We start from the raw sequence: 57,671 nt of genomic DNA, 5'->3' as shown, positions 1-57,671 counted from the left end.
AGTTACTGCCTGAAAAGCTACGCGGTAAACACGTGAACGTGCTCCGTAATAACCTTTAGCTTGTTTTAATACTTTTTTGTGACGTTGACGTGCGATTACACCGCGTTTAACTCTTGCCATGATTAAAAACCTCTATTAAGCGAATGGTAACATACGTGAAACAAGACCGTGGTCATTTTTATGAACCATTGTCTTAGGACGTAAGTGAGCCTTACGCTTAGAAGATTTCTTAGTCAAAATATGACGAAGATGCGATTGTTTACGTTTAAAACCGCCTGAAGCAGTCTTTTTAAAACGCTTAGCAGCGCCACTGTGGCTTTTAAGCTTATAGCCCATTGCAATAACTCCAAATGTATTGCGTGATATAAAGTAAGCAGGCGGGTAATGCAAAGATCACCACTTGTATGGCCAAACTTACTACGAATTCCGGCGAATATTTATCTAGTAAACTAAATACAATATTACTTTTATTTGCCGGTTAAACTAGGTGAAGCCTTATAAAAATAAGGCTTAACTTGTAGACCTAGTTTAAATTTTTATTTAAATGCAAAAGCACTTAAATTTATTTTTTAGCTACTGGAGACATCATCATTACCATTTGACGGCCTTCGGCACGTCTTGGAAATGATTCTACTAAAGCTATCTCTTGTAAATCGTCTTTTATACGATTTAATAAAGTGATACCGATATCTTGATGCGCCATTTCACGACCGCGGAAACGAATTGTGATTTTAGCCTTATCGCCACCTTCAAGAAACTTAGTTAAGTTACGAAGCTTGATTTGGTAATCACCTTCGTCTGTTCCTGGGCGGAATTTGATTTCTTTAATCTGAACTTGCTTTTGCTTCTTCTTTTGTTCTTTTTGAGCTTTACTCTCTTCGAACAAGAATTTGCCGTAATCCATCACCCTACATACTGGTGGTTCGGCATTAGGGCTAATTTCAACTAAATCAACGCCGGCTTCATCTGCATTTTCAAATGCTTCTGCAAGTGTTACGACGCCAATCTTTTCATTGTCCAAACCAATTAATCTGACTTCTTTCGCAGTAATATCTTCGTTGATTTTATGCTTTTGAGTTGCTTGTTGATTTTTTTTGCCGCCTCTAATGGGACCGTCCTCCAAATAATATATAAATTAATGCGGTATATTCTGTTTTTTGATACCGCATCACTTTTTAACTGCTTAAGCTCTGTTTTTAACTTCTTCGCTTAATTTACTAATAAAATCGTCTACTTTAAACTTGCCTAAATCTTCACCTGAGCGTGTTCTAACCGCAACTTCATTTTCTTCTACTTCTTTGTTGCCAACAACAAGCAGATAAGGAATGCGTTTTAAAGTATGCTCGCGGATTTTAAAGCCTATCTTCTCATTTCTCAAGTCCGATTTGGCTCTAAATCCATTTTTATTCAATTTTTTTACTATTTGGTCAACAAAATCACTCTGTTTATCGGTAATATTCATTACCACAACTTGTTTTGGTGCTAACCATGTTGGAAACTTCCCAGCATATTCTTCAGTTAAAATACCGATAAAACGCTCTAATGAACCTAAAATTGCTCTGTGGATCATTACCGGAGTACGGCGTTCGTTATTTTCAGCAACATAAGTTGCCCCTAAACGACCTGGTAATGCAAAATCTAGCTGCACTGTACCACATTGCCAAGCACGACCTAAACAGTCATATAATGTGAATTCAATTTTAGGACCATAAAAAGCACCTTCACCTGGTAAATATTCAAATTCAATATCATTTGCTTTTAATGCTTCAGCCAAAGCTTGTTCTGATTTATCCCATGTTTCATCATCACCAATGCGCTGTTCTGGACGAGTTGATAATTTAACAACAATATTATCAAAACCAAAAGTTTCATATGTATCATAGACCATTTTGATACATGCAGACACTTCGTCCATTACTTGCTCTTCTGTACAGAAGATATGTGCGTCATCTTGTGTAAAACCACGAACTCGCATTAAACCATGTAATGCACCTGATGGCTCATTACGATGACAACAACCAAACTCCGCCATGCGTAGTGGTAAATCACGGTAAGATTTCAAACCCTGATTAAATATTTGCACATGACCTGGGCAATTCATAGGTTTAATCGCGTATTCACGCTTTTCTGATGTTGTTGTAAACATTGCATCAGAATATTTATCCCAGTGACCAGATTTTTCCCAAAGAGAACGATCCATCATTAATGGACCTTTCACTTCTTCGTAGTCGTAATGGCGTAATTTTTCGCGCACAAAGTTTTCAAGCTCTAGGTAAAGATTCCAACCATCGTTATGCCAAAATACCATACCTGGCGCTTCTTCTTGCCAGTGCCATAAATCAAGTGCTTTACCAATTTTACGGTGATCACGCTTTTCAGCTTCTTCTAAACGTTGAATGTACGCTTTTAATTGTTTTTTATCAGCCCATGCTGTGCCGTAAACACGTTGTAGCATTTTATTGTCTGAATCACCGCGCCAATATGCACCCGCGACTTTCATAATTTTAAAGTGCTGACAGAATTTCATATTCGGTACGTGAGGACCACGACACATATCAATATATTCTTCATGATGATAAAGTGCTGGCGTATCATCTTTAGAGATATTCTCATCTAAGATTTCAAGTTTATAACTTTCGCCACGCTCTGAAAATGCATCATACGCATCTTGCCAAGTACCTACTTTTTTAACTACTTGGTAGCCAGTTTTAGCAAGCTTAGTCATGCGCTTTTGTAATTCATCTAAATCGTCTTGTGTAATTGAATGCTCAAGATCGATATCATAGTAAAAACCATTATCAATAGTTGGACCAATCGCCATTTTTACGTCTGGGAACATTTGCTTAATCGCATGTCCAAGTAAATGTGCACACGAGTGACGAATAATTTCTAAGCCATCGTCATCTTTTGCGGTGATAATTTCCAAACGGCTGTCTTGGGTCATAACTTCACAAGCGTCAACACGCTCGCCATCAATACGACCTGCGATTGTTGCTTTAGCTAGGCCTGGACCTATATCATTTGCAACATCTAAAACTGAGACTGGGTTTTCAAAAACTCTTTGACTACCATCTGGAAGTGTAATTACTGGCATTTTTTATCCTTTACTACAGTGGTGACGCCCACAATGCATCACATGTAAATTTTACTTATAATTTTATATTCAAATAATGATGTTTTCTTACGAGTGAAAATCAATATTTAAATAATGATATCTTGTTATTTATTGGGCTGTGAAAACACAGGGGCCGTATTGTCTTAAACCTTGACTCAAAATACAACTGTTTATAACTTGTTATATGCGTTATTTTAAAAGCTCATGATCTTTAGGTAACTGTTTTGAGATCCAAATTGCTAATTTATGTTTCATATTTAATTGATTTTCATCTTCTTCTTTTAAAGGTTGAATCAATTTATCATTAACTAATAAACGGTATAAACTCTCAATTTTTTGTTTAGCTGAATCTGTGCCTGAAAATTTTTTATAGCCCCTGTTATTTGCATATGATTCACCTACAAGAATTGCCTTTTTTAACAGCGCTGTTTCATTTTTAATCTTTTTCATTATCTATTCCCTATATAAATTAAACTGAGCATATTCAATGTTTTTATCGATGTAAACAACTATACCTAAACAAGTTTAAAATACAGGATTTTATAAATATATTATTGGTAATATGTGAATTACTATAACTTAATCCAACTTTGCTTTATTCTTATCATGTTTTAATTTTTAACTGGAAATAATAATGAGTACGCCTTTAGACCCTCAATTGTTCACAACTATTAGTCAATACGATATTGATAAACGTTATAAGTACTTAATTAAAGAAGTAGTAAAAACACAATTAATTTGGATTTTAACCGATGAACATGGCTGTGTGATGTTAAATACAGACGATGAAGATTGTGTACCCGTATGGCCTAACAAGGAATTTGCACAAGCTTGGGCTACAGGCGACTGGGAGTCGTGTAAAGCAAAAGAAATAGATCTAAAAAAATGGCATAGCCACTGGACTCATGGTCTTGAAGATGACGAACTTGCCATAGTGGTATTTCCTAATTTAGAAGAAGATGGCTTAGTGGTGTACCCTGATGAATTAGATTACGAACTCAAAGTACAAGCAAAAAAAGCAAGAAACCACCAAAAGAGATAATGTCTTTTCACCCCATTCAACTTGAGCAATAACAAAAAATGGTGTTATTGCTCTTAATATCTAAGCACCCCAACGCTTAAAGATTGATTTAAAAATCTTTTATGTCATGTTATTGATTATGATAAGGGGATAATCATTTACTTCAATCTGTGCCTAAATCACTATTAATTCCAACTGAGACTCACACCTTGAAGTCAATTGTGTATATGTATATAAATTTAATGCTTTTTTGACAATAAGCTATTTGATCCCATACTTGTATAAAGTCAAATTTGAACATAATCAAATGGCAAATTCGGGTTCAACCAACAAGCATTTCAAAATAGCGACGCTTAATCTGCTCAATTACGCCTCCCCACCTTTTAGCTATTACCAATTAGATGAAAACTATAGTGCGATTCAATGGCAAAATAAAAATATTTGGCTAACACGATTAATAGCCAACATTTCTCCCGATATTATTGCCTTTCAGGAAGTGTTTAGTATCGATGCATTAGCAAAACACATTAAGCCTCTGGGTTATGATTACTTAACAACAGTAGATATGCCTTGCATCGCCAAACAGTCAGAGTTTATATTGATGACTCCAGTAGTTGCATTAGCATCTAAATATCCAATCATTCAGGCCGATGCCTTAAAACCCGATAAAAAGTTATTAAAACATTTAAACCTACCTGAAAACTTTACCTTTAGCAGGCGGCCCATAAAAGCAGAGATTCAATTACCTCAGCTAGGTATTGTTCGCATATATGTATTGCATTTAAAATCTAAAAGAGCGACAAAACTAAATGATTTTGCAAATAATACAGTACCAAAAAATGCAGCATATAATGAAAAATTAACACAAACAGTCGGTAGTTTTTATTCTCAAGAACTAAGGTGCTTAGAAGGCATGTTAATTTATCATGATGCCTTATTTGAGCAAGCCACAAACCCTCAACCAAGCATTATTTTAGGCGACTTTAATGATGATATACATGCAAGTGCGTTATCTTTAATATTTGAAAATACGTTAGATAGCAATGAAGTCAATCATTTAGACTTTTTTGATGCATTCGATATTTCAAACAATAATACAAATACAAAACCCCCTACACTTTATTATGAAGGCAAAGGCAAAGTACTTGACTATATTTTGTTATCAAACGAATTTAATCAGAACAGGGAAAACACTAAACTCACTCATCTAACATATCATACGATTGATAAACACATCCTAACTCAACCTGACGATAAACATAAAACCAATAGTGATCATGCTTGTATCTATATTCAATTTGAGGTTAAAGCAGGTTCCTAGGTTCATATATGATTAAATTTAATAAATTTTAGCTAAAACTGTGCGCACACTTCATTTTAGATTATAATATTGCCCGAATTTATTAATTAGGTACGACAATGAGAACATGCGGTGTTGAGATAAAAGGCAGTGAAGTCCTTTTATGTTTATTAAGTAAAGATAATGATGTTTTTGATATCAGAGATGTACGCCAAACACGCTTTGTATTAAGTAATGCCAATGATACAGAAGAAGTACGTAAATTTCAGTTTGATTTCGCAAAACTTATGCATGATTATCAAGTTGATACCGTAGCAATTAAACAAAGACCACATAAAGGTAAATTTGCAGGTGGTGCAGTAGGTTTTAAACTGGAAACCGCAATTCAGTTAATTACAGATTTAGAAGTTAATTTGTTAAACTCAACTGAAATCAAAGAACAACTTAAGCGTAACCCTATGCCCATCGATTTTGAAGAAACAGGTTTAAAGAAGTTTCAAGAGCCTGCATTCATAAGTGCTTATATAGACCTAACAATTAAAACATACCACAAAGACGAAGAGTAATTACTTTTTTGGTCTTAATTTAAGGTCCTAATCTCAACTAATTGGACCTTAAAGCTATAATAAAACTTTATTTTGTAATAGCTCCTCATCAATTTCAACACCCGAGAATTGGGCTTATGTATTTAGCATAAACGTGCAGTTTATTACAGCTAATAATTCTGGTACTTATCCATTAGAATTGAATGCTTTACAATATTGTACAACATCTAATGACTTATCAAATGCCATTCTTACGGCCAATTCTATTACTGACTCTTGATTTTCAGATAGTTTTTAATTTACTTCAAGCCCTTGTAAATTTTGGATTTTATCACGTAAACTTTCAATTACTTTAGTATGAATATAACGACAATATTGACAATTTTGTTGTTTAGATATGCGATAGATAATTTCTTCTTTGATAAGGCATGGCACTGTCCCCTGAAAAATGATACTTTTAATTTTTTCCCAGTTTCCCTTAAGCAGAGCAATATTACTTCCTTGCGTTTTAAAATAATTTAGTACAAAGTCCAGCTCAAAATGAGTCTTAATATCATCGTATACAGCTTTTACTTGTGGTTCTGCTTCTGAATATAATAGAGTTATTAAATCGCTTACACATAAATATTTGTGCTTTAAAGAGAAAAGATCATTAAAGCTCAATATACAGGATAAATATCGCTCCAGAATATTGAGCTTATTAGAGTCAGCTATTCATCATTGAATAAAAAATTTTTAAGACTCGGCACCAATGTTTGCATTACTTTGAGTACGCTTTTGGTAAATGAGATTGTTTCATATAACGCTCTCGTAATTTATCTTGGCGTGATTCTGTTGAATATTGTTCACCTCCAATCCACAGTGTTTGAACTTTAGAACTCAATTCAAAAGGGTCTGCGCTCCAAAGTGATAAATCCGCTGCTTTACCTACCGCAATTTTACCGGCATTAATACCAAACATATCTGCAATATTTGCAGAAACCGCCTTTAATGCGCCAAATTGACTCATGCCATGAGATATTGCGTTACCTGCATCAAAACGCAGCTGATATAGATTATGAGTACCATCTCCAAAAATAGATAAACCAACTTTTACACCTGCTTTTTCTAAAATACCTGCATTTTGAAGTGAAGCATTTAAAGAATCAAAACTGCTAGGTAAGTTATCCATTGCACTAATGATCACAGGAACATTCGCTTGAGCTAACTGCTCTTTTACTGCAATAGCATCACCAGCATCAGCAATGATCAAATTTAAAGAAAATTGTTCTTTAAGCTTAATTAATTGTAATAACTCTTGTGCACGAGATGCACGAATGATCAAAGGTTTTTCACCTGTTAATAATGCAGTTAATATTAACGCTTCTTTGGTGGGATCTTTTTTATCTTTTTTGCTCTTTTTTTCTGAGTTGGCTTTTTTAGCTTTCGCTAATTTCTTTTGTTGTTTTTCCAATTTATCAATCAATTGTGACAGTGTGTGAGCACGTGAACCTTTACTTTCAGACCCTAGGTTTACTAAAACAGCCATTTTGCTTGTTTGTACACTGTCAAACTCACCACTTAAATCAACAACTGATGCAAGGCCGGCAAAAATACTATCACCACCACTTGGCACGATTACATCACGGGTTATACCACCTTTTCTGGCGTATGAAACCAAAGATGATTTAGGGTTGAATGCCAGACTAGGATCAAAAGTAATATTAGCCTTTTTAAAACCAGCATCTCGAGAACGCGCTACTGCGCCCACCTCAACTAAACCAAGTTGGTTCATAGAACCAATAAAGCCGGGTGTCAAAATCTGACCTTTTGCATCAATTGTCGTATCAACATTCATTGAAGTAGGGTTAATTGCTGTAATTTTTCCATTTTCAAAAACAACAGTCGCATTTTTTAAAATACCCTGCTCAGTTGCAGTATATACAGTCGCGTTGGTGATCGCAGTAGATGTCGCCCATACAGAAGAACATGCCGTTAGTGCAAACGCTAAAAGTGACTTTTTAAACACTGAGTGATTTAATTTTTTCATAACTTTCTCCCTTTATAGTGCTTTATTAGCTGTTGCTTGACCTAACATGAAATCACTTTTAGCTTGATACTTATCATCAAAGCGATCATATACTTTTGCACCATCAATAAATACTTGCTCAGCTTTGGCATATACACTAAATGGACTTTGATTCCAAATTACAATATCAGCTTGTTTACCGGTCACTAAAGAACCCGTTGTATCATCAATGCCTAAAGATTTTGCTGCATTGTGGGTGATCCAAACAATCGCATCTTCTTCTTTAAGATCAAAACCATTTTCATTAGCACGATACATCACCTTACCTGCTTCTTGGTTAAGTCTTTGTATTGTTGTTTCTGAGTCCGAATGCACAATAGCACAAGAGTTTTTAACGGCATTAACCACAGCAACATTTTCATGGATCATGTCATATGCTTCCATTTTAAAACCCCACCAATCAGGCCACATAGCAGCACAATTACCATTTTGGGCTAATAAATCTGAAATTTTATATGCTTCAATTGCATGATGAAAAGTACCAGAGTCATATTTAAACTCTTTACCTAAATCTATCATCATGGCCATTTCTTCGGCTTTATAACAATGATTATGAATTTTTATATCACCGTCTAAAACCCCTTTTAATGTATCTAATGTTAAATCACGTTCTGGTGCCTTTGGGTTTTTCCCCTGAGCATATTGTGTATCATATTTTTCCCAGGCACGTTTATATTCTGTCGCTTCAATCCAGGCATTACGATAGCCAGCCATATTACCCATTCTTGTTGAAGGTGTTTCTTTACGGCTTCCATAAACACGTTTTGGATTTTCACCACACGCCATTTTTAAACCATAAGGTGCATCTGGATATTTCATACCTTGCATTGTAACTGAGGGTACATTTTTAAGCGTTACACTGCGGCCACCAATCAAATTAGCCGAACCAGGTAAAATTTGTAATGAAGTAATACCACCTGCACGCGCTGCATTAAAACCAGGATCTTGTGGCCAAACAGAATGTTCAACCCACACCTCAGCAGTGACTGGAGACGTCATTTCATTTCCATCTTGATGAGACTCTACCGATGGATTTGGGTATGCACCTAAGTGTGAATGCACATCTATAATACCTGGGGTAACCCATTTACCTTTAGCATCAATACTCGTTGCACCAGATGCAGAAAGGCCTTTACCTACAGCCTGAATTTTTCCATCAACTAATAAAACATCCGCGCCGTCTAAACGATCGCCCGTTCCAGTCAAAACTGTGGCATTTTTTATCAAGGTTTTTTGTGCTGGCATTGCTTGATAGGTACTTGGATAAGGGTTTTTATTTATTGCTACTTTTGTATCTTGGGGACCTGAGTCTTGGCAACCAACTAATGAAGCTGCAATCGCTAACATTAAGGTTGAAGGAGCAAATCTGTGCATTGTTGTTATTCTCCGATTGATTTTATACTACTTTAACTAAATGAATTATGTAATGTAATAGTAAAGCGCTCATTCAACAGGAAAAAACGATAACTACCAATAAATCAAAAAATAGTCTGAAAGTTAATAATGCATGTTTAGTTTTATCTTACAAATAAGTAGAATTATGAATAAGAAGGTATTCCAGTTAAGTTATTAATTTTATTGATAGGTATTTAATCATGACACAAAGAAATAATCGTCACAGTGACCGACAACAAAAATTAAAAGAAACCGTAGATAATAAAATAGCCCAAGCACAGACTGTTAAAGGTTTATTATTAGTGATTACAGGTAATGGAAAAGGAAAATCAACCTCTGGATTTGGTACCGTCGCGCGTGCTGTTGGTCATGGATTAAAATGCGCTGTTGCCCAATTTATTAAGGGTAACTGGGATTGTGGCGAACGTAACTTATTAGAGCAGCACAATGTAGAGTTTCAAATAATGAATACCGGTTTTACCTGGGAAACTCAAAATAAAGAAACTGATACAGCTGCTGCATTGCGCATTTGGCAAGAATGCAGACGCATGTTGCAAGACCCTACTATAGATTTAGTATTATTAGATGAAATTACTTATATGGTTTCTTACAACTATATTCCTTTAGAAGAAGTCATCACAGCTTTAGAAAATAGACCTAAAATGCAAAGTGTTGTGATCACTGGGCGTGCTGCACACCGCGCTTTAATAGAATTAGCGGATACAGTTTCTGAAGTGAAAAATGTAAAACATGCTTTTGACTCTGGTGTGAAGGTATTAAAAGGCATTGACTGGTAATACATTCGGGTTACTCATAAAAGATACAAAAAATTAGCTGTTTTTCATTCACGGCTTTAATTTGATCATGAATAATACCACAAAATGTTTCGATAAAGTGTAATGTAAATAATTGATTTAAGATATCTATCAATAAAAATTGTCTTTACTTTATAGATAGCTGATTAACTAATATTTTGAAGTGAAATAGTATAAAAGTGTATTTTGAGCCTTATCATTATTTACTGATTTAGTTTGGTCTAAAAAATCTAAAGTTAAACGCCATTGCATAATTGGTTCAGCACAAGCCCCTACCATAGTCGTTGCACGCCAGGCGCCTTCTTTATATTCGAAAAATAAAGGAATACTTCCCATATACATGTTAATCCCTTCTAACTTAGCTTGCTGAATCTTTATATTCTTGGGCGCAGAAAATACAATGTGAAATTGGGTTTCAGGGGTAATATTTTCGTTTTCTAGCGCTATGCTATATCCACCGCTATAGTTACAGTGCTTATTTTTTGCACACTCGGTATTTTTACTTTCTTTTATCGATTCAGAATTACATGCTAAAAGCAAGCCCAATACCAATAAAGTCGTACTATATTTTAACATTTATTTACTGACCGGCGATTTTTTAATCTAGTGATTATAATGATATAGCTAAATATACAACAAAATTAAAAATAAAATTACTAGATAATACCCATAGTTTGATTAAGGTCATTATTTTGCACAATTGAGGTATCTTTTTAACGTTAAAATATTTATCATTCACCCGCAAAATAAGGGTTTCTCGAGTTTGTTTTTAGAATATCTTTTAATATTTTAAAAATATACTTGCTGAAAATAAGTAGGGCCTATTCTTTATTGAATAGGAATTTGATTTCTTAGTGCAATTTATTGCATCGGAAGCCGGAAAATGAGCCAAGTAGCATCACAAACAGAATACAACTATAAAGTTGTACGCCAATTCACAATTATGACTGTGATTTGGGGCCTTATAGGTATGAGTGTTGGTGTTCTTATAGCAGCCCAATTAGTTTGGCCTGCATTGAACTTCGACACACCATGGTTAACATACTCCCGACTGCGTCCGTTACATACGAACGCTGTTATATTCGCATTTGGTACTAGTGCATTATTTGCTACCGCATATTATGTGGTACAACGTACTTGTCAAACGCGTCTTTTCTCTGACAAATTAGCTGCATTTACCTTTTGGGGTTGGCAACTTGTAATTGTACTCGCTGTTATAACATTACCTTTAGGTATTACTCAAGGTAAAGAATATGCAGAACTTGAATGGCCAATTGATTTATTGATCACGATAGTTTGGGTCTCTTTTGCAGTTGTTTTTTTTGGTACTTTAATAAAACGTAAAGTATCACACATTTATGTTGCAAACTGGTTTTATGGTGGTTTCATCTTAACTGTTGCTGTATTACATATTGTAAACAGCATGGCTATCCCTGTATCACTGACTAAATCTTACTCGATTTATGCTGGTGCCGTAGATGCTATGGTACAGTGGTGGTACGGTCATAATGCAGTTGGTTTCTTATTAACAGCTGGTTTTTTAGGTATGATGTATTATTTTGTACCAAAACAAGCTGGTCGTCCTGTATATTCTTATCGTCTATCAGTGGTTCACTTCTGGGCATTAGTATCTTTATACATTTGGGCTGGTCCTCACCATTTACATTACACAGCTTTACCTGATTGGACGCAATCTTTAGGTATGGTTATGTCTATTATCTTATTTGTACCATCTTGGGGCGGTATGATTAATGGTATTATGACGTTATCTGGTGCTTGGCATAAACTGCGCCATGATCCTATTTTACGTTTCTTAGTTGTATCTCTTTCATTCTATGGTATGTCTACATTTGAAGGTCCGATGATGGCAATCAAATCAGTAAATGCCCTTTCGCATTACACTGACTGGACTGTTGGTCACGTACATTCAGGTGCTTTAGGTTGGGTAGCTATGGTATCTATTGGTGCTGTTTATCATTTAGTACCAAACTTATTTAGTCAAGGCCGTATGTATAGCACTAAGCTCATTAATACACATTTCTGGTTACATACAATCGGTGTTGTACTTTATATCGTAGCTATGTGGATCTCAGGTGTTATGCAAGGCTTAATGTGGCGTGCAGTTAACTCTGACGGTACTTTAATGTATAGCTTTGTGCAATCACTTGAAGCTTCATACCCGTTCTACTTCATGCGTTTTGTTGGTGGCGTATTCATCGTTACTGGTATGGTGATCATGCTTTATAACGTACTTAAAACGGTTTCAGCTGAAAAAGATTCACTTGAAGCTGAAGTACATCCGGCATAAGGGGTAGAATATGAGTCAAAATAATTCGCAAAATAAACATGAAATCGTTGAAAAAAATGTTGGTTTATTCGCAATATTAACGATTTTTGCAATCAGTTTTGGTGCTTTAGTTGAAATAACGCCACTTATGTTTCAAAAAGATACCACTGAACCTGTTGATGGCTTACGTCCGCTAAGCGCTTTAGAAATGGAAGGTCGAGATATTTATGTGCGTGAAGGTTGTTATAACTGTCACTCACAAATGATCCGTCCATTTCGTGATGAAGTTGAACGTTACGGTCACTACTCTGTTGCAGGTGAAAGTGTTTGGAATCACCCATTTCAGTGGGGTTCTAAACGTACTGGCCCTGATTTAGCACGTGTTGGCCAACGTTATTCTGATGATTGGCAATATGCACATTTAATGGATCCACGTTCAGTAGTACCTGAGTCTAATATGCCTGGTTTTCCTTGGTTAGATGAGAATGTACTTGATGGTGAATTAATAGCTAAAAAGCTTGAAGTATTTAAAGGCTTTGGTGTGCCATATACGGATGAAGATATTGCAGGTGCTAAAGCCGCAGTTAAAGGTAAAACAGAAATGCAAGCCTTAATTGCGTACTTACAGCAGCTTGGTACTCATCTGAAATAATTTTTTATAGGTTAAAGAATTATGGATTACGGAACATTCAGAGGAATTTTTACTCTGGTCTTAATGGTACTATTTATTGTTATCGTTTGGTGGGCATTTAGTAAACGTAGTAAGTCAAAATTTGATGAAGCTGCCAATGCCATTTTTGAAGATGAAAATAAACACAAAACGACAATTAACGATAAAAAAAAGGAGTCTGAGAAATGACTAGCTTTTGGAGCATATGGGTCGTCGTTTTAACACTAGCGTGTTTAGTTTTAATTTTTGGTTTATTAGTATGGAACCTTAAAAATTATGCTGGTGTTGAGGAAGGCGAAAGCTGTGGCCATCAATTTGATGGTATTGAAGAATTAAACAATCCACTACCAAAGTGGTGGACATACATGTTCTTCGCTACGTTTGTTTGGGCTGTATATTACCTAGCAGCTTATCCTGGTTTAGGTAACTGGGAAGGGTTAGGCCAATGGACAAGTTCAAACCAAGGTATTAAATCTTTAGCTGAATCCAAGCAAGCTGTGATTGATGCTAAAGCTGCTGGTAAAACAGTACAACTTGATGTTGAAATGCGTAACGCGGACGAAAAATTTGGACCTTTATTCGAATCTTTTGCTAAGCGTGATATTCCAGATCTAGTTGGTGATGAAAAGGCATTAGAAATCGGTCAGCGCTTGTTTTCACAAAACTGTGCACAATGCCATGGTTCTGATGCCCGAGGCGGACAAGGCTACCCTAACCTAACCGATACAGATTGGTTATACGGTGGTACGCCAGCTAAGATAAAAGAATCTATCTTAAATGGCCGTAATGCACAAATGCCACCTTGGCATGGTGCGCTTGGTGACCAAGGCGTTAAAGAAATGACTGCGCATGTATTGAGTCTATCAGGTCGTAAGGTAAATCAAAAAGATGCAAAAGCCGGAGAAGCAAAATTTGCTATGTGTTCAGCATGTCATGGTGCTGACGGAAAAGGCTCTTTTGCCCATAACCTACCATTTGGTGCACCTGATTTAACTGATAAAGTTTGGTTATATGGTGGTTCTCAACGTGCTGTTGAAGACTCTATCGCTAAAGGTCGTGCCGGTGTTATGCCAGCTTGGAAAGAGATTTTAGGTGAAGATAAAGTACATTTAATTAGTGCTTATGTTTATAGCTTATCTAATTCTAAGTAATCATATTTTATGATTTGAAAGCCTCCTTTTGGAGGCTTTTTTTATGCCTAAAATCTATGCTTTTGCCGTAAATTCAAGTAAAATGCCACCAAATTTATTTGATTAAGTATCTTCATAAAATGACAAAAATTCTTCCATGGTATAAACAATTCTGGCCTTGGTTCTTACTTTTTTTTCCAGTAGCAACAGTCATTGCCTGTAGTATTTTTGTATATATTGCTTTTACTAATACTCCAGATATGGTTGTTGATGATTATTATAAAAAAGGCAAAGCAATCAATCTTGATTTAGCTAAATTTGATAAAGCAAAAGCACTTTATTTACATGGCGACCTTAAAATTAATGAAGATACAGTCTCATTTAAATTTACCAAAGGTGATAACAAAAATGTTCCTTCTTTAAAAGTTTCTTTTTATCATAAAACTATAAAATCAAATGATTTCACTCTAATGTTGACTAAAAATGGTAATGGTGAATTTACAGGGCTTACAGATAAAATCATCGATGGTAGATTCACAGTTTTTATTGAACCTTTTGATAGCATTTGGAAATTAAAAGAAACAATCAAATTACCATACGATAAAGCATTCAAAATCTCGCCAAAATATAAGTAACATATGACATACCCCAGTGAACAGTCTCATGCTTCTTCTTCATCACAATCTGAATGTTTTCATTGTCTTGAAAGCATTCCTTTGGGGTTTATTCAAACAGTTGATTACCAAAATCAAGCGCAAGCTGTTTGCTGTATTGGCTGTCAAGCTGTTGCTGAATCGATCATTTCTTCAGGTATGACAGATTATTATAAATTTAGAACCACTGCTGCTGGTAAAGTACAAGAGTTAATACCTGAGCAATTACAGATGTTCAAAAGTTATGATGATGAAGATATTCAATCTGACTTCATTAATCAAACAGGAGACTTAAGTGAGGTTTTACTGAGTGTTGAGGGCATTAGTTGCGCTGCTTGTGCCTGGTTAATTGAAAAACAGTTATTATCACTGGGATATATTTCAAGAGTCGATGTGAATACCTCTACACATCGCGCCATGATCATGTGGGATAAGTCCAATCTTAAACTCAGTACTATCATAGAGTCTCTAGCTAAAATCGGCTATAAAGCTTACCCATTTCAACCAGATATAGAAGAAGCACAAAAACAACACGTAGCCAAATCTTATGTTCGACGTTTAGGCGTTGCTGGCATAATGACGATGCAGGTGATGATGTTTGCCTTTGCCTTATACTTTGATATGTTTTCCGATATGGAGGATGACTTTGAACAATACTTCAGATGGATCAGTTTTGTCTTAGCATCTCCAGTCATTTTATACTCCGCCCTTCCCTTTTTAACTAGTGCAGTACGGGCGCTTAAAGCCAAACAACTTAATATGGATTTACCTGTGTCCTTAGCCATTTTTGGTGCATATGCTGCAAGCACCTGGGCCACTATTTCCAATACAGGTGAAGTATATTTTGAATCTATATGCATGTTCACCTTTTTATTGTTACTCGGTAAGTATTTAGAGTTTAGGGCACGCCTTAAAGCCAGTGAATTTACATCTAATCTACAAAAATTACTTCCCTTAACTGCACGTGTAATAAACAATTTAGAGGAAAACATCATTGCAGCTAAAAAACTAAAACTTAACGATATAGTTTTAGTTAAACCAGGGGAAATTATTCCTGCTGACGGTTTTATTATAGAAGGTGAAACATCGGTTGATGAGTCCATGATGACAGGTGAACATGCTCCTGTTAACAAAACGATTAATGTACAAGTTTATGCCGGCACAACAAATCATGATGGTTTAATTAAAATTAATGTGAATCAACTTGGATCACATACATTAATCAATCAAATTGTAAGTTTACAAAATAAAGCTCTGACAAATCGACCTAAACTTGCTGAAATTACTGATAAAATAGCCCAGTGGTTTGTTGCGTCATTACTTGTTGTTGCGTGTATCACTGCAACTTACTGGTATCAAATTGACCCAGAACATGCATTTTGGATCACTATCTCCGTATTAGTCGCAACTTGCCCCTGTGCATTAAGCCTTGCAATACCTACCGCTCTGACCTGCGGCGTTGCAAACTTGACGAAGAAAGGGGTACTTATTAAAAAAGCTCATGTACTTGAGACTTTAACAAAAATCAATTCCATTGCATTTGATAAAACAGGTACGCTCACGGAAGGCTGCTTCACACTTAAAAAGACACACTTTTTAAACACGCAATACGATCAAAATACAATTTTAGCTCTCGCATCAGCGCTTGAGTTTCATTCTCAACACCCCATAGCAAAGGCCTTTGAGTTTGATACATCAAAAATACATGCACTTGATGATGTCAGTGTAAAAACAGGCTTTGGCATACAAGCTTTATATAACGGACAAATGATTGCAATAGGTAAAAATGCATGGTTTGAAACATTAGACTTGCCTGTTCAAGTTGTTTTATATATTAATAAAAAAGCAGTTGCAGCTTTTGAACTTGAAGATAAAACCCGAGATCAAGCAAAAGCTTTAATACACTATCTTAATGACCAAAAGATAAATACACACTTAATCACAGGTGACCCATCACAGGCAGGGTATTCATTAGCAAATGTACTAACAATCAATCATGTAAAAGTTGGGTGCAGTCCAAAAGATAAACAAGATCAGGTTTCGAGTTTAATAAAACAAGGTCATGTTGTTGCTATGGTCGGTGATGGGGTTAATGATAGTCCAGTATTTAATACCGCACACTTATCTATCGCAATGGAGTCTGGTGCGGATATCTCTAAAAATACAGCTGATATTGTATTATTAAATAGTGATTTAAGTTCAATAAAACATCTGTTAGAGATCAGTCGAAAAACACGAGTCATAGTTAAACAAAATCTAACTTTATCTCTTGTCTACAATAGTGCAATACTACCTTTGGCAGCAATGGGCATGGTACAACCTTGGATGGCCGTTATTGGCATGTCTGCTAGCTCTATTATTGTTATTTCAAATTCATTAAGATTATTAAAACCATTATAAGGTATTGAAGTAATGAGCATAATTTACGTATTAATTCCAATTGCAATTATATTTGTAATAATAGCGATTGCTGTTTTTTTCTGGGCCGTCAAAAGTGAACAATTTTCTGATTTAGATAAGCAAGCACACAGTATATTATTTGATGATAACCAAGCACAAAATCAGAATTCCACAATTACAAAAAAAACACAAAATCAAGATGATAATCAAGATGATAATCAACAAAAATGACAGAATCTTTATTTTTAACGGCATTTTTTATGGGTCTAGCAGGTAGTGGACATTGTATTGCGATGTGCGGTGGTATTGCATCTTCATTACAATTTGCAATAGAAGACAAAACAAAAGCACAACAATTCACCTTACTTTATAATTTTGGACGCTTGATCAGTTATAGTATTGCAGGTGCTTTAGTGGGAGGGATCAGCGCTATTTTTGCCTCTCAATCGAATAATTTCTCACTTATATTATCCTTTATTAGTGGCCTTTTTATGGTACTTGTTGGTTTATATATTATGCGATTAGCAGCAAGTTTAAATTGGTTAGAGAAATTTGGAAAATATGCAATATGGCAACACATAGTTAAATTTAATAAATACTTATTACCTTTGAATTCAAAGAAAAAAGCACTCGCTTACGGTGCATTATGGGGTTGGCTGCCCTGTGGTTTAGTTTATTCTGCACTCACTTGGGCTATTACGACACAAAATGCAATATCTGGTGCATTATTTATGGCCAGTTTTGCATTAGGCACATTGCCTGCCATGATAGGATTTGGTTTTGCAGCACAAAGTATCAAAAAATGGTTAAATAACACCATTATTCGTATGATATTAGGGAATATCTTAGTATTTTACGGTTTATACTTATTAACTATTGCAACCAAAAACGCCCTGCATTAATCTATACATGTAGTTTAATCTAGACGGACTTTCAATGGACCTTAAAAATAAAATACCTGTAAACTCTGGTTGCCAAATTAGCTGTAATAGTTGCAGCATCAGCCAGCTGTGTTTACCAGTCACACTCAATGAAAACGAAATGGGTAAGCTTGATGACATTATTGAACGTAAAAAACCTTTTCATAAAGGTGATTTATTGTTTGAGGCTGGCAAGAAGTTGAATTCAATTTTTGCTGTTCGTTCTGGGTCATTTAAGTCATATACAATTTCAGAGCAAGGTGACGAGCAAATTACTGATTTCCATTTAGCAGGTGATATTATTGGTTTTGATGGTTTACATAAAATGGAACATCAAAGTTATGCACAAGCAATGGAAACCGCTATGGTCTGTGAAATCCCCTTTACTACTTTAGATGAACTATCAGGTAAATTACCGAGATTACGCCAACAAATAATGCGTATGATGAGCAGTGAAATAAATCACGACCAAGAAATGTTATTGCTGCTTAATAAAAAAACTGCTGAGGAACGATTAGCTGCTTTTATTGCAAACTTATCACACAGATTTGGCGAACGTGGTTTTTCGAAAAAAGAATTTAGATTAACAATGACACGAGGTGAAATAGGTAATTATTTAGGCCTTACAGTTGAAACCATCAGTAGATTGTTAAGTCGCTTCCAAAAAGCCAATATCATAAATGTTGAAGGTAAGTTTATCTCTATTTTAAATCTAGACGAACTTCATGCAATTTCTGGTATAAAATCAGAATAAAAAAAGACACCTTTTCATATTGATCTAAAACAATTATTTTTTAATATAACCTGTCAAATCTGTTAACTTCATTTACACTAAAAGTAAGCACATTTGAGAGGTTATATCATGAATACAATAAAAAAAATCCTTGCTGTGGTCGACCCAAGCAAAACAGAACAAACCGCTTTAAAACGATCTTTTGAGCTTGCTCAAAAATCCGGCGCAAAAATTACAGCCTTTCTAACTATTTATGATTTTTCTTATGAAATGACAACTATGTTGTCTCTTGATGAGCGTGAAGCAATGCGAAATGCTGTAATTGATGATCGTAAGGTTTGGATAAAATCAATTATTGAACCTTTTCAAAATGAACTTGAAATAGACTGTAAAATTATCTGGCATAACCGCCCTTTTGAATCAATTATCACTAGCGTTTTAAAAGACAATTACGATATTGTACTTAAAGCTACTCATGAACATGCTACTTTAAAATCTGTTATTTTCACCCCTACAGATTGGCATTTAATTCGAAAATGCCCTTGCCCCGTATTACTCATAAAAGAACATCAATGGCCAGCTAATGGTAATGTATTGGCTGCTGTTAACGCATGTGCTGATGACAAACAACACTTGGCTCTGAATCAAAGGATCATGAGTGATGCTAAGTTCATATCAAATTTAATTGATGGCAACTTACATTTAGTAAACTCATTTCCTGGTACTCCGGTGAATATTGCCATTGAAATCCCGGAGTTTGATCCAACTGCATTTAACGAAACAGTAAAAAAACATCATGTCGAAAATTGTCATGCATTAGCAAATGAATTTGATGTTTGTACTGACAATTGTCACATTAAAGAGGGGCTACCTGAGGATGTTATTCCTATTGTTGCAGAAGAACTTGATGCCGAACTGATAGTTATAGGAACCATTGGACGTACAGGGTTCAGCGCAGCTTTAATTGGTAATACCGCCGAACACGTTATTGATAGTTTAAATTGCGACGTTTTAGCTTTAAAACCTGATGGTTATAAGAGCCCACTGGATAAATAAATAAAATCAGAGTGAACTTGTTAAGAAAAGTAATAAGTTCACCCTGAGATAACTAAATACCTTTGTGCATTTATCAAAGGCCATGCCCGCTTTATTTTCCTCGCTAACTTTTATTTTTGCTTTATAATGTGCCCCTTATTTTTGTAATACTCATTTTTTCTATTATTCATATATAGGGTTTTTAATGTCAGCACCAGCTTCTCACTCTGCTCAAACAAAGGCAAAACACAATCTCAATAAATTAGAAAAACGCCTAAGACGTAGTACAGGACAAGCGATCAGCGACTTTAATATGATTGAAGATGGCGATCGTATTATGGTGTGTTTATCTGGTGGTAAAGACAGTTATGCCATGTTAGAAATTTTGCAGCAACTACAAAGTGCAGCACCAATCAAGTTTGAGCTTTTTGCTGTTAATTTAGACCAAAAACAACCAGGCTTTCCTGAACATATCTTACCAGAGTATTTAAAAAAATTAGGTATTGAATATAAAATAGTGGAAGAAGATACATACAAAATTGTGACAGATAAAATTGAAGCCGGTAAAACAACTTGCTCGCTGTGTTCTCGCTTACGTCGTGGTATTTTATATCGTACGGCAAAAGAATTAAAAGCCACTAAAATTGCGCTAGGCCACCACAGAGATGACATGATTGAAACTTTATTTCTCAATATGTTTTATGGGGGCAAATTAAAAGGTATGCCAGCCAAGCTTGCCAGTGATAATGGTGAGCATATGGTTATTCGTCCTTTAGCTTACTGTAAAGAAGATGAAATAGCACAATATGCCCAACTAAAAGCCTTCCCTATTATTCCGTGTAATTTGTGTGGCTCACAAGAAAACCTACAAAGACAAAATATTAAAGCTATGATAGCGCAATGGGAAATTGACCACCCAGGGCGTGTAGCCACTATGTTTACAGCGATGCAAAATGTGGTTCCTTCTCATTTAACCGACAATAATATTTTTGATTTCAAAAATTTACAGAAAACAGGTATCCCGAATGCTGAAGGTGATGTTGCATTAGATAAACCTGATATACCAGTAATACCTGTGGGTTTAGAAAATGAGCAGAGTCAAGATTCGGTTCATATTCAGGCAATTGAGATAAGTTAAAGGCCCTTTTAAAGGAATATTTCCTAAAGTATTTGGGTATATTCCTTATGACTTTCTAATGCTATAATGTGCGCCTTTCATATTTAGTACTAATTTAATTACTATGAGCGATAATCTTTTGAACGATTCTTTATCTTCTAATAAAAACACCAAGGTCATCGTTGGCATGTCAGGTGGTGTGGACTCTTCAGTTTCAGCATATCTTTTAATACAGCAAGGCTATCAAGTTGAAGGCTTGTTTATGAAAAACTGGGAAGAAGATGATACAGATGAATATTGTGCTGCTTCAGATGATTTAAAAGATGCACAAGCTGTATGTGATAAATTAGGAATAGAATTACACACTGTCAATTTTGCTTCTGAATATTGGGATAATGTTTTTGAATACTTTCTAGCAGAATATAAAGCTGGGCGTACACCTAACCCTGATATCATGTGTAATAAAGAAATTAAATTTAAAGCTTTTTTACAGTTTGCAGCTCAAGCACTCAAAGCCGATTATATTGCTACTGGACATTATGTTCGCCGAAAAGAGATTAACGGTAAATTTTCTTTATTACGTGGTCTAGATGAAAACAAAGACCAAAGCTATTTTTTATATGCTTTGAGCCATGAACACATAGCACAAACTCTTTTCCCTGTTGGTGAATTAGAAAAACCTGAAGTACGTCGTATCGCAGAAGAGCAAGACCTAGTAACACATAATAAAAAAGACAGCACGGGTATTTGTTTTATAGGTGAGCGTAAATTTAAAGACTTCTTACAAAAATACCTCCCCGCACAACCTGGAAAAATTGAAGATACCGATGGTAATCATGTCGGTGAACATGAAGGTTTGATGTACCACACTTTAGGCCAACGTAAAGGATTAATGATAGGCGGTATGAAAGAAGGCTCTGGCGAACCTTGGTATGTTGTTGATAAAGATATGGAACACAATGTGCTTGTCGTTGGCCAAGGTAAAAATCATCCAAGATTATTTTCAAATGGTTTAATGGCAAATCAACTCGATTGGCTTGATAGAGTAGGTCCTCAAGGAACCACTCGTTGCACGGTGAAAACCCGTTATCGTCAAACAGACTTACCTTGCACATTATTAGTTAGTTCAGATGGCTATGCTCGCGTATTATTTGATGAACCACAATCATCTGTTACGCCTGGGCAGTCTGCTGTTTTTTATGATGGTGAAGTATGCTTAGGTGGCGGCATCATAGACTCAGTCATTAAATAAGGTCATTTCAATGCAATATCAAGTAATGGCACTTGCAGCTATGTGTCAAGCTGCACAAATGGTGCAAAAAATAGCCCAAGGAAAAACACTAAACAGTTTCGATTTGGAAGTACTTTTATCAAGTCTGGTTGTAACAGATCCTAAAAATCCGGAAGATATTTATCGTTCTGACGCAGATTTAAAAACTGGATACCGCTTAGTTGTGCAACAACTAGACTCAGGTCCTGAAAAAAGTGTTGAACTTGTAAAGTATGTTGGCGGTTTAATTCAATTAGAACGCGCATTAAATAGCAAACCACAACAATTAGATTTATTAGGCACAAAAATTGATGATATCAAACGCAGGCTGTCTCATTTTGAAATAACAGATGAGACAGTGATCGCAAGTTTGGCTGATATATATGCAGAAGTTGTCAGCCCCTTAGGTCAGCGTATTCAAGTTTTTGGCGATCCTAATTTGCTACAACAAAAACCGATTCAAAATAAAATACGTGCTTTGTTACTTGTTGGCATTCGTGCTGCCGTATTATGGCGACAAATGGGCGGTAAGCGACGTCAATTTATTCTTTCAAAAGGTAAATTGGTTCGCATCGCAAAAACTATGATTTAAATTTTCTTATGCTCAATTTAGCATAAGACTCTTCGTATATTTAATTAGGAGTTATAATGGAACTTTCAGCATTAACCGCGATCTCACCTGTAGATGGGCGTTACGGTAGTAAAACTAAAGAGCTACGTAGCATTTTCAGTGAATTCGGTTTAATTAAATACCGTGTAACGGTAGAAGTTCGTTGGCTACAAGCGCTTTCTCGCGCCGAAGCAATTGCTGAAGTACCTAGCTTTAGTGATGAAGCAAACGCATTATTAGATGCGATTGTTACTAACTTTAGTGAAGCGGATGCACAGCGTGTTAAAGACATCGAAAGTACGACTAATCATGATGTGAAAGCTGTTGAATATTTATTAAAAGAAAAAGTTGCCGATAACACTGAACTTAATGCGATTAATGAATTCATTCATTTTGCATGTACGTCAGAAGATATCAATAACTTATCTCATGCATTAATGTTAACTGAAGCACGTGATGAAGTCTTATTACCCTATTGCGATAAATTATTATCAGGCTTAAAAGACTTGGCGGTTGAATATAAAAGTATTCCTATGATGGCACGTACTCATGGTCAGCCAGCTTCACCTTCAACTATGGGTAAAGAAATGGCGAATGTTTACATGCGCCTTAAACGCCAACGTGATCAAATCTCAAAAATTGAAATGCTCGGTAAAGTAAATGGTGCTGTTGGTAACTATAATGCACATCTAAGTGCTTATCCTGAACATGATTGGCATCAACATGCTCAAGAGTTTGTAACTAGCCTAGGCATCACTTTAAACCCTTATACTACGCAAATCGAACCTCACGATTACATCGCTGAACTATTTGATGCTATTGCACGTTTTAATACTATTCTAATTGATTTTGACCGTGATGTTTGGGGTTATATTGCTTTAGGGCATTTCAAACAAAAGACCATTGCTGGTGAAATTGGCTCATCAACTATGCCTCATAAAGTTAACCCTATTGATTTTGAAAATTCTGAAGGTAACTTAGGTTTAGCAAATGCAATTTTTGCACACTTAGCACAGAAATTGCCTTTATCTCGCTGGCAACGTGATTTAACAGACTCAACTGTACTTCGTAACTTAGGTGTCGGTATGGGTTATGCCGTAATTGCATACCAGTCTACGCTTAAAGGTATGAGCAAACTTGAAGTGAATGAAGCAAAATTACTTGAAGAGCTTGATCAAAACTGGGAATTACTTGCTGAACCAATTCAAACCGTTATGCGTAAATATGGAATCGAAAAGCCATATGAAAAACTAAAAGATTTAACTCGTGGAAAACGTGTAAATAAAGAGATCATGGCTGATTTCATTGATGGTTTAGAACTACCTGATTCAGCAAAAGATGAAATGAAACTTATGACACCTGCAAACTATATCGGCCGTGCTGTCGCATTTGTTGACGAGCTTTAGACTTAATATCTAACTCGACCAAAGCCACGACGTTATAAAGACTTAAAAAGCGAATATGCCATTCATATTCGCTTTTTGTTATTTTAATCATTCAATTTATTAAAAAAACTCGAAGCTATCAAGTTTTAAGTACAGGCCTAAAGCGATTCTTAACTTTGATATTTGACCTAATATAAATTAATGCCACTGAGTGGCCTCAATAGAGATACGGATCAGAATATGTACCAACTCAAAATAAATAACCTAACACATACTGAGTTTTTATCTCAACACTGGCAAAAAAAACCACTCCTCATTAAAAATGGATTTTCTGATTTTGAAGACCCCATTACAGCTGAAGAGCTCGCGGGTTTAGCAATGGAAGAAAGCATAGAGTCAAGGATCATCACCAACTCAAATAATCAGTGGGATGCACATCATGGTCCATTTGAAGATTTTTCATTATTAAAACCAACACATTCTACATTATTAGTACAAGCTGTCGATCATTGGCATTTAGAGTCAGCCCAATTATTAGAAGCATTCAGATTTATTCCAAACTGGCGTATAGATGATTTAATGGTCAGTTTTTCAAGCCCTAAAGGCGGCGTTGGAGCACATTTAGATCAATACGACGTATTTATTATTCAAGGTAAAGGAAAAAGACATTGGCGTGTAGGCATGCCTCAACCTCATTTAAAAGAAGTCCTCCCCTGTAAAAGTCTTTTGCAAATAGAGGCGTTTAAAGCTGTTATTGATGTTGTTCTAGAACCGGGAGATATTTTATATATTCCACCAAATTGCCCTCATGAAGGCTATGCTATTGAAGATGCGATTAACTACTCAGTTGGCTTTAGAGCGCCAAATCAAATAGATATGTTGTCATCTTTTGCCGATCACTTAATAGATAATGACCTTGGAAAAATCAGATACAGTGATGCAAACTTACAATTAAGAACTTCAATTGGTGAGATACAACACAATGAAAGTAAAACAATCAAAAACTTATTAATTGATGCTTTAAATGATGAAAAAACTTTTAAACATTGGCTTGGTCGCTCAATGTCAGAGGCAAAACACGAACTAGATATTGAACCTCTTGAAGATTTACTTAGTAATGAAGAAGTGATTGAATTAATAAAATCACCTGATATCTCCTTTAATCGCATCGGTGGGCTAAGGTCACTTTATCAAATTATCGATGACAAAATAATTTTTAGTACTCAGGGTGACAATTATATTCTACCATTAGAAATGCTAGCCTCAGTGCAATTATTAACAGATAATACAGCATTGAGATCCGACCAGTTAAAAAGTTCAATTAATTTTTCACTCTTTATAGAAATTTTGACTAAGATCATAAATGAGGGTTACTGGTACACAGATTAAACTTGGATTAATACACACCTTTTACCCTAAATCAGAACACAAAAAGACCGAAGAGTTTTTTCTGATACTTAATCATGAATATTCGATCTGAACTGAATTTAGGGTTATAAAAACGAGGTTTGTAACATGTCATATCAGCTTCAACAGGTTAACTGGCTTAAAAATAGAGAACGATTAAAGGCCTTAAGAGAAAAAGTATTTGTATGTGAATACCACATTCCAAAACATATTGAGTTTGATCAATTTGACCGCATATCACAACATATCATACTGCTTAATGAGCAAAATACGATAATAGCTTCAGCCCGATTATCACAAGATGGATTAATGAGCCGAGTTGCAGTGCTACCCGAGTATCGTACGCAAACCATTTATCGTAGTTTATTTTCTTTTTTAGTTTCAATAGCAAAAGATCAAGGCGCAAGTGAGATGAGTTTTAACTGTATTTTGCAAGAGAAAGATAAATTTATAAAGTCAGGCTTTAGCGAACAAGGACTTGTATTTATGGAGGCTGGAATAGCAAGACAACGCTTAAGCTGCCCAATAGAAAAGTTTACATCAACAGAGTTTAGCCTAGTACATTAAATCAAAGTATGACCTCTAATGTACTAGTTAGTTTTAGTGATATTAAGCTTATTCGTTACCCCAAAGCTCATCTTTTTCGTAAAACTCATAGATACTATGAGCACGATTAACTAATAAATTAGCAAAATCAACCTGAGTTTTATCTTTAGCACCCATTTTAATTATTTGGTCTGCTTTAAGCTGCCATTGAAATGAAAAATATCGAATTGCTTCACGAGCTGATACTGCTGCAGTAATTTCAGCATGGTCTGTTGGTAGCTGACCCGAAATAACCCAATAAGTTTTACCGTTTTCTGATTTTATTTTCCAAACTGCAAAAAATGGAGCCAGATAGCGGCTTTCTTTTTCAATCACCGTTTTTGGCAAAATGCCTTTTTGTGCTAAATGTTTTTGTGCATTTTGAAATGTTTCACGTTGCCAAGCGATGTTTTCTTCTTGTGTTAGTTGTCTTTGCTGTGCTGACTGTGATTTTTGCTCTTGTTCTGACATTGTTAAATTCCTAAACTACCTAGAACGACCGTGTATTTTAAACCGGATCAATAAATGTTTCATTATTTATGAGATAACGATGTTAACAGCTTAAATTTATTCTGCTAACCATAAGTTAACACATTATGTTGCCAATACTCTATGATGTAATTATATCTGGTGCAAGCTGATATCATGCTTTATTAGTGTTAATTAAACTGAATGCCTAAAAATCATTCTATGTTATCTTAAAATAACACCAACCTATTAGTATTCAAACTTTAAAGTATGAATAAAGCTACTGACCTAGTACTTTTGCAGGATCAATTCGACTTGCCTGCCAAGCTGGATATGCTGTCGCTATGATTGTCATAACTAAGGTCATAGAAACTGTCACAATCACATCATTAAGATTTAATCTAGAGGGTAAAAACTCAACAAAATAAATACCTGTTAAAACATTTTTTCCTGACAATTCACTATACCAAATAAACATGTCAGGTATATAAATCGCAAGTAAAACACCTATGAAAGTACCAAAGAAAATACCACTGATTGATTGTCCTAAACCTTGCAGCATAAATGTTGAAATAATTGTACTATCCTTTGCGCCCATGGTTTTTAAAATAGCAATGTCTGATTGTTTTTCTTTCACCTCCATCACCAATGTAGACACAATATTAAAGCTGGCAACTGCAATTATGAGCAAAACAACCAAATAAACGATTGTGCGAACCATTTGAATATCCTGATATAAATTACTATGTTTTCTAAACCAGCTACTCACATAAACATAATCTTCCAATTGATAACCTAATGTCATAGCCAAGGAATTTGCAGCAAAAACATCAGCAACTTTTAATCTAAGCCCTTTTGTTTCTGAGCTATCAAAACCTAATATTTGTTGTGTTTGTGATAGATTAACCAGCGCCGTGATACGGTCTATCGGCCCCCCCATTTTAACAATGCCCACCAGCTTTAATTTAATTTTTTTCGCGGCTTTTAATTTACTACTTTTCTCATTTATTTGTGGGATCAAAAGCGTAACCTGATCACCTAAGTTTACACCTAGTTCATCTACTATCTGCTGGCCTAGTACAACTTGGTTTTGTGATAACGATGCCAATTCAAATGATTTTATATATGTCTGAATGCCCGATACTTTTACTTCCAGTTTTGGGTCTATACCTCTGATCTCAACTGCTTTAAGTTTACCTTTGAATTGTGCCATACCATTAAGTAGTATGAAGGGCGCAGCTGCAATTACAGCGTCATCCTCTTCAAATTTAGCTATTTTAGTTTGCCAATTACTGATCGGCGCATTAGGTGCTTCATATTCAATATGTGGAACAACATTCAATAATCTATGTACCATTTGATATTCAAAACCATTGATCACTGATAGCGCAATGATTAATACAGCAATACCTAGGCCTATACCAATACTGGATGCCTTACCTATAAATCCAATAAAGCCATTTTCATGTTTCGCATGTCGAAATCTTTGACTTAAAAATAAACTAAATTTCACTGTGCGCTCTTTTTAAGGGTTAAAATACCATCATCTAAATGTGCCGTTTTACCAAGTTTAGCTGCCAGTTCTAAATCATGGGTAACAACCACAAAACTAGTTTTAAGTGTTTTATTTAACTCTTTAATCAAATTGTAAATATTAAGGGCATTTTGTTTATCTAAATTACCAGTTGGTTCATCAGCTAAAATTAAAGCAGGTTCCCCTACAAGTGCTCTGGCAATTGCAACTCTTTGGCGTTCACCACCCGATAGCTCCGATGGTTTATGTTCAATTCTATGGTTTAAACCTACCTTATTTAACATTTCTTTGGCTTTCTCTTTTGCCTCTGTAGGCTTCATACCAGCAATTAATAAAGGCATAGCGACATTCTCAAGGGCATTAAATTCCATTAATAAATGATGAAACTGATAAATAAAACCTAAATGTTTATTTCTAAATTCAGCTTGTTGTTTACGGCTCAACTTTGCAACATCTTGATTTAAAATTTTACTCGTACCCGTTGATGCAATATCTAAAGTGCCTAATATATGTAATAAAGTACTTTTTCCAGATCCAGAGCTGCCTACAACTGCTAACAACTCTCCTTGATTAAGTTTAAGATTAACACCCTTTAAAACCTGTGTTTTATTTTTACCATCTTGATAAAACTTATTGATGTCCGAACATTCAATTACTAAATTACTCATATCTTAAAACCTCTGCCGGACGTACCCCAGCCGCTTTTGTTGCCGGGTATAAAGTTGCTAAAAAACTCATAAATATACTGCCAAAAATAATAATACTTAGCTGGGTCGAATTAAATAAAACAGGAAGTACAGCCCCTCCCAGTAAGTTCAGTCCGACTAAATCTAAAATTTGATTAATATTTGCAGCAAAGCCTATACCTAACCCACCGCCTAATAAGGCGCCAAATAAACCATTGTACAGGCCTTGAATAATGAAAACTTGTTTTACACTTGATGGTGTTAATCCTAAAGTTTGTAAGATAGCCACTTCAGATTGTTTTTCTGCCACCATCATAGTTAACGCAGAAACAATATTAAAAACCGCAACTAAAATAATCAGCCCTAACAGTAGCGACATAATCCGCTTTTCCATTGCAACAGCAGAAAACAAACTACCTTGTGTTTTACGCCAGTCAGAAACTTCAAATGCATTAAATAAATTTGATTGTGTTAATAAAACATCATCAACTTCAAAAGGGTCTTCTAACTGTATTCTAATACTAGGTGCCTGATTATCTTGTTTACGTATTTTCAATAATCGTGATATATAGTCACCTTTACTAAATACCAAACTCGTATCAATTTCTGAACCCGTTGAATAAATAGCCACTAAGGTAAATAATCTCTGGCTTGGTACACGACCCATTGGCGTGTAACTAGACGCTTTTGGTACAATAACTCTCAGCTTATCCCCGACTTTTAGCCCAAGTTTAATCGCTTGAAAGCGACTCATTGCAATACTATATTTCTTTTCAAATAATGTTTGCCAGCTGCCCTGCTCTATATTATTTTGCACTTGCTGTAGTTGGCTTGAAGTATAAACTCCTTGCCAAATAACACCTTGAATATTTTTATTGGTTTGTAATATAGCTTCAGCTTCAATGTATTGAGAAACATTAGCGATACGTTCATCCATTACGAGTTGTTCTTTAATTGCATTAAATGAAAGATGCTGTTTAGAAGCTTGTGGCTCATTGTGATATGTCAGTTCTATATGGGGCAATAACCCTAACATGCTCTGTTTCAATTTGCTTTCAAACCCATTCATTACCGAAACCACTGTAATAAGTGCCATGATCCCCAAAGTAATGCCAGTGATAGAAAAAAAGGAAATAAAAGAAATAAACGCATTGCCTTTGGCCGCACGACTATATCTAAGACCTATAAAAAGGCTAACAGGTTGAAACATAATAAAGAAAGATACCTGACATATACTAAATATTACGGCGAGTGTAACATTGATTCTTTCTTTTAATGTAGTCTTCCCACTAAGAAGTTTGTAAAAATATGTTCTTTACTTGCCTAGAATCGATAAATAGCTAATATATGTAGAAATTTCAAGATAAGTTCATTCTCTTATGTCGCAAACTAAACTCGAAAATTTTAATCAATATTTTCAAATCGAAGAAGCAGTAAAAGTAAACTTAGAAGTAATAAAACCTGAACAAGTACCTAGCAATGCTTTAATTTTAGAACAACGCATACCGCCATTATTTAAGTTAGCAAATGATGTAAATGAATTAGAGCAAAGCGCACTAAGACCTTTAAGGCAACTAAGCGATGTTGCTGAAGAGCTCGCAGCTTTTTTAAGAGCGCAGTCACGTAAAATTGATTTGATCATGTCACATATACTATTAATCGAAAATGATTGTGAGAATAAAATAATGACACACTCTTATGGCGGTGGTGGCATCATAGTAAATAGCTCTGATGACTATCCATTAGACCAAAATTTTTGCTGCAAAATATTTTTAGATTTTGATGCCGCAGCAGTATATTGTTTTGCCCAACTCATTAAATCAGAGTTATGTAATGATACAAATACATTCCAGCATACATTACTATTTACTCAAATCAGGAGTTCAGATCAAGAGCTTTTAGTACGAGCAAGCTTGCATGCTCAAACACGATTATTAAAACTTCAAGCAAAAAATAAGAATAATAACTGATTATTTTAATTTAAATGCTAAACTGTTGGTCGGTTTAAATAATGTAATTGTTAATTAAATATATCATGAGTTTTATCCTTCCCGCAGAATGGGGAAAACAAGACGCCACGTTATTCACCTGGCCGCACAAAAACACAGATTGGGAACCTATTTTAGATAAAATAGAACCAATTTATTTAGCATTATGCAAACATATACTATCTGTACAAGCGCTGATTATCGTGACTCATGATTTAGTACTCAAAGCGCATATAAAATCATTATTTAGACATGCCGATTTAAATTTATCAAAAGTACATTTTGTTATCACTCCTTGTAATGATACCTGGGCCCGTGACCATGGCCCTATTACATTAGTTTCCAAAACAAATAATAAGCAAAAAATTAAAAGCCTAGACTTTATATTTAATGGCTGGGGCAATAAATTTGAGAGTGCTTTAGATAACAAAATAAACCAAGCTATATATAAACAATCATTAAATAAAAATGCTTTAACTCAAAAACTAAATTTTGTTCTGGAAGGTGGTGCCATAGAGACCGATGGCAAAGGTACTTTATTATCAACAACACAATGTTTGTTAAACCCCAATCGTAATCCAGCACTAAATAAACAACAAATAGAACATTATTTAACTCAATCTCTCGGTGTAACTCATTTTTTATGGCTCAATTATGGATACTTGGCTGGTGACGATACAGACTCCCATATAGATACATTAGTACGTTTTGCACCTAACGATACTTTGGTATATGTAAGCTGCAATGATAAAAGTGATATTCATTTTAATGAGTTATCAAAAATGAAAAATGAGTTAAAAAACTTTAGAACAGAAAAAAATCAAGCTTATAAGTTAATAGATTTGCCTTGGCCTAGTGCAAAATATAATAATGAAAATGAAAGGTTGCCAGCAACTTATGCCAACTACTTAATTATCAACAACTTTGTTTTAGTCCCTACCTATCAAGATAAGCAAGATAATCATGCTTTGATACAAATACAAAAAGCATACCCAGAACATAAAATTGTCGGTATTGATTGCTTAGCACTCATCAATCAATTTGGCAGCTTACATTGCATCAGTATGCAATTACCTTGTGGTTTTTTATCAACACAGAATAAAGAATTAAAACATGAAAAATAAAATCAAAGTCGCGCTTATTCAACAAAGGAATACTGCCGATTTGGCTTTGAATTTCAGAAAATCGATTACTGAAATCAAAAATGCAGCAAACAGGGGCAGTAAATTAATTGTTCTTCAGGAATTACATCAAAGCCTGTATTTTTGCCAGACACAGGATGTAAATGCCTTTGATTTAGCGCAGACTATTCCGGGTCCTATAACGGATGAACTTAGTGAATTAGCTAAATCTCTCAATATTGTTATCGTTGCTTCATTATTTGAAAAACGTGCCACGGGTTTATATCACAATACTGCTGTCGTACTTGATACTGATGGTACGATTGCCGGAAAATATCGAAAAATGCATATTCCAGATGATCCTGGATTTTATGAAAAATTTTATTTTACGCCAGGTGATTTAGGATTTGAGCCGATTAAAACTTCAATTGGAAAACTAGGTGTATTAATATGCTGGGACCAGTGGTTTCCTGAAGCTGCACGCCTTATGGCTATGGCAGGAGCTGAAATATTAATTTACCCAACGGCTATTGGTTGGGATCCTAAAGATGCCCAGTCTGAACAACAAAGACAGCTTGATGCTTGGATGATATCTCAACGTGCACATGCAATTGCAAATGGCATTCCTGTGATCAGTTGTAACAGAGTCGGTTTTGAGCCTGATTTAACTTGTCATACAAATGGCATTGAGTTTTGGGGAAATTCGTTTATAACAGGACCTCAAGGGGAACTGCTTGCGCATGCAAATGAAACTGACGAAAATACCCTTATCACTGAACTTGATATGAAAAGAAGTGAATCTATCAGAAGAATTTGGCCTTATCTGCGCGATAGACGCATAGACCACTATGACGATTTATTAAAAATATATCGTGATTAAAAAACGAACTTATCTATTTTAACAATAAAAACAATCAGTTTGGAGTTACAACTAAATGGCATTAACGCAGTGGGCATCATTACCTTGGGTAAAGTCTAATAAAGATAAAATTCATTGGGGACAACTACAAGGTAGTGCATTAAGCCTCTCCATAGCTCAAGGCGTAAAAAACCATGAAGCCTTGGTTGTATTAGTAACCCAAGATACACCTGCTGCATTAAAGCTTGAATCTGAGCTTAAATTTTTATTGCCTGAGCAAAATGTGATGATTTTTCCAGATTGGGAAACATTACCTTATGATCATTTTTCTCCTCATCAAGATATTATTTCAGACCGTTTAGCTAGTTTAAACAAATTAAAGCAAACACAAAGTGGCGTACTGATTTTACCTGTTGCCACATTAATGCTTAGAACAGCACCTTCTGAATTTATTTATGGCAGTACTTTATTATTTAAAACGGGCCAAACCTTAGACAGCCATGAACTAAGAAGTAATCTTGAAGCCGCAGGTTACATAAACGTACAACAAGTAATGGAACATGGTGAGTTTGCAATACGAGGCTCGATAGTTGATTTATTTCCAATGGGTAATCAGTCGCCGCTACGCTTAGATTTATTTGATGATGAACTCGATAGCATAAAAGAATTTGATGTAGAGACACAAAGGTCCGGGGAAGAAATCAAAACTGTTGAGCTTATGCCAGCTCACGAATTCCCAACTAATGAAAAAGACATTGAAAAGTTCAGAATTCAATACCGTGAACTTTTTGGAGCCAGTAAACAGCCTGAGTCTATCTATACGCAAGTAACTAAAGGCCAATACCCAGGTGGTATTGAATATTACCTCCCATTATTTTTCGATAAAATGGCGACAATATTTGATTACTTGCCAAGCAATGCAGTTATGATGCATTTAGGTGATATTGAATACAGCGCAACTACTTTTTGGCAAGATGTTCAAAACAGATTCGAAAATAGAAATGTAGACCCACTTAGACCTTTGTTGTCCCCGACGGCTTTGTACCAACCAATTGACGAACTGTATTCTAATATGGGGCAATTTTCCCGTATCAATTTATCTTTAGCCACTCTAGGCACAAAAGCCGGACATTTTAATTTACCATCCGCAAATTTACCTGACGTACGCGTTGATCATCAATTAAAAAAACCTTTTACTGCGATCTCGGATTATTTAGTAGCACAAAAATCAGCTAAAAACCGAATTCTGTTTAGCACTGAAAGTGAAGGTCGAAGAGAGAGTCTTTTAAGCTTATTCAAATCTGCAGGTATCAAACTTAATTCATTTGATAGCTTTAAAGCGTTTATCGACTCTAAATCGGCAGTCGGCCTGATTGTTAGCCCACTAGAACAAAGTGTTGTATTAGAAGGTAAACCTAACTTAAGCCTGATCACAGAACAGGAGCTATTAGGCTTAAAAGTTTCACAAAAACGTCGCCGTAAGCACAAATATGAAGGTACAACCGATGCCATCATACGTAATTTAGCGGAGCTTAAAGTAGGCCAACCTATTGTTCATTTAGATCACGGTGTTGGCCGCTACCAAGGATTACAAACCTTAGATGCAGCAGGAGTGACAACAGAATTTGTTACCATTACCTACTTAAATGAAGCTAAGCTTTATGTGCCAGTGTCTGCATTACATATGCTTACACGTTATTCTGGCGGGGAAGATAAAAGTGCCCCTCTGCATAAGTTAGGTACAGATACATGGGACAAGGCGAAACGAAAAGCAGCTGAAAAAGTCAGAGATGTTGCAGCCGAATTACTTGATATCTATGCACAACGCCAAGCTAAGTTAGGTAATATTTTTCGAATAGATAAAGGCGCTTATGCGCAATTTTCTGATAGTTTTCCTTTTGAAGAAACAGACGATCAAGCAAATGCCATTTCTGCAGTATTAGGTGATATGCAATCGCCACAAGCGATGGATAGATTGGTCTGTGGTGATGTCGGTTTTGGTAAAACAGAAGTGGCAATGCGTGCTGCCTTTGTCGCAGTAAACGATTCTAAACAAGTCGCTATATTAGTACCTACAACTTTATTGGCGCAACAACATTATGAAAATTTTAAAGATAGATTTGCCAACTTACCGATAGAAGTAGATGTTATCTCTCGCTTTAAATCAGCAAAAGAACAAACTGAAATATTAGCTAAACTTGCCGATGGACGTTTAGATATTTTAATTGGCACGCATAAATTATTAAATCAAAGTATTAAATACAAAGATTTAGGGCTGTTAATTGTTGATGAAGAGCACAGATTTGGCGTAAGACAAAAAGAGAAAATAAAATCTTTCCGTGCTGATGTTGATATTTTAACTTTAACCGCTACACCAATTCCTAGAACACTTAATATGGCTATGAGTGGCATGCGTGATTTATCTATCATTGCCACACCACCAGCCAAACGTTTGGCTGTAAAAACGTTTGTCCATCAATCAGAACCTGCTCTTATTCGAGAAGCCGTATTACGTGAAATAAAACGTGGTGGCCAAGTTTATTATCTTCACAATAATGTTGAAACTATCGCCAAAACAGCAGCAGACTTAGAAATATTATTACCCGAGGCCAATATCACTATAGCGCATGGACAAATGCGTGAACGTGAACTTGAGCGTTTAATGACTGACTTTTATCATCATAAGTTTAATGTTTTAGTTTGTACAACAATCATTGAAACTGGCATAGATGTACCTACAGCCAATACTATTATCATGGACAGGGCCGATAAACTGGGTTTAGCGCAACTACACCAATTACGGGGTCGTGTTGGGCGAAGTCATCATCAAGCATATGCCTACTTAATGACACCAGATCAAAAAGTAATTTCAAAAGATGCTAAAAAACGCTTAGATGCTATTAGTTCGCTTGAAACCTTAGGCGCAGGATTTGCCCTCGCCAGCCACGATTTAGAAATCCGTGGTGCCGGTGAACTATTAGGAGACGAACAAAGTGGTCAAATTGAGACTGTTGGATTCACCTTATTTATGGAAATGTTAGAGCAAGCAGTTGAGGCACTCAAACAAGGTAAAGAGCCCACTCTTGAAAATATTTTAGGTAAACAAACAGATGTTGACCTAAAACTGCCCGCGCTATTGCCTGATGACTATATTTTTGATGTTAACAGTCGTTTAAGTATGTATAAGCGCATTGCAAGTTGTAAAGACTTTAACCAGATAGATGATTTAAAAATTGAACTCATTGATAGATTTGGCTTATTGCCAGATCCTGCTAAAAACCTATTTTCATTGCAACTATTAAAAATACGCGCAGCAAAAATTGGCATTAATAAAATTGATGCTAACAATAAAGGCGGTTCATTTGAGTTTTCAAAAGAAACCAAAGTGGATCCCATGTTTATCATAGGCTTATTACAATCAAACCCTGCAATGTATAAAATGGAAGGCGCCAGTAAGTTGAAGTTTATGATAGCTGAAGAAAAACCGAGCGAAAGGCTCAAATTAATCAATGCCATGCTCACAGATTTTGAACAAAAGGTAACTCGCTAAATGATGATAAAATATATATTAAGCATCTCATTATTATTATTCAGTCACTTTTCTTTTGCTAACGGCCGTTGGTATGAAGTTGAAGTCATACTATTTGAGCATCCAAATAATGAAAATGTGAATGAAGATTTTAGTTTAGAGCTATCACCTATTAAAACAAGTAAAGCATTAGACTTGCTGAGCCCTAATTTACAAATGATGGGACAAAATACCTGTTTAAATAAAAGAGCATCATCTAGCTTATTAAATAAAGCACTTAAAACATATCAATCACCTTCATGTGCAGCGGATGTAGATTATTTGTCTTTAATGACAACAACCCCCTTAAAAATAGATGCCGATGAACAAGAAGGTATGGAAATACCCTATTTAATTACTCCTGAACAACTAGAGTTTCAATCAACTATACAAAGGTTAAAACGTGAGGGTATGCGCCCTATTTTGCATACAGGATGGCGTCAACCCGGTTTAACCGAGCAAAAGGCAAAAAGTTATCGTTTATATGGTGGAAAAAACTTTTCTGAACAATATGATTATTTTGGCAATTTAAAACAGGTTAAATCACCATTCGCTCACATTTCAGATAATACCTCAGGTTTGAACTACTTTTTAGGTCAGATTAAAAGTAATAAGCCCACTTTAACAAAATTACCTAATAGCAGTTATGATGAATATCCAGATAAAACATGGCAATTAGACGGTTTATTTAAGGTATTTTTACGAGGTCGCTATTTAAATATAAAAGCAAAATTTAATTTACGCCAAGAAGATTTAACCACAGATAAACTAAAAAACTTTCATTTTGAACAGTTTCGTCGTGTGATCAGCAATGAAATTCACTATTTTGATCACCCAAAAATTGGTATTTTAGTGCAAATCAGACGATATATGCATTAATAAAAATTTAAACTCAAACATATAATAAAGAGAGTCATATGAAAAAATACCTTTCAACTTTAGCTATCGCTTTAGCATTAACAGCATGTGGCAAAGTGACATTAGAAAACTACAAAAAAGTAAATATTGGTATGGATAAAGCTGAAATAGAACAGCTACTGGGCACAGCAGATAAGTGTGAAGAAAAAACATTACATACCAACTGTATTTGGGGCTCTGAAGATAAAAATATTACTGTAACTTTAGTTGCTGACAAAGTAACGCTTTATAGTGAAAAAGGATTGTAATTTTACTGGTTTAATTCATAAACTTAACTAAAAGATGATACTTTAATATCATCTTTTCTATTTTTTGGCTGATACAAACAGATACAAAGAAGATACAAAATCTCACTATTGTTAATATCAATAGTGTTCTTTAATCATAACTGAGCATTAATTAAGGAACTCATTTATGAAAAAAATTAACAAAAACCTAATAACAATTGCATTAACTTCACTTTTAATTTCACCTATTTTAAGCCATGCCAGCGACCTTAAGATGAATATTAAAACTAGCCCAACAATAAGAATTGTAGGCGGAGAAATCGTTAAAGAAGGTGTACGCCCTTGGATGACAAGTTTACAATTTGATGGACAACACTTTTGTGGTGCTTCTTTAATTTCTGAGTCATGGGTGTTAACTGCTGCACATTGTGTTGAGGATATAACAAAAAATAATTTAAATTCTCTCTCGGTTCGTTCAAATTTTATCAGTTTAAAGAGTACCTCTGGTAGTAAAGCTTCCGTTGCAGATGTTTATATTCATCCTGATTATAATCAACAAGGCAAAAATGCTTCTGATATTGCATTAGTCAAACTTTCAACACCCATTACCAACGTCAGTTTTATAAAGTTAGCTACCGATCACATTATTTCAGCTTCAGGAAAACCCAATGCAATGGCATCCGTATCAGGATGGGGTGCATTACAACAAGGTGGTAATAGCCCAGATATATTGCAAAAAGTAAATGTGCCTATTGTATCAAATCAAGTATGTAATGCTAAAGAAGCATACGACGGTAAAATCAGTAGCACTGAGATTTGTGCTGGTTTAGTAAAAGGCGGTAAAGATTCATGTCAGGGTGACAGCGGCGGACCTTTAGTTATCACACATGAAGGAAAATTTGTTCAGGCTGGCGTTGTATCTTGGGGTGAAGGGTGTGCTCAAGCAAATAAATATGGCGTCTATGCCAGAGTTAATTCGTTTAATGCATGGATAGATAATATCAAAAAAGGCAATGGCACAGGTTTAGGCGGTGGTAATGGTGGCGGTAATGGCGGTGAAGAACCACAACAGCCTGAAGATGGTACATTGATCAGTGGCCAACTTGTCACAGGCTTATCGGCACAAGCTGAGAATGAATTAATTTTTAAAATAGATGTTGGACCTGATGCAAAACTATTATGGCTTGATATTGCAGGTGGCGAAGGCGATGCAGATATTTATCTTAAACATGAACAAGCACCAACTCAGGAAGACTATGATTATGCGCCAATAAAATGGGGAAATGACGAACACATACTGATCAGAAAACCAGAATCTGGTACTTGGTATATTAAAATTGTTGGTTATGAAGCTTTTGAAGACCTTGAACTGATGGGGTTTGCAAGATAAATAATTGACTAATATACCTAAACCATTTCAAGATGATAATTTAGATATACAAACAAAAAAGCTGTGATAATTCACAGCTTTTTCTATAAAGTTCGACTCATCCTAACTGTATTTACATTTTTAGAGCTTCAAACAGAGTCACCAGGTATACGTACCCAACCTTCCATTAAAATACGAGCACTACGGCTCATAATAGCTTTATCTACAGTCCATTGACCTTGATTTATGCTTGCTTGCGCGCCTACCTTTAAAGTTCCAGAGGGGTGACCAAAAGTAACGCTCGTTTTACCTTCAGATAAGAGCTCACCATTTGTTGCAGCTAAATTTACTAAAGTACCAGGGATCGCAGCAGCTGTACCAATTGCAACAGCAGCAGTACCCATCATGGCATGGTGTAATTTCCCCATAGAGAGTGCACGTACATTTAAGTCAATATTAGCCTGATTAATTTCTTTACCACTCGATGAGGTATAAGCTTTAGCTGGGGATACAAAAGCCACCTTTGGTGTATGCTGGCGCGCAGCAGCCTCTGATATATCTGCAATTAAACCCATTTTAAGCGCTCCATATGCACGTATCGTTTCAAAACGAGTTAAAGCTGCATCATCACTATTAATCGCTTCTTGTAACTCAGTACCTGTATAACCTATATCTTGGGAATCTAAGAAGATAGTTGGAATACCCGCAGTGATCATCGTTGCTTTTAAAATTCCAATACCAGGTACATTCAGTTCATCTACAATATTGCCTGTTGGAAACATAGCATCACTTGGATCAACTGGTGTAATAAATTCGACAGGCACTTCTGCTGCAGGAAAAGTCACGCCATCTAGTTCAAAATCGCCAGTTTCCTGAACTTCGCCATTGGTAATTGGCACCCGAGCAATAATCGTTTTTTTGATATTAGCCTGCCAAATACGCACAATACATACACCATTTTTCGGAATGCGGCTGCTATCAACTAAACCAGAGTTAATTGCAAAAGAGCCAACGGCAGCGGTTAAATTACCACAATTACCACTCCAATCAACAAAAGCTTTATCAATAGCGACCTGACCAAATAAATAATCAACATCATGATCTATCACTGTGCTTTTTGCTAAAATTACCGTTTTACTCGTACTTGAAGTGGCCCCCCCCATACCATCGGTTTGTTTCCCATATGGATCTGGAGAACCTATGACACGTAATAAAATATTATCACGTGCTTCACCCGGTGTTTGTGCTTCTTTTGGTAAATCTGTTAAATTAAAAAATACACCTTTTGATGTACCACCACGCATATAAGTCGCAGGGATTTTAATTTGAGGAAGATGAGTCATAGCGCTCTCTTTAAATTTGAATCGTCAGGCTAAAGCCCTACAATAAATAATAGAAAATTAGGTAACCTAACTTTCTATTTTAGATTTGAATAGTAAGGCTAAAGCCCTACAATAAACAGTAGATCTAACTTTCTACTTATTTTTATATTTTTTAGAACATTTAATTTTCTATTTTGAATTGAACTTCATAAGCAGAATTTTAGTGTTTAATCGAGGCAGAAGCGCGCAATGTACAAGTGTACATGAGCACTTCTAACAATGAGTAAATCCTAAAAATCAATTATGAATTCGATTCAAGAAAGTCTTGAGCAAACTTTTGAAGAACACCACCTGCGTTATAAACAGACACTTCTTCAGCTGTATCTAAACGACATTTAACAGTGATCTCAACTGTTTCACCTGATTTACGCGTCATAACAACTGTCATAGCAGAACCTGGCCCCACATCACCTGCAACATCATAAGTTTCGGTACCATCTATATTATAAGTATGACGTGTTTCACCATTTGTAAACTCAAGTGGTAAAACTCCCATACCGACTAAGTTAGTACGATGAATGCGTTCAAACCCTTCAGCAACAATTACTTCTACACCCGCTAAACGAACACCTTTTGCAGCCCAATCACGCGAAGAACCTTGTCCATAATCTGCACCCGCTACAATAATTAACGGCTGCTTACGCTCCATGTAGGTTTCAATTGCTTCCCACATGCGACTTTCTTTACCTTCAGGCTCAATACGCGCAAGCGATCCTTGTTTAATGTCACCATTGCCATCACGACACATTTCATTTAATAACTTAGGATTTGCAAAAGTGGCACGTTGTGCAGTTAAGTGGTCCCCTCTATGTGTTGCATACGAGTTAAAATCAACTTCAGGTAAACCCATCTTATCTAAATAAGCACCTGCTGCACTGTTTAACTGAATGGCATTTGACGGAGATAAATGATCCGTTGTGATATTGTCACCTAATACTGCAAGTGGACGCATGCCTTTCATTGTACGTTCGCCTGCAAGGGCGCCTTCCCAATATGGCGGACGACGTATATAAGTTGATTGTGGACGCCAATCATATAATGGGTCGATATCTTCGCCATAATTTACGTTTAAATCAAACATTGGCTCATAGATTTTTTTGAATTGCTCAGGTTTAACACTTGAGTTTACAATTGCATCTATTTCTTCATCACTTGGCCAAATATCTTTTAGCCTAATATCATTGCCATTTTGATCTTGCCCCAATACGTCTTTTTCAATATCAAAACGCATAGTACCCGCAATAGCATAAGCCACAACAAGTGGAGGCGATGCTAAGAAAGCTTGTTTTGCATAAGGGTGGATACGGCCATCAAAATTACGATTACCCGATAATACCGCTGTAGCGTATAAATCACGGTCTATTACTTCTTGTTGAATTTTAGGATCAAGTGCCCCACTCATGCCATTACAGGTCGTACAAGCATAAGCGACTATGCCAAAACCTAACTTTTCCATTTCAGGTAATAAACCAGACTCTTCTAAATAGAGTTTTGCAACTTTAGATCCCGGTGCAAAAGAGGTTTTAACCCAAGGTTTGCGATTTAAACCCAATTCATTTGCACGTTTGGCAACTAAACCTGCTGCAACAACATTTCGGGGGTTAGATGTATTTGTACAACTGGTTATTGCAGCAATAATACATGCTCCATCAGGCATTTCACCAGCTTGTTCTTGTGCTTTACAATTATCTAAATCTTTTGCGATGCCTTTAATCGCTAATTCGCTCGTTGGTAGCCTGCGGTGTGGATTTGAAGGCCCCGCCATGTTGCGACATACACTTGATAAATCAAACTCAATGACACGTTCATACTGAGCCTCAACAAGATCATCAGCCCATAAACCTGTGGTTTTAGCATAATTTTCGACTAACGCGACTTGTTCAGGCTCTCGACCTGTAATTTTTAAGTAATCTATCGTTTGTTGGTCAATGTAGAACATGCCAGCTGATGCACCATATTCTGGTGTCATATTTGAGATAGTTGCGCGATCGCCAATCGTTAATTTAGAAGCTCCTTCACCAAAAAACTCCAGATAAGCTGAAACTACTTTTTCATTACGTAAAAACTCTGTAATAGCTAATACAAGATCGGTTGCCGTAATACCCGGTTGACGCTTACCTGTTAATTTAACACCAACAATATCAGGCAGACGCATTATAGATGGACGACCTAACATAACAGTTTCAGCTTCAAGACCACCAACACCTATAGCAATAACACCTAATGCATCAATATGGGGTGTATGAGAGTCAGTACCGACACAAGTATCAGGATAAGCAATACCATTACGGGCTTGAACCACAGGTGACATTTTTTCAAGATTGATTTGATGCATAATACCGTTACCCGCACCAATGACATCTACATTATTAAAAGCTGTTTTTGTCCAGTTAATAAAATGAAATCTATCTTCATTACGTCTGTCTTCAATAGCACGGTTTTTTTCAAAAGCATTCTTTTCAAAGCCACCATGTTCAACAGCAACCGAATGATCAACAATCAATTGTGTCGGAACAACTGGGTTTACCTTAGATGGATCTCCCCCCTTCTCAGCGATAGCATCACGTAAGCCCGCTAAATCAACTAGGGCTGTTTGGCCTAAAATATCATGACAGACAACACGTGCTGGATACCAAGGAAAGTCAAGATCACGTCTGCGTTCAATTAACTGTTTTAAAGAATCAGTGAGTGTGTCTGGGTTACATTTACGTACTAATTGCTCAGCCAGTACACGAGATGTATATGGTAATTTTGCATATGAGCCAGGCTTGATTGTTTCAACAGCTTCTCGTGTATCATAAAAATCTAAAGTGCTATTTGGCAAGGGTTTTCGGTATAAGGTATTCATAGTAAATCCAGAAAATCTGTTTAGGGTGACGGTTATCTCGTATTTAGAATTAACGAGAACTTCCCTATTTTTGTCGCTATTTTTTAACTGTAAATAAAAACAGGCTGCAATTTAAGCAGCCTGTTTAAAGATATTATCGAGTTGCGATTGGTGTTACTTTACGTGGCTCACTACCTGTATAATCGGCACTTGGACGAATAATACGGTTATTATCACGTTGTTCCATTACATGTGCTGCCCAACCGGTTAAACGTGAACATACAAATATTGGCGTGAATAATTTAGTCGGAATACCCATGAAGTAATAAGCAGAGGCATGAAAAAAGTCTGCATTACAAAATAGTTTTTTGCTATCCCACATAAACTCTTCACAAGCAACGGAGATGTCATATAATGACGTATCACCATTTTCTTGTGCTAATTTTTCCGACCATTTTTTGATAATCACATTACGCGGATCTGACTCACGATAAATCGCATGACCAAAACCCATAATTTTTTCTTTACGTGCTAACATGCCCGCCATTTTCTCTTTTGCATCAGCAGGTGAAGTGAACTTTTGGATCATATCCATAGCGGCTTCATTTGCTCCACCATGAAGTGGTCCACGTAATGAGCCAATTGCACCAGTAACACATGAAAACATATCTGATAAAGTAGAAGCACACACACGTGCCGTGAAAGTTGAAGCATTAAATTCATGTTCTGCATATAAAATTAACGATACATCCATAACACGACGATGTTGCTCTGAAGGTGTTTTACCATTAAGTAATTTTAAGAAGTGACCACCTAAAGAGTCTTCATCTGTAGTACATTCAATTTCAACACCATCATGAGAAAAACGGTACCAATAACACATAATCGCAGGGAAAGCTGCAAGTAAACGATTTGACGCCATTTGTTGCTGAGAAAAATCAGTTTCTGGCTCAAGATTACCTAAAAATGATGCCCCAGTACGCATCACATCCATAGGGTGTGCATCAGCTGGGATCAACTGTAATACCGACTTAAGTGCGTGTGGCAAATCGCGCATTTGCATTAATTGTTCTTTATATGCTGCAAGTTGCCCTTCATTTGGTAATTCACCATTAAAAAGTAAATAAGCCACTTCTTCAAATGTTGCATTATCAGCTAAATCAGCAATATCATAACCGCAGTATGTTAAACCTGAACCTGACTTACCTACTGTACATAATTTTGTTTCACCTGCACTTTGACCACGTAAGCCTGCACCTGTTAATTTTTTATCACTCATAATCTTGTTCCTTAGAATTTGGTTGTCAATTTAACTTTTGAGTTATTTATTTTTGCCTTCACTGAATAACTTATCTAATTTTTGTTCGTAATCGTGATAGCCAAGGTAATCATATAAGTCCATACGCGTTTGCATATTATCAATAACAGCCTTTTGATCGCCATCAGTTAACAAAGTTTTATAAACAAGTTCAGCCGCTTTGTTCATGGCTCTAAATGCAGATAATGGGTAAAGCACCATATCAACGCCCCACTCTCCTAGCTGTTCTTTATTCCAAAGCTCAGTTTGACCAAACTCGGTAATATTAGCCAAGATAGGCACATTCAATGCTTCTGAAAACGCACGGTAGTGTTCTTCAGTTTTAATCGCTTCAGCAAAAATACCATCAGCACCCGCAGCAACATATGCTTTAGCACGTTCTATAGCCGCTTCTAAACCTTCTTGAGCAAATGAATCTGTTCGTGCCATAATGAAAAAATCAGGGTCTATACGCGCATCAACAGCCGCTTTAATACGATCAACCATTTCTTCTGTTGAAACAATTTCTTTATTGGGACGGTGGCCACAACGTTTTTGCGCAACTTGATCTTCCATATGTACAGCAGCTGCGCCTGCTTTTTCCATATCACGAATCGTTTTTGCAATATTAAAAGCTCCCCCCCAACCTGTATCAATATCAACCATTAGCGGTAAGCTAGATGCTGAAGTGATACGTTGCACATCGACGATTACATCATTAAGAGATGTCATGCCTAAATCTGGTAAACCGTAAGATGCATTTGCAACACCACCACCCGATAAATATATCGCCTGATGTCCTAATTGCTCAGCCATCATTGCACAGTATGCATTGATAGCGCCTACAATTTGTAACGGTTTATTCTGTTCTAATGCCTTTCTAAATTTAGCACCTGCTGACATGTTTTATTCTCCAATATTTCAAACTTTTATAAATTCTATTTACTAACTTGAGCTGTAAAATTACTGTGCAATCACTTCTAAATTAAATCGTGTTTTGATACTGGCACCAGAGGCACCGATATGTCTTTTCATTAATAGTTCAGCTAATTCACCATCTTTTGCATCAATTGCATTAATAATGGCTAGATGTTCGTCAAAAGCTTTTGATACTCTAGGTCCATTCATGCCCATTTGTACTCTGAACATGCGGATCAACTGATATAATTCATTACATAATAAGTGAATTAAATGACTGTTTTTGCTGCCTTTGATGATTCGGTAATGAAAATCAAGATCGCCTTCTTCTTGGTAATAAGACTCACCTTGTTTTACTTTTTGAGTTGATAAATGCTGATTGAGCAGTTTTTTAACTTCTTCAATCTCACTTTTAGTCATGTTTTCTGCGGCTAAACGACACGCCAACCCCTCTAAGGCTGTACGCACCTGATATACCTCAAGTAACTTATCTGGTGTTAAAGCCACAACACGACAGCCAATATTCGCTTTACGCTCAACAAGATGGCAGCTTTCTAAACGATTGAGCGCCTCACGTAATGTCGCGCGGCTTACACCATGGTATTTGGCAAGTTCGGCTTCAGATATTTTACTACCTTGAGCAATATGCCCTTCAACAATCGCCTGACGAATGTCGACAAAAACTTGATCTGATGCGGTTTTAACTAGGTTATTTGCTTCCAACTTAGCTCCATTGTCGACAATAAGTGACGCTAACTATAGTCTGCTTAAGGCATATGTCAAGATAACAATCAGAATATTGTCGACAATAAGTTACCTTGTATCATTTAAAATGACAAAAAGATGACATTTTGATGAAAGTGTCGACAATTTATATTCAGTCTTTACTTTACCCAAAAAACCAATAACACACAGCTATCGCAGTCACTATGCCAGCTAAATCAGCAGACAAACCACATGCTACTGCATGGCGAGTATGCTTAATGCCAACCGCACCAAAATAAACGGCTAATACATAAAAAGTGGTCTCGGTAGAGCCTTGTACAGTTGAAGCTAAACGCCCTGCAAATGAATCTGCTCCATGCATATTCATAGTCTCTATCATCATGGCTCTTGCACCCGAACCACTAAGCGGTTGCATAAAAGCAGTAGGCATTGCATCAACAAATCGTGTATCACCATTAAAAAAAGTAACTAACTGACGCATGCCGTCAAGTGCTATATCAAGTGCACCACTAGCACGAAATACACCTATCGCACATAACATGGCAAGTAAATAAGGTATTAAAGATATTGAAAATTCAAATCCTTGTTTAGCGCCTTCAATAAATAACTCATATACATTATGTTTTTTATAAAATGCCCAGCTTAAACACAATAAAACAAAACTAAAAATTAAAAAGTTACTTAGAACAGCAGACTGATGACTTAAAACCTCAGCTGTTAAGCTAGAAAAATAAACGATTAAGCTTGCAAGCAACGCAAGCATACTGCCCAGATAGGCCAAGACCACAAAATTTGCTAACTTTAACTTTTGCACCCAGGCAACAACACATAACCCCACTAAAGTTGAACTAAAAGTAGCAATTAAAATTGGAATAAATACATCTGTTGGACTCATTGCCCCCTGCTGAGCCCGATAAACAAAAACGGCTATTGGAAATAATGTAACTGAGCTCGTATTGAGGACTAAAAACAATATTTGCGCATTACTCGCAGTGTCTTTTTTTGGATTGATGCTTTGCAGGTCGTGCATGGCTTTAATACCAAGTGGTGTTGCAGCATTATCTAAACCCAGTAAATTAGCGCTCAAATTCATAGTAATAGAGCCAAATGCGGCATGATTTTTTGGTACTTCAGGCATCAATTTATGAAATAAGGGCGATAATCCTTTCGCTAAAACATCTACCATACCGGCTTTTTCAGCTACTTTCATGATCCCGAGCCAAAAACATAAAGCACCAATCAAACCAATCGATATTTCAACCGAGACTTTTCCCATTTTGAATAAGGCATCAACCATACGTTCAAAAACTAAACCGTCCCCCCCGCCAATCCAAGTTGCAACAGCAGAAAAAAATGCAATGATAAAAAAAGATAACCAAATACGATTGAGCATAGCTGCTCCATGTTATTATTATGAAAAACTCAGAAACTGCAGTTTACTAGAGGTTCATGTGAACGAAAACACTTATATTCCCCAAGCATTTATTAATGATGTGAAAACTTATATCCCTAAACATTTGAACATTGAAGATTATTTAGATAAATGTAAACAACCTCTGCGTCGTTCCGTACGTGTTAATACGCTAAAAATGTCAGTTGAAGAATTCAGAACAATTGCCCAAATAAAAAACTGGAAACTTGATCCCGTTCCTTGGTGTAAAGAAGGGTTTTGGTTAGAGCGACCAACTGAAGAAGAAAAAAATCTTTCAATAGGCAATACAGACTTGCATCTAAGTGGCGCTATGTATGTACAAGAAGCAAGCTCTATGTTACCGCCAACCGCTTTACTTGAAAACGACGTTTTTGATGCACAAGTCGTATTAGATATGGCATCAGCCCCCGGTTCTAAAACCTCTCAAATTGCTGCTTATATGCAAAGTGACGGCATATTAGTGGCCAATGAGTATTCATCCTCACGGCTAAAAGTACTTAGTGCCAATATGAAACGCTTAGGTATTTCAAATGTCGCATTATCTCACTTTGATGCTGCTATATTTGGTTCATATATGGATGAATGCTTTGACGCTATCTTATTAGATGCACCTTGCTCGGGCGAAGGCACAGTCAGAAAAGACGCTGATGCGCTTAAAAATTGGTCGTTAGAATCTAATATAGAAATTGCAAATGTGCAAAAGAAATTAATTGAAAGTGCTTTTTACGCGCTAAAAACCGGTGGCACCTTAGTTTATTCAACCTGTACTTTAACACCAATAGAAAACCAAGCTATTTGTGAACATGTATTGTCACTGTTTGAAGGCATGATTGAAATTATTCCTTTAAATAATTTATTTGAAGGCGCAAATAAAGCAACTACACCTGAAGGATATTTACATATTTGGCCACAAACTTTCGACTGCGAAGGTTTTTTTATAGCTAAGTTTAAAAAGTTAGCACATCAAACTCCACCTGAAATAAAAGTGAAAAAAGGTGCTTTTCCATTTTTTGATTTTGATAATAAATCACAACAAAGCTTTATGACAATACTCAAGAGACAATTTGCAATAGATTCATTACCCGGAAAGTTAATGCAAAGAGATAAAGAGCTCTGGTTATTTCCCGAATCTTTTAGTGAAATCTCTAATAAAATTAAATACTCTCGTATTGGTATAAATATCGGCACAATTCATAAAAATGGTGTTCGATTAAATCACGAATTTGCAACTTGTTTTGGTGATTTGGCAACTAAAAACCGTTTTGAACTATCTAATTCACAGGCAAATGACTATTTTGGTGGAAAAGACATTAAATTAGAGCAATTATCCAATGATAAAGGTGAGTTGATCTTAACGCTATGTGGCACATCAATTGGTTTAGGTAAATGGATGAAGAATAAAATAAAGAACAGTTTACCCAGAGACTTAGTTCGGGATAACCAGTTAATAACTTGGGATGAACCTTTTAAATAATTGTGAATAAAATTAAAGTTTTATTTACATTATTTTTTAACTTATTGATTAAAATATAAAATTATTTGAAAGAAATATTTTCATTTTTCAATTTAGTTAACTACACTTATTATTACTTTCACTTCTCCCTAAATGAACGTGAAATTATTTTGAAGTTAGCGCACGGCTCAAATGAGCCAATCCCCTAAGCCCAAAGCGATTATATTTGCTTTGGGCCTTTTTTATTCAATTAAATAAAATACTTACCAAATTACTGGGATTTTACTCAGAAAACATATAAAAAGAGATGATTACAGTGTTTTACAGCACAAAGTCTGTAATTTCACCATTTGCGTGCAATATTTGATAACTTTCTAATTTACCATTTTCAAGCTTTATAAGGCTAATACCCGATAAACTCATGAGATGCTTTTTATTATCATGGGCGACAGGATGTCGTGAAACCTTCATTTGCCAACGCTTTGTAAAAAAGTTTAAAGGGCTTTTTGAGCCATAAAACCAAGAGTCCAATTTATCTAATATTGATAACAGTTTTGTTGGAAATTCATTTTTTATACCACTGGCTGTTAACTGCCAAATACGATTATCTCTTTGACTAAACCTAGCCTGCACAGAAAAACAAAAAGAATAGTGCACATCTCCCGACAAAATTAATGTTTCAACGGGCGTATCAGCACGTCTAAACATATTCATAAGCTTTCTAGCAGCTCCTTCATGTGCCATCCAGTTTTCTACATCTACCAATAAAGGCTGACCAAAAAAGTTAAACGCTGATTGAACCGCTTCAATAGATTTAACGCCAAAAACAGGTGCAGGCGACATTAAAATAACCCCCTCTTCACCAATTAAATTTTGTTCAAGTAAAGTTAATTGTTCCCAATCTAATAAACCTGAAGGTTCATCAAAGTTATGTTCATTTCGCCACCTGTGCGTTCTTGTATCAAGTACAACTAATTTAGGTTCACATGGGACTTCAAAATGCCAATATGAAAAGTTGAAAATTTCTTTATCTAAATTTTCAAAATGCCACTGTTCATCAGTTTTTGAATCAAGCATTAAGTCTTTAAAAAAACCTGACTTTTTGCCAGCATCGTTGCCCCAACCTTGGAAAACCCAATAACTAATCAAACCATTAGCAACAATACGTCGACTCACAGGATCTTGATAAACATTTTGCTCCCAATTTGCAGTCAAGTTCCAATCATCTGTTACATCATGATCGTCAAACATCATTAAACAACTCATATTGGCATAGAGTCGTTGGCTATGATGTAAACCAGCAACAAATTTCTCTAGTGCTAATTTTTCATCGTCAAAGCATCTTTGAATTTTTGGTTCACTGCTCGTGAATGTCAATAAATCCATATCGATGCATTGCCACACTTGCTTGCTATAACAAAGTAAATACATGGCAACAAACTCTTCAAAACTTATTAAGTGGTTTGCTGATTTAGCGCTGGTAAAATGCGCTAAGTCTCTTTTAAGCCAATAGCCTAAAGTGCGTTTTGATCTATCTTGCCAAGCTGTGACTGGTAATTTTTGTGCTCTATTATAAAGTTGCTCATTAATATCATCTGGTAAATCAACATTGAGTGATGTTTCTTTAAATATGCCCAGCTTATTCATCAGCTGATATATAGCTTGTAACATGGCACCGGCAACATCATCAGCATAAATTTGATCACCAGATAATAATAAAAGTTGAGAGCCGATTTGATTTTGAGATCTTTGCGTATTCTGATAGTTATCCGCACTAATTAATGAATCTTCGCTTGGATGGTGTGGATTTCTGCAAGAACCATGTAATACGCTTTCTATTTTTTTAGGAATGACAAATTCAGGAAAATTACTACCGTCATAACAAAATATGTCTATATCAATATCTTCATTGGTATTAAGTTGATACTTGAGTAATTTATCAGTTGGAAATGAGGTTTCTTTAGCAATTAGATGAATTAGGCGAATAAATAAATGTTCGCCTAATTGTAATACATCTTCTTTGGTATCATGTTGATGGTTGACTAAACTAATATCACAAGCATTTGCGTTGGAAGTAGCCAACCAAATACAAACTGTCTCAGGCGTTGCAAGCCTCACCATTGGCCCTGCAATTAAAAATGGCAGCATGTATATTTAGCATTCCTCTGTTATTGTTATTTTTTTATATTAAATAGATTATAAAAGTTTTCAGTTGTTTGTTTTGCAAGTTCAGCATAACTAATGCCTTTCAACTCAGCTATATAATAAGCAACGTCTTGAACATAAGCAGGTTGATTTGTTTTACCACGATAAGGCACGGGCGCTAAATATGGAGAGTCTGTTTCGATTAATAATCGATTTAGTGGAATTTTTTTAACAACGTCTTTAAGCTCAACGGCATTTTTAAATGTCACTATGCCTGATATCGAAATATATAGACCAAGCTCAAGCGCTTGCTCTGCCATTTCCCAGTTCTCAGTAAAACAATGTAAAACACCTTTAACCTGACCTTCACCATGCTCTCGTAATAAGCTGATGGTGTCTTCTCTGGCGTCTCGTGTATGAACAATTAATGGTTTATCTAATTGTCTGGCCACTTCGATATGGCCAATAAATGAGTCTATTTGAACTTGTTTTGAGTCTTGAGAATAATAATAGTCTAAACCTGTCTCACCAATTGCCACTACTTTTTTATGAGCAGCTAAAGTCAATAACTCAGATTTATCTAAGGCATCTTTTTGATCTAACGGATGTATGCCACAAGATGCAGAGACATCATCAAAACTTTCAATCTTTGAAAGCATATCAGGAAATTGCGCTAATGTGACAGAAACACATAAAAAGTGTTCTACATCTTTTTCTCTGGCATTATCTAAAACTTGGCTTAAATTTAAGTTCAGTTTATCAAAGTCTAATCGGTCTAAATGGCAATGAGAGTCTACAATCACAGTTTTCTACAGCTTTACATAGTATAAGTTCGGTCGCCGGAGTGTAACATATCAAGCACTAACTTTTCGATTTTATCTTTAACATGCGCTTTATCATCTATAAAGCTCACACCAACACCAGGCGGATTTGAATTTTGGCTCCCCTGGCCTGTGATCCAAGTTACTTTACCTGATACCAGATCATCCTCTAATGCATCGGGTAACGTGATCCTAAGTGCTAAAGACTCACCCATCTCATATTGCATATTCGTTCTAATAAAAAGGCCGCCGTTTTTTAAGTACGGCATATAGCACTTGTAAAGCTCTCTTAAATCTTCAAAATCTATCAGTAACTCTTGCAAAATTATGTCTCTTTTTAATTATTTAAATTAAATTGTTCTTGTAATGAAAATATTAGTTGGCTTATTGCCAATGGTACATTAAGTCCTAATATTGTTTTTATACTAGTATCAAAATTTGCTAATAACTTTATACACTTTTGATAACAGCTAAATGATAATCTTTTTTGTACTAAATAATCTTTAATAGTAGCAAATAAAAAAATACTGAAAACACTTATAAATTCAGGTTTTTGTTTTAATATTTCATTAATTTGCTGTAAATCAGCCTGAGTTTGTAAGTTTTCAATACAAAAATAAAGCTTATCTAATTGATTTAAGTCTCCTTGTTGGTGCCAATTTAATAGCAACAAGGGTTGTTGTGCAAATAAAATATGCCAAGGTTGATTAATTAAATCAAAACTTGAAAGCCAGTTTGATGCATCTTCGTAATGACTTATCGCTAAATTGTGGTCTAAACAACGACTGCGAATAGTGGCACTCAGTCGCATAGGCTCATGTGTTACTAGTAACAGATATCTATGTGCATTTGGTTCTTCTAGGGTTTTTAATAAAGCATTCGCAGCAGACGTTGTCATTAAATGAACATTAAGCAAAATGATCACTTTATTTGCATTTTGCCCTGCTGAAGATTGCACAAATTGCGCAACTTTTCGAACTTCATCTACACCGATTGTTTTTTTATCTCGCCCTATGACAAGTTTGTCTGGATGAGTACCCGCTTGTTGCAATTGACATGACTTACAGTGACCACATGCCTCTAACTGATTAGCAGAGGAGTTACATAACAATCCTTTTGCGAGTTCCTCTGAAAATTCCGCCTTGCCTATTCCCTCTTGGCCACTGAGTAAAATACCATGGTGCAACCTATTAGCACTGTAGGCTATTTCAAGCGGTTTTTTGAACTCATTCAACCAAGGGTAAATCATTTATTTACTTCAGCATTAAAAAAATCATTAAGTACATTGATAATATCTTGATGTACATTTTCTATCGTTTGGCTGGCATCAACAGTTTTTATCGTATTATCTGATTGTGCAATCTCTAGATATTTTGCTCTGGTACGTTGAAAAAATGTCAGTTGTTCTTGCTCTATTCTATCTAAGGCCCCGCGTTGTGCAGCACGCGCTAAACCAATTTTAGGATCTAAATCTAAATAAATTGTTAGGTCTGGCTTTAATTCTTTTAAAACGATATTTGCTAATGATGATAAGGTATTTGATGAGATTTCTCTTCCGCCGCCTTGGTAAGCTTGAGAGCTTAAATCATGTCTATCAGCCAAAACCCAAGTATTGCGATTTAAAGCGGGTACTATAATATTTGTAACCAACTGTGCTCTGGCTGCATACATAATGAGTAACTCAGCTTCTGGACTCATTACCTCTTGATGTTCCGCTTTAACTAGTTCGCGTAATGATTCAGCTAAAGGTGTTCCACCGGGCTCTCTGACATCAATATAGGATACTTTTTTTTGCTTAAAATAATTTTGACATAATGCAATTGCCGTTGACTTTCCGCACCCAAATTTCTTTTTTAGTGGCAGTGTAAACCAGAATATTGCGAATTTAAAAACAGTAATAATCAATTTTTTCTCATACTTTTAATGGGTTGTATTTTTAAAAGTTTTTAAAAATACAAATTTATGTAAACATACGACTGTTTGATGTTAAATAAGACTATTTTGTAAACAGTTACAGGTAATATTTCTATCTATTCATATGTAGTATATATAATGAATGTAAACATAATATCAAATTATACCTTCTAATTACACCTTCTAAACTAGCAATAGAGATTGAAACTTTTATATCTGAACAACTAACAACCAAAGTAAATTACTCAAAATATACTTGACTAAAATGCTAAATAAGTATTTTCATAAACAATGACCAAGAATGAATTGTATTAGTCTAAACTACAATTCAATTAAGGTATTTCTAGATAAGCAAATTATATTTAAATGCATTTAGTTTGTCGTTCATTTATATTTTTGGAAATTTGATCTCAATTTCACTATTTGTCTTGATATTCTTTAAACTCTTTTTCTATAAAATATAACAGCCGTTTATCTTTTTTAAACCATTCGGTGTAACCATCAAATTTATCTTTAAATATATTGAATAGCTCTGATTGTTTAATACCCCTTAAGTTTAGTTTATCTCCTAGATTGTGAGCTTTCCTTTCTAACTCTAAAGCAACAGCGCCATCATCATGCCAGTATGATTTTATAATATTAAAGTCACTTAGTTTTTGGTTTGTTCTTAAATCATTAGTTCGTTGCACTAAATTATTTGATATTCCAATTTTAACCAATAAACCACAGCTAGATTCTAGAATATATAAACAGCCTTCTTCATTTTTATTATATCCTCTCAAGTTGCTACAGACGGGACATCCTTGTAACCCATGAATATGTTTTGTAGGTGATTTATAAAAATCACCATGAATACGACATGTTATAGTTAGTTTTTCATTTGCTCTAGCATACACAGTTTTTGAGTAATCATAATTAGATTCATTATGAAGCTTTTTTGATTCTTCTATAAACTTTTTTGTAGATTTACGTCTAGCTTCCCCAGAAGCTTTACCTGAAGAAATGTCTCCACACTTTTTACATCCACTTCCTTTGGTAAGATGAGAGGTTGCAACTGAGCTAAACTTCCCATGTTCAGGGCAAATAATTGTTATTTTATTCTTAGCTCCTGTATAAATAGCTTCACTATAGTCATATTTATTTCCATGCCGTTTAATTGCAGCTGCTACCCATTCATTTGTAGAATATTGATACCTTTTAGAACAAAGAGTACAACCAACATCTGCATTAATGTGTGATGAAGGAATTACCCTAAAGTTACCATGTATAGGGCATTTCACTGTAACCTTTATTAAAGTACCTTCATATTTAACATTAGAATAATCATATTTGTCACCATGTATTGCTCTAGCATCTTCTATGAATTTACTTTTAGTTTTTGTTGTACATTTAGGGCACCCCTTCCCCCTAAGATGATTATCAGGACTACAGCTAAATACCCCATGATTTGGGCATGTAATAATTAATTTCTTCCTAGCCCCAATGTATATGGCTTTTTCATAACTATAAAATTCTTTGTGAATCTTTTGTGCTTGTTTAATGAAAGTAGGCAAGTCTTTACGTTGGTTATCTGCACTACAACCTTTACAGCCTCGTTTTTCTTTAATGTGCTTAATTGGTTCTTGTTGGAAAGCGCCATGCTTAGAGCAAATTATAGTCCCTTTTGTTGTTTGATTTTTGAATTTAAACAAACTGTAATCATAAGAGTAATTATGGATACTATTAGCAGCATCAATAAACTCTTCTAATGTTCCACTTCTACACAATTTGCAACCATTACTTCCCCTTAAAATACTAGCTGGAGATTGTTCAAATTGATGTGAATGTTTGATGCAAATAACTGTGCTTTTAATGTTTGCATTAAAATATTGAAATTTACTAAAATCAAAGAATCCTCCATGCTTTTCTTTTGCTTTTAGTATGAATGCATTTTGTTTATCCATAAGCTAACTCCATGCTAACCAATTTAAATTTTTCTAGCTGAGTCCGTAGATTAATAAATTTTTATAAATCTATACTATATAAATTCACCTTTTTTATTTTAAATTATCAACCATATTTAGATATATTCGATCTTCCGCACATATTTAAAATAACTTTCACTTTTAAATACCAACCTAAATTTAACTCAAAATAACTCATATACCCCTTGTTTAACTAATAAGCCATGCTAATTACATCTAAAACTTATATCTAGATGAGCGTGTCTTACTCGTAAATGGAATATTTTGATTCATCTTTTAAAGTCTAATCAAATGCAACTTCAGTAATTCTTAGATATTCAATTATTTATATGAATTTTATCGCACCCGACAATGCGCTGATTATCTAATATTTGTTCTCTTAGCTATTTTGACTAAATTGCGGACGCTCACATTAACTCAAAAGTGAACATAAATAAATTATTCCATTTTTTTATTTGAATTAAGCTTTTCGCGCACTATGTAATAGCAAATGTGCTTTAAATCAATCTAACTCATCACTTAACCTGACATCATCATCTTCCATTTTTGCTTCATAGTCATATGATTGGGCAATGTCATTTAACAGGTTCGCTGTCTGAGGGTATATATTATTCAGCTTTTCAGCGAACCCCTTATATTTAGTAGCTAAATTACGCTCTAAATCTCCACCACTTCTATAAGTCTTAGTGATAACTCCTCGGTTGTTATAAACCCCTGCTTTAAATGCCTTTCTAATTTCAGAAGCATCGAACTGCTCAAGTAATTCACATACAGGATAGCAAGGCCATATGCCTTCTTCCTGTTCAGGGCAGTTAGACATCCATTGCCCGATTGATTGATCCGTCATAGTTTCTCTGTCTAACTTACGACCTATTTCTCGCGCTTCAATTACCCATTGATTGAATGCAGCTACATCTACATCCCCACCTTCCATTATACCTGGAGTACCACGACCATAATGTAGGACTTTCCATGCATTTTCTGCCGTATTTTCATTAGAGTTTATATTTTCTTCTAACGGGTGCTTCCCCTCTGCTTTAAACGTAATACAAACTAATTCAACAAATGTTTTAGGTGAAGTAAGTAATTCATTTAGTAAGTTTTTAGGCACATGTCTAGGTTCATGGAAAATAGGTAAAAAAGCAAATTCAATAACAGCTAGTTCACGCTGGTTTATTTCTCCGCTGTCGGAAATATATTCAATAGCTTCTTCAATCCAGTGTCCATCAGTGTAAATTACATCATCTTCTTTAGTAAACGACTGGGCAAATACACCTAGCCCAGTTTTACATTCCAGGGCAGAATGGCATCCAAGTTTTCAGGAGCATGGATAAGATGCTCAAGGCAATGACTGATGTAGTCATATGGCACCAATCCGTTTGCTTTGGCTGTTTGGACTATGCTGTAAAGTACCGCACTGGCTTGTGCACCATTGCGTGTATTACTGAACATCCAATTCTTTCTCCCGATAACAAATGGTTTAACCGCACGTTCGGCACGATTGTTATCAATATCCAGGTGACCGTTTTCAACATAGCGGATCAGTTTTTCCCATTGATTCAAGGCATAATGGATTGGCTTGCCGACTGCGGT

At 35.6% G+C, this 57,671-nt stretch carries 55 protein-coding genes (1 of these 55 running past the window's edge); 28 read left to right on the top strand and 27 right to left on the bottom strand.

Features of this window, described 5'->3' with window-relative positions; all coding sequences use genetic code 11:
* The 5 genes from rplT to BM088_RS16755 all read right to left on the bottom strand — a co-directional run.
* Positions 1–120, bottom strand: the 5' end (the start) of a protein-coding gene (gene rplT, locus BM088_RS16775; protein ID WP_042144090.1) for a 50S ribosomal protein L20. 240 nt of this gene lie to the left of the window's left edge; 120 of the gene's 360 nt are visible here — the first part of the coding sequence; its start codon is at positions 118–120; the stop codon falls past the left edge of the window.
* A 15-nt stretch (positions 121–135) separates the two neighbouring features.
* Entirely contained in the window at positions 136–336 is a 201-nt protein-coding gene (gene rpmI / locus BM088_RS16770; RefSeq protein ID WP_042144088.1) for a 50S ribosomal protein L35, read from the bottom strand.
* Positions 337–562: 226 nt separating this feature from the next.
* Positions 563–1,123, bottom strand: a complete 561-nt coding sequence (gene infC, locus BM088_RS16765) for a translation initiation factor IF-3 (protein ID WP_091986934.1) — start codon at positions 1,121–1,123, stop codon at positions 563–565.
* A 60-nt stretch (positions 1,124–1,183) separates the two neighbouring features.
* Complete coding sequence (thrS, locus tag BM088_RS16760; RefSeq protein WP_091986931.1) at positions 1,184–3,094, bottom strand: threonine--tRNA ligase; 1,911 nt, start codon at positions 3,092–3,094, stop codon at positions 1,184–1,186.
* Between the two features lie 210 nt (positions 3,095–3,304).
* Positions 3,305–3,565, bottom strand: a complete 261-nt coding sequence (locus tag BM088_RS16755) for a DUF5062 family protein (RefSeq protein ID WP_091986928.1) — start codon at positions 3,563–3,565, stop codon at positions 3,305–3,307.
* 184 nt (positions 3,566–3,749) lie between these two features.
* On the opposite strand from BM088_RS16755, the gene BM088_RS16750 reads away from it, so the two are divergent.
* The 3 genes from BM088_RS16750 to BM088_RS16740 all read left to right on the top strand — a co-directional run bounded on the left by BM088_RS16750 (position 3,750) and on the right by BM088_RS16740 (position 6,002).
* A complete protein-coding gene (locus BM088_RS16750; RefSeq protein WP_091986926.1) occupies positions 3,750–4,157 on the top strand; it encodes a DUF2750 domain-containing protein in 408 nt (135 codons plus the stop codon).
* A 256-nt stretch (positions 4,158–4,413) separates the two neighbouring features.
* Positions 4,414–5,457 carry an endonuclease/exonuclease/phosphatase family protein gene (locus BM088_RS16745; RefSeq protein ID WP_091986923.1) on the top strand — a complete coding sequence of 348 codons (1,044 nt, stop codon included), beginning with the start codon at positions 4,414–4,416 and terminating at the stop codon, positions 5,455–5,457.
* A gap of 98 nt (positions 5,458–5,555) precedes the next feature.
* Positions 5,556–6,002 carry a DUF3010 family protein gene (locus tag BM088_RS16740; RefSeq protein WP_091986920.1) on the top strand — a complete coding sequence of 149 codons (447 nt, stop codon included), beginning with the start codon at positions 5,556–5,558 and terminating at the stop codon, positions 6,000–6,002.
* 273 nt (positions 6,003–6,275) lie between these two features.
* Here BM088_RS16740 and BM088_RS16735 read toward each other — a convergent pair whose 3' ends face one another.
* From BM088_RS16735 to BM088_RS16725, 3 genes are all read right to left on the bottom strand, one after another.
* On the bottom strand, positions 6,276–6,644 hold the full coding sequence (locus tag BM088_RS16735) for a hypothetical protein (RefSeq protein WP_091986918.1): 369 nt from the start codon (positions 6,642–6,644) through the stop codon (positions 6,276–6,278).
* A gap of 97 nt (positions 6,645–6,741) precedes the next feature.
* Positions 6,742–8,010 (bottom strand): amidohydrolase family protein, encoded by a 1,269-nt coding sequence (locus tag BM088_RS16730; RefSeq protein ID WP_091986915.1) that lies wholly within the window; start codon positions 8,008–8,010, stop codon positions 6,742–6,744.
* 12 nt (positions 8,011–8,022) lie between these two features.
* A complete protein-coding gene (locus BM088_RS16725; RefSeq protein WP_091986913.1) occupies positions 8,023–9,423 on the bottom strand; it encodes an amidohydrolase in 1,401 nt (466 codons plus the stop codon).
* A gap of 221 nt (positions 9,424–9,644) precedes the next feature.
* Here BM088_RS16725 and cobO point away from each other — a divergent pair, with 221 nt between their 5' ends.
* Positions 9,645–10,241, top strand: a complete 597-nt coding sequence (cobO, locus tag BM088_RS16720) for a cob(I)yrinic acid a,c-diamide adenosyltransferase (RefSeq protein WP_091986911.1) — start codon at positions 9,645–9,647, stop codon at positions 10,239–10,241.
* Between the two features lie 168 nt (positions 10,242–10,409).
* Here cobO and BM088_RS16715 read toward each other — a convergent pair whose 3' ends face one another.
* A complete protein-coding gene (locus BM088_RS16715; RefSeq protein ID WP_091986908.1) occupies positions 10,410–10,835 on the bottom strand; it encodes a hypothetical protein in 426 nt (141 codons plus the stop codon).
* A gap of 307 nt (positions 10,836–11,142) precedes the next feature.
* Between BM088_RS16715 and ccoN the strand changes: the two genes are divergently transcribed.
* The 16 genes from ccoN to BM088_RS16635 all read left to right on the top strand — a co-directional run bounded on the left by ccoN (position 11,143) and on the right by BM088_RS16635 (position 26,443).
* Positions 11,143–12,567 (top strand): cytochrome-c oxidase, cbb3-type subunit I, encoded by a 1,425-nt coding sequence (ccoN, locus tag BM088_RS16710; RefSeq protein ID WP_091986905.1) that lies wholly within the window; start codon positions 11,143–11,145, stop codon positions 12,565–12,567.
* Positions 12,568–12,577: 10 nt separating this feature from the next.
* Positions 12,578–13,198: a cytochrome-c oxidase, cbb3-type subunit II gene (gene ccoO / locus BM088_RS16705; protein WP_091986903.1), complete on the top strand. Its 621-nt coding sequence runs from the start codon at positions 12,578–12,580 to the stop codon at positions 13,196–13,198.
* Positions 13,199–13,219: 21 nt separating this feature from the next.
* Entirely contained in the window at positions 13,220–13,405 is a 186-nt protein-coding gene (locus BM088_RS16700; RefSeq protein WP_091986901.1) for a cbb3-type cytochrome oxidase subunit 3, read from the top strand.
* Positions 13,402–14,367 (top strand): c-type cytochrome, encoded by a 966-nt coding sequence (locus BM088_RS16695; protein ID WP_091986898.1) that lies wholly within the window; start codon positions 13,402–13,404, stop codon positions 14,365–14,367. Before BM088_RS16700 ends, BM088_RS16695 begins: the two co-directional genes overlap by 4 nt.
* 119 nt (positions 14,368–14,486) lie before the next feature.
* Positions 14,487–14,981 carry a FixH family protein gene (locus tag BM088_RS16690; protein ID WP_091986895.1) on the top strand — a complete coding sequence of 165 codons (495 nt, stop codon included), beginning with the start codon at positions 14,487–14,489 and terminating at the stop codon, positions 14,979–14,981.
* A gap of 3 nt (positions 14,982–14,984) precedes the next feature.
* On the top strand, positions 14,985–17,399 hold the full coding sequence (locus BM088_RS16685; protein WP_091986893.1) for a heavy metal translocating P-type ATPase: 2,415 nt from the start codon (positions 14,985–14,987) through the stop codon (positions 17,397–17,399).
* A gap of 12 nt (positions 17,400–17,411) precedes the next feature.
* Complete coding sequence (gene ccoS, locus BM088_RS16680) at positions 17,412–17,630, top strand: cbb3-type cytochrome oxidase assembly protein CcoS (RefSeq protein ID WP_091986890.1); 219 nt, start codon at positions 17,412–17,414, stop codon at positions 17,628–17,630.
* Complete coding sequence (locus BM088_RS16675; protein ID WP_091986888.1) at positions 17,627–18,301, top strand: sulfite exporter TauE/SafE family protein; 675 nt, start codon at positions 17,627–17,629, stop codon at positions 18,299–18,301. The genes ccoS and BM088_RS16675 overlap by 4 nt, the downstream gene beginning before the upstream one ends.
* A 34-nt stretch (positions 18,302–18,335) precedes the next feature.
* A complete protein-coding gene (fnr, locus tag BM088_RS16670) occupies positions 18,336–19,073 on the top strand; it encodes a fumarate/nitrate reduction transcriptional regulator Fnr (protein WP_091986885.1) in 738 nt (245 codons plus the stop codon).
* Positions 19,074–19,181: 108 nt separating this feature from the next.
* Positions 19,182–20,108, top strand: a complete 927-nt coding sequence (uspE, locus tag BM088_RS16665; protein ID WP_091986883.1) for a universal stress protein UspE — start codon at positions 19,182–19,184, stop codon at positions 20,106–20,108.
* 184 nt (positions 20,109–20,292) lie between these two features.
* The gene (gene ttcA / locus BM088_RS16660; protein ID WP_091986880.1) at positions 20,293–21,225 is read left to right on the top strand and encodes a tRNA 2-thiocytidine(32) synthetase TtcA; all 933 of its coding nucleotides are present in this window, start codon (positions 20,293–20,295) and stop codon (positions 21,223–21,225) included.
* A 118-nt stretch (positions 21,226–21,343) separates the two neighbouring features.
* Positions 21,344–22,456: a tRNA 2-thiouridine(34) synthase MnmA gene (mnmA, locus tag BM088_RS16655; RefSeq protein WP_245763846.1), complete on the top strand. Its 1,113-nt coding sequence runs from the start codon at positions 21,344–21,346 to the stop codon at positions 22,454–22,456.
* A 10-nt stretch (positions 22,457–22,466) separates the two neighbouring features.
* On the top strand, positions 22,467–23,066 hold the full coding sequence (gene hflD / locus BM088_RS16650; RefSeq protein ID WP_245763845.1) for a high frequency lysogenization protein HflD: 600 nt from the start codon (positions 22,467–22,469) through the stop codon (positions 23,064–23,066).
* A gap of 56 nt (positions 23,067–23,122) precedes the next feature.
* Positions 23,123–24,490, top strand: a complete 1,368-nt coding sequence (gene purB, locus BM088_RS16645) for an adenylosuccinate lyase (protein ID WP_091986875.1) — start codon at positions 23,123–23,125, stop codon at positions 24,488–24,490.
* Positions 24,491–24,709: 219 nt separating this feature from the next.
* On the top strand, positions 24,710–25,858 hold the full coding sequence (locus tag BM088_RS16640) for a cupin domain-containing protein (RefSeq protein WP_091986873.1): 1,149 nt from the start codon (positions 24,710–24,712) through the stop codon (positions 25,856–25,858).
* 126 nt (positions 25,859–25,984) lie between these two features.
* Positions 25,985–26,443, top strand: a complete 459-nt coding sequence (locus tag BM088_RS16635; protein WP_091986870.1) for a GNAT family N-acetyltransferase — start codon at positions 25,985–25,987, stop codon at positions 26,441–26,443.
* A gap of 48 nt (positions 26,444–26,491) precedes the next feature.
* On the opposite strand, the gene BM088_RS16630 is transcribed toward BM088_RS16635, so the two are convergent.
* The 4 genes from BM088_RS16630 to BM088_RS16615 form a co-directional block, all read right to left on the bottom strand.
* Positions 26,492–26,932 (bottom strand): DUF4826 family protein, encoded by a 441-nt coding sequence (locus tag BM088_RS16630; RefSeq protein WP_091986867.1) that lies wholly within the window; start codon positions 26,930–26,932, stop codon positions 26,492–26,494.
* A gap of 277 nt (positions 26,933–27,209) precedes the next feature.
* A complete protein-coding gene (locus BM088_RS16625; protein WP_091986865.1) occupies positions 27,210–28,442 on the bottom strand; it encodes a lipoprotein-releasing ABC transporter permease subunit in 1,233 nt (410 codons plus the stop codon).
* Complete coding sequence (gene lolD, locus BM088_RS16620; RefSeq protein ID WP_091986862.1) at positions 28,439–29,131, bottom strand: lipoprotein-releasing ABC transporter ATP-binding protein LolD; 693 nt, start codon at positions 29,129–29,131, stop codon at positions 28,439–28,441. The genes BM088_RS16625 and lolD overlap by 4 nt, the downstream gene beginning before the upstream one ends.
* A complete protein-coding gene (locus tag BM088_RS16615) occupies positions 29,124–30,359 on the bottom strand; it encodes a lipoprotein-releasing ABC transporter permease subunit (RefSeq protein WP_091986860.1) in 1,236 nt (411 codons plus the stop codon). The genes lolD and BM088_RS16615 overlap by 8 nt, the downstream gene beginning before the upstream one ends.
* A gap of 169 nt (positions 30,360–30,528) precedes the next feature.
* On the opposite strand from BM088_RS16615, the gene BM088_RS16610 reads away from it, so the two are divergent.
* The 7 genes from BM088_RS16610 to BM088_RS16580 all read left to right on the top strand — a co-directional run bounded on the left by BM088_RS16610 (position 30,529) and on the right by BM088_RS16580 (position 39,220).
* Positions 30,529–31,119 (top strand): PilZ domain-containing protein, encoded by a 591-nt coding sequence (locus tag BM088_RS16610; RefSeq protein WP_091986858.1) that lies wholly within the window; start codon positions 30,529–30,531, stop codon positions 31,117–31,119.
* 65 nt (positions 31,120–31,184) lie between these two features.
* Positions 31,185–32,261, top strand: coding sequence for an agmatine deiminase family protein (locus BM088_RS16605; RefSeq protein ID WP_091986855.1), 1,077 nt, complete (start codon positions 31,185–31,187; stop codon positions 32,259–32,261).
* Positions 32,251–33,138, top strand: coding sequence for a carbon-nitrogen hydrolase (locus BM088_RS16600; protein WP_091986853.1), 888 nt, complete (start codon positions 32,251–32,253; stop codon positions 33,136–33,138). Before BM088_RS16605 ends, BM088_RS16600 begins: the two co-directional genes overlap by 11 nt.
* Positions 33,139–33,193: 55 nt before the next feature.
* Positions 33,194–36,667 carry a transcription-repair coupling factor gene (gene mfd, locus BM088_RS16595; RefSeq protein ID WP_091986850.1) on the top strand — a complete coding sequence of 1,158 codons (3,474 nt, stop codon included), beginning with the start codon at positions 33,194–33,196 and terminating at the stop codon, positions 36,665–36,667.
* Positions 36,668–37,564: a CsiV family protein gene (locus BM088_RS16590; RefSeq protein ID WP_091986847.1), complete on the top strand. Its 897-nt coding sequence runs from the start codon at positions 36,668–36,670 to the stop codon at positions 37,562–37,564.
* Between the two features lie 38 nt (positions 37,565–37,602).
* Positions 37,603–37,851 (top strand): DUF3862 domain-containing protein, encoded by a 249-nt coding sequence (locus tag BM088_RS16585; RefSeq protein WP_091986845.1) that lies wholly within the window; start codon positions 37,603–37,605, stop codon positions 37,849–37,851.
* A 166-nt stretch (positions 37,852–38,017) separates the two neighbouring features.
* Complete coding sequence (locus tag BM088_RS16580) at positions 38,018–39,220, top strand: trypsin-like serine protease (RefSeq protein ID WP_091986843.1); 1,203 nt, start codon at positions 38,018–38,020, stop codon at positions 39,218–39,220.
* A 128-nt stretch (positions 39,221–39,348) separates the two neighbouring features.
* On the opposite strand, the gene prpF is transcribed toward BM088_RS16580, so the two are convergent.
* The 6 genes from prpF to BM088_RS16550 all read right to left on the bottom strand — a co-directional run bounded on the left by prpF (position 39,349) and on the right by BM088_RS16550 (position 47,742).
* Positions 39,349–40,542 (bottom strand): 2-methylaconitate cis-trans isomerase PrpF, encoded by a 1,194-nt coding sequence (gene prpF, locus BM088_RS16575; RefSeq protein WP_091986841.1) that lies wholly within the window; start codon positions 40,540–40,542, stop codon positions 39,349–39,351.
* A 280-nt stretch (positions 40,543–40,822) separates the two neighbouring features.
* On the bottom strand, positions 40,823–43,429 hold the full coding sequence (gene acnD / locus BM088_RS16570; RefSeq protein ID WP_091986838.1) for a Fe/S-dependent 2-methylisocitrate dehydratase AcnD: 2,607 nt from the start codon (positions 43,427–43,429) through the stop codon (positions 40,823–40,825).
* 133 nt (positions 43,430–43,562) lie between these two features.
* Positions 43,563–44,687 carry a bifunctional 2-methylcitrate synthase/citrate synthase gene (prpC, locus tag BM088_RS16565; RefSeq protein WP_091986836.1) on the bottom strand — a complete coding sequence of 375 codons (1,125 nt, stop codon included), beginning with the start codon at positions 44,685–44,687 and terminating at the stop codon, positions 43,563–43,565.
* A 42-nt stretch (positions 44,688–44,729) separates the two neighbouring features.
* Positions 44,730–45,608, bottom strand: a complete 879-nt coding sequence (prpB, locus tag BM088_RS16560) for a methylisocitrate lyase (protein ID WP_091986833.1) — start codon at positions 45,606–45,608, stop codon at positions 44,730–44,732.
* A gap of 60 nt (positions 45,609–45,668) precedes the next feature.
* Complete coding sequence (locus BM088_RS16555) at positions 45,669–46,346, bottom strand: GntR family transcriptional regulator (RefSeq protein ID WP_091986830.1); 678 nt, start codon at positions 46,344–46,346, stop codon at positions 45,669–45,671.
* 166 nt (positions 46,347–46,512) lie between these two features.
* A complete protein-coding gene (locus tag BM088_RS16550) occupies positions 46,513–47,742 on the bottom strand; it encodes a nucleoside recognition domain-containing protein (protein WP_091986828.1) in 1,230 nt (409 codons plus the stop codon).
* Positions 47,743–47,800: 58 nt separating this feature from the next.
* Here BM088_RS16550 and rsmF point away from each other — a divergent pair, with 58 nt between their 5' ends.
* Positions 47,801–49,255: a 16S rRNA (cytosine(1407)-C(5))-methyltransferase RsmF gene (rsmF, locus tag BM088_RS16545; RefSeq protein WP_091986825.1), complete on the top strand. Its 1,455-nt coding sequence runs from the start codon at positions 47,801–47,803 to the stop codon at positions 49,253–49,255.
* Between the two features lie 300 nt (positions 49,256–49,555).
* Here the strand turns inward: rsmF and BM088_RS16540 are convergent, their stop codons facing one another.
* The 8 genes from BM088_RS16540 to BM088_RS16505 form a co-directional block, all read right to left on the bottom strand.
* Positions 49,556–51,382 (bottom strand): alkaline phosphatase D family protein, encoded by a 1,827-nt coding sequence (locus tag BM088_RS16540; protein ID WP_091986822.1) that lies wholly within the window; start codon positions 51,380–51,382, stop codon positions 49,556–49,558.
* A gap of 26 nt (positions 51,383–51,408) precedes the next feature.
* Positions 51,409–52,182: a TatD family hydrolase gene (locus BM088_RS16535; RefSeq protein ID WP_091986819.1), complete on the bottom strand. Its 774-nt coding sequence runs from the start codon at positions 52,180–52,182 to the stop codon at positions 51,409–51,411.
* 14 nt (positions 52,183–52,196) lie between these two features.
* Positions 52,197–52,523 (bottom strand): PilZ domain-containing protein, encoded by a 327-nt coding sequence (locus BM088_RS16530; protein ID WP_091986817.1) that lies wholly within the window; start codon positions 52,521–52,523, stop codon positions 52,197–52,199.
* A 14-nt stretch (positions 52,524–52,537) separates the two neighbouring features.
* Positions 52,538–53,449: an AAA family ATPase gene (locus BM088_RS16525; RefSeq protein WP_091986814.1), complete on the bottom strand. Its 912-nt coding sequence runs from the start codon at positions 53,447–53,449 to the stop codon at positions 52,538–52,540.
* Entirely contained in the window at positions 53,446–54,102 is a 657-nt protein-coding gene (tmk, locus tag BM088_RS16520) for a dTMP kinase (protein WP_245763847.1), read from the bottom strand. Before tmk ends, BM088_RS16525 begins: the two co-directional genes overlap by 4 nt.
* Before the next feature lie 431 nt (positions 54,103–54,533).
* The gene (locus BM088_RS16515) at positions 54,534–56,057 is read right to left on the bottom strand and encodes a GIY-YIG nuclease family protein (protein ID WP_091986812.1); all 1,524 of its coding nucleotides are present in this window, start codon (positions 56,055–56,057) and stop codon (positions 54,534–54,536) included.
* Between the two features lie 523 nt (positions 56,058–56,580).
* Entirely contained in the window at positions 56,581–57,189 is a 609-nt protein-coding gene (locus BM088_RS16510; protein WP_091986809.1) for a hypothetical protein, read from the bottom strand.
* Positions 57,190–57,353: 164 nt separating this feature from the next.
* Positions 57,354–57,671, bottom strand: a 318-nt coding sequence (locus BM088_RS16505) for an IS66 family transposase (protein ID WP_177208083.1), incomplete at its 5' end; no start/stop codon positions are given.

Origin of the sequence: Pseudoalteromonas denitrificans DSM 6059 (assembly GCF_900112265.1) — a bacterium.
In the GTDB taxonomy this organism is placed as follows: domain Bacteria; phylum Pseudomonadota; class Gammaproteobacteria; order Enterobacterales; family Alteromonadaceae; genus Pseudoalteromonas; species Pseudoalteromonas denitrificans.
The sequence above is the reverse complement of the archived record's forward strand: the minus strand, read 5'-3'. Positions and strand labels throughout refer to the sequence as shown.

Bases quoted from the DNA above. Each gene is read 5' to 3' on its own strand.
- BM088_RS16725 (WP_091986913.1), bottom strand. From the start codon at position 9,423: ATGCACAGATTTGCTCCTTCAACCTTAATGTTAGCGATTGCAGCTTCA.
- BM088_RS16610 (WP_091986858.1), top strand. From the start codon at position 30,529: ATGTCGCAAACTAAACTCGAAAATTTTAATCAATATTTTCAAATCGAA.
- BM088_RS16525 (WP_091986814.1), bottom strand. From the start codon at position 53,449: ATGATTTACCCTTGGTTGAATGAGTTCAAAAAACCGCTTGAAATAGCC.
- BM088_RS16690 (WP_091986895.1), top strand. From the start codon at position 14,487: ATGACAAAAATTCTTCCATGGTATAAACAATTCTGGCCTTGGTTCTTA.
- BM088_RS16605 (WP_091986855.1), top strand. From the start codon at position 31,185: ATGAGTTTTATCCTTCCCGCAGAATGGGGAAAACAAGACGCCACGTTA.
- BM088_RS16695 (WP_091986898.1), top strand. From the start codon at position 13,402: ATGACTAGCTTTTGGAGCATATGGGTCGTCGTTTTAACACTAGCGTGT.
- cobO (WP_091986911.1), top strand. From the start codon at position 9,645: ATGACACAAAGAAATAATCGTCACAGTGACCGACAACAAAAATTAAAA.
- prpB (WP_091986833.1), bottom strand. From the start codon at position 45,608: ATGTCAGCAGGTGCTAAATTTAGAAAGGCATTAGAACAGAATAAACCG.
- BM088_RS16540 (WP_091986822.1), bottom strand. From the start codon at position 51,382: ATGCTGCCATTTTTAATTGCAGGGCCAATGGTGAGGCTTGCAACGCCT.
- prpF (WP_091986841.1), bottom strand. From the start codon at position 40,542: ATGACTCATCTTCCTCAAATTAAAATCCCTGCGACTTATATGCGTGGT.
- BM088_RS16600 (WP_091986853.1), top strand. From the start codon at position 32,251: ATGAAAAATAAAATCAAAGTCGCGCTTATTCAACAAAGGAATACTGCC.
- BM088_RS16730 (WP_091986915.1), bottom strand. From the start codon at position 8,010: ATGAAAAAATTAAATCACTCAGTGTTTAAAAAGTCACTTTTAGCGTTT.
- BM088_RS16715 (WP_091986908.1), bottom strand. From the start codon at position 10,835: ATGTTAAAATATAGTACGACTTTATTGGTATTGGGCTTGCTTTTAGCA.
- BM088_RS16755 (WP_091986928.1), bottom strand. From the start codon at position 3,565: ATGAAAAAGATTAAAAATGAAACAGCGCTGTTAAAAAAGGCAATTCTT.
- BM088_RS16585 (WP_091986845.1), top strand. From the start codon at position 37,603: ATGAAAAAATACCTTTCAACTTTAGCTATCGCTTTAGCATTAACAGCA.
- thrS (WP_091986931.1), bottom strand. From the start codon at position 3,094: ATGCCAGTAATTACACTTCCAGATGGTAGTCAAAGAGTTTTTGAAAAC.
- BM088_RS16630 (WP_091986867.1), bottom strand. From the start codon at position 26,932: ATGTCAGAACAAGAGCAAAAATCACAGTCAGCACAGCAAAGACAACTA.
- BM088_RS16635 (WP_091986870.1), top strand. From the start codon at position 25,985: ATGTCATATCAGCTTCAACAGGTTAACTGGCTTAAAAATAGAGAACGA.
- BM088_RS16550 (WP_091986828.1), bottom strand. From the start codon at position 47,742: ATGCTCAATCGTATTTGGTTATCTTTTTTTATCATTGCATTTTTTTCT.
- ccoS (WP_091986890.1), top strand. From the start codon at position 17,412: ATGAGCATAATTTACGTATTAATTCCAATTGCAATTATATTTGTAATA.
- purB (WP_091986875.1), top strand. From the start codon at position 23,123: ATGGAACTTTCAGCATTAACCGCGATCTCACCTGTAGATGGGCGTTAC.
- hflD (WP_245763845.1), top strand. From the start codon at position 22,467: ATGCAATATCAAGTAATGGCACTTGCAGCTATGTGTCAAGCTGCACAA.
- BM088_RS16590 (WP_091986847.1), top strand. From the start codon at position 36,668: ATGATGATAAAATATATATTAAGCATCTCATTATTATTATTCAGTCAC.
- BM088_RS16700 (WP_091986901.1), top strand. From the start codon at position 13,220: ATGGATTACGGAACATTCAGAGGAATTTTTACTCTGGTCTTAATGGTA.
- BM088_RS16750 (WP_091986926.1), top strand. From the start codon at position 3,750: ATGAGTACGCCTTTAGACCCTCAATTGTTCACAACTATTAGTCAATAC.
- fnr (WP_091986885.1), top strand. From the start codon at position 18,336: ATGGACCTTAAAAATAAAATACCTGTAAACTCTGGTTGCCAAATTAGC.
- BM088_RS16640 (WP_091986873.1), top strand. From the start codon at position 24,710: ATGTACCAACTCAAAATAAATAACCTAACACATACTGAGTTTTTATCT.
- acnD (WP_091986838.1), bottom strand. From the start codon at position 43,429: ATGAATACCTTATACCGAAAACCCTTGCCAAATAGCACTTTAGATTTT.
- BM088_RS16515 (WP_091986812.1), bottom strand. From the start codon at position 56,057: ATGGATAAACAAAATGCATTCATACTAAAAGCAAAAGAAAAGCATGGA.
- mfd (WP_091986850.1), top strand. From the start codon at position 33,194: ATGGCATTAACGCAGTGGGCATCATTACCTTGGGTAAAGTCTAATAAA.
- BM088_RS16675 (WP_091986888.1), top strand. From the start codon at position 17,627: ATGACAGAATCTTTATTTTTAACGGCATTTTTTATGGGTCTAGCAGGT.
- prpC (WP_091986836.1), bottom strand. From the start codon at position 44,687: ATGAGTGATAAAAAATTAACAGGTGCAGGCTTACGTGGTCAAAGTGCA.
- lolD (WP_091986862.1), bottom strand. From the start codon at position 29,131: ATGAGTAATTTAGTAATTGAATGTTCGGACATCAATAAGTTTTATCAA.
- BM088_RS16615 (WP_091986860.1), bottom strand. From the start codon at position 30,359: ATGTTTCAACCTGTTAGCCTTTTTATAGGTCTTAGATATAGTCGTGCG.
- BM088_RS16685 (WP_091986893.1), top strand. From the start codon at position 14,985: ATGACATACCCCAGTGAACAGTCTCATGCTTCTTCTTCATCACAATCT.
- BM088_RS16740 (WP_091986920.1), top strand. From the start codon at position 5,556: ATGAGAACATGCGGTGTTGAGATAAAAGGCAGTGAAGTCCTTTTATGT.
- uspE (WP_091986883.1), top strand. From the start codon at position 19,182: ATGAATACAATAAAAAAAATCCTTGCTGTGGTCGACCCAAGCAAAACA.
- rpmI (WP_042144088.1), bottom strand. From the start codon at position 336: ATGGGCTATAAGCTTAAAAGCCACAGTGGCGCTGCTAAGCGTTTTAAA.
- ccoN (WP_091986905.1), top strand. From the start codon at position 11,143: ATGAGCCAAGTAGCATCACAAACAGAATACAACTATAAAGTTGTACGC.
- BM088_RS16580 (WP_091986843.1), top strand. From the start codon at position 38,018: ATGAAAAAAATTAACAAAAACCTAATAACAATTGCATTAACTTCACTT.
- ttcA (WP_091986880.1), top strand. From the start codon at position 20,293: ATGTCAGCACCAGCTTCTCACTCTGCTCAAACAAAGGCAAAACACAAT.
- ccoO (WP_091986903.1), top strand. From the start codon at position 12,578: ATGAGTCAAAATAATTCGCAAAATAAACATGAAATCGTTGAAAAAAAT.